Origin of the sequence: Gilliamella sp. B2887, assembly GCF_026537015.1 — a bacterium.
GTDB lineage: Bacteria > Pseudomonadota > Gammaproteobacteria > Enterobacterales > Orbaceae > Gilliamella.
Window position 1 is genome coordinate 1 of sequence record NZ_JAFNMX010000016.1, and the last position, 44,712, is coordinate 44,712.

General features: G+C 32.4%; 35 protein-coding genes and 1 tRNA gene. 15 read left to right on the forward strand and 21 right to left on the reverse strand.

Annotated elements, in window-relative coordinates:
* Positions 1-316 precede the first annotated feature (316 nt).
* Both J3U13_RS10720 and J3U13_RS10725 read left to right on the forward strand, forming a co-directional pair.
* Entirely contained in the window at positions 317-1,030 is a 714-nt protein-coding gene (locus J3U13_RS10720) for a helix-turn-helix domain-containing protein (protein WP_267342013.1), read from the forward strand.
* A 50-nt stretch (positions 1,031-1,080) separates the two neighbouring features.
* Positions 1,081-2,115 (forward strand): YdgH/BhsA/McbA-like domain containing protein, encoded by a 1,035-nt coding sequence (locus J3U13_RS10725; protein ID WP_267342015.1) that lies wholly within the window; start codon positions 1,081-1,083, stop codon positions 2,113-2,115.
* Between the two features lie 88 nt (positions 2,116-2,203).
* Here J3U13_RS10725 and hrpA read toward each other — a convergent pair whose 3' ends face one another.
* Positions 2,204-6,067, reverse strand: a complete 3,864-nt coding sequence (gene hrpA / locus J3U13_RS10730) for an ATP-dependent RNA helicase HrpA (protein ID WP_267342017.1) — start codon at positions 6,065-6,067, stop codon at positions 2,204-2,206.
* 75 nt (positions 6,068-6,142) lie between these two features.
* Here hrpA and J3U13_RS10735 point away from each other — a divergent pair, with 75 nt between their 5' ends.
* The 4 genes from J3U13_RS10735 to J3U13_RS10750 all read left to right on the forward strand — a co-directional run bounded on the left by J3U13_RS10735 (position 6,143) and on the right by J3U13_RS10750 (position 12,005).
* The gene (locus J3U13_RS10735; RefSeq protein WP_267342018.1) at positions 6,143-6,562 is read left to right on the forward strand and encodes an META domain-containing protein; all 420 of its coding nucleotides are present in this window, start codon (positions 6,143-6,145) and stop codon (positions 6,560-6,562) included.
* A 323-nt stretch (positions 6,563-6,885) separates the two neighbouring features.
* A complete protein-coding gene (gene pykF / locus J3U13_RS10740) occupies positions 6,886-8,298 on the forward strand; it encodes a pyruvate kinase PykF (protein ID WP_267342019.1) in 1,413 nt (470 codons plus the stop codon).
* Between the two features lie 110 nt (positions 8,299-8,408).
* Positions 8,409-10,466, forward strand: coding sequence for a polyphosphate kinase 1 (ppk1, locus tag J3U13_RS10745; RefSeq protein ID WP_267342020.1), 2,058 nt, complete (start codon positions 8,409-8,411; stop codon positions 10,464-10,466).
* Between the two features lie 12 nt (positions 10,467-10,478).
* Positions 10,479-12,005, forward strand: a complete 1,527-nt coding sequence (locus tag J3U13_RS10750; RefSeq protein WP_267342021.1) for an exopolyphosphatase — start codon at positions 10,479-10,481, stop codon at positions 12,003-12,005.
* A gap of 74 nt (positions 12,006-12,079) precedes the next feature.
* Here the strand turns inward: J3U13_RS10750 and J3U13_RS10755 are convergent, their stop codons facing one another.
* Both J3U13_RS10755 and J3U13_RS10760 read right to left on the reverse strand, forming a co-directional pair.
* Positions 12,080-13,540, reverse strand: a complete 1,461-nt coding sequence (locus J3U13_RS10755; RefSeq protein ID WP_267342022.1) for a DASS family sodium-coupled anion symporter — start codon at positions 13,538-13,540, stop codon at positions 12,080-12,082.
* 85 nt (positions 13,541-13,625) lie between these two features.
* A complete protein-coding gene (locus tag J3U13_RS10760) occupies positions 13,626-16,400 on the reverse strand; it encodes a flavocytochrome c (protein ID WP_267342023.1) in 2,775 nt (924 codons plus the stop codon).
* A 519-nt stretch (positions 16,401-16,919) separates the two neighbouring features.
* Here J3U13_RS10760 and J3U13_RS10765 point away from each other — a divergent pair.
* Positions 16,920-17,975: a hypothetical protein gene (locus J3U13_RS10765; RefSeq protein ID WP_267342024.1), complete on the forward strand. Its 1,056-nt coding sequence runs from the start codon at positions 16,920-16,922 to the stop codon at positions 17,973-17,975.
* Between the two features lie 93 nt (positions 17,976-18,068).
* Here the strand turns inward: J3U13_RS10765 and J3U13_RS10770 are convergent, their stop codons facing one another.
* The 3 genes from J3U13_RS10770 to dnaQ form a co-directional block, all read right to left on the reverse strand.
* Positions 18,069-18,431 (reverse strand): YbaN family protein, encoded by a 363-nt coding sequence (locus tag J3U13_RS10770; RefSeq protein ID WP_267342025.1) that lies wholly within the window; start codon positions 18,429-18,431, stop codon positions 18,069-18,071.
* A gap of 464 nt (positions 18,432-18,895) precedes the next feature.
* Positions 18,896-18,972: transfer RNA gene (locus tag J3U13_RS10775), tRNA-Asp, on the reverse strand.
* A gap of 113 nt (positions 18,973-19,085) precedes the next feature.
* Positions 19,086-19,820: a DNA polymerase III subunit epsilon gene (gene dnaQ / locus J3U13_RS10780; protein WP_267342026.1), complete on the reverse strand. Its 735-nt coding sequence runs from the start codon at positions 19,818-19,820 to the stop codon at positions 19,086-19,088.
* A gap of 193 nt (positions 19,821-20,013) precedes the next feature.
* On the opposite strand from dnaQ, the gene rnhA reads away from it, so the two are divergent.
* The 3 genes from rnhA (at position 20,014) to J3U13_RS10795 (ending at position 22,627) form a co-directional block, all read left to right on the forward strand.
* Positions 20,014-20,493 carry a ribonuclease HI gene (gene rnhA / locus J3U13_RS10785; protein ID WP_267342027.1) on the forward strand — a complete coding sequence of 160 codons (480 nt, stop codon included), beginning with the start codon at positions 20,014-20,016 and terminating at the stop codon, positions 20,491-20,493.
* A gap of 100 nt (positions 20,494-20,593) precedes the next feature.
* A complete protein-coding gene (gene gloB / locus J3U13_RS10790) occupies positions 20,594-21,322 on the forward strand; it encodes a hydroxyacylglutathione hydrolase (RefSeq protein ID WP_267342028.1) in 729 nt (242 codons plus the stop codon).
* Between the two features lie 42 nt (positions 21,323-21,364).
* Positions 21,365-22,627: a transglycosylase SLT domain-containing protein gene (locus J3U13_RS10795; protein WP_267342029.1), complete on the forward strand. Its 1,263-nt coding sequence runs from the start codon at positions 21,365-21,367 to the stop codon at positions 22,625-22,627.
* On the opposite strand, the gene J3U13_RS10800 is transcribed toward J3U13_RS10795, so the two are convergent.
* The 5 genes from J3U13_RS10800 to rlmC all read right to left on the reverse strand — a co-directional run bounded on the left by J3U13_RS10800 (position 22,599) and on the right by rlmC (position 29,771).
* Positions 22,599-23,387 carry an endonuclease/exonuclease/phosphatase family protein gene (locus tag J3U13_RS10800; protein WP_267342031.1) on the reverse strand — a complete coding sequence of 263 codons (789 nt, stop codon included), beginning with the start codon at positions 23,385-23,387 and terminating at the stop codon, positions 22,599-22,601. The genes J3U13_RS10795 and J3U13_RS10800 overlap by 29 nt on opposite strands.
* A 1-nt stretch (position 23,388) precedes the next feature.
* Positions 23,389-24,951 (reverse strand): glutamate--cysteine ligase, encoded by a 1,563-nt coding sequence (gene gshA / locus J3U13_RS10805; RefSeq protein ID WP_267342032.1) that lies wholly within the window; start codon positions 24,949-24,951, stop codon positions 23,389-23,391.
* A 262-nt stretch (positions 24,952-25,213) separates the two neighbouring features.
* Complete coding sequence (locus tag J3U13_RS10810; RefSeq protein ID WP_267342034.1) at positions 25,214-25,738, reverse strand: HugZ family protein; 525 nt, start codon at positions 25,736-25,738, stop codon at positions 25,214-25,216.
* Between the two features lie 391 nt (positions 25,739-26,129).
* Positions 26,130-28,325: a TonB-dependent hemoglobin/transferrin/lactoferrin family receptor gene (locus J3U13_RS10815; protein WP_267342035.1), complete on the reverse strand. Its 2,196-nt coding sequence runs from the start codon at positions 28,323-28,325 to the stop codon at positions 26,130-26,132.
* Between the two features lie 300 nt (positions 28,326-28,625).
* The gene (gene rlmC, locus J3U13_RS10820) at positions 28,626-29,771 is read right to left on the reverse strand and encodes a 23S rRNA (uracil(747)-C(5))-methyltransferase RlmC (RefSeq protein ID WP_267342037.1); all 1,146 of its coding nucleotides are present in this window, start codon (positions 29,769-29,771) and stop codon (positions 28,626-28,628) included.
* 216 nt (positions 29,772-29,987) lie between these two features.
* Here rlmC and map point away from each other — a divergent pair, with 216 nt between their 5' ends.
* Entirely contained in the window at positions 29,988-30,776 is a 789-nt protein-coding gene (gene map, locus J3U13_RS10825) for a type I methionyl aminopeptidase (RefSeq protein ID WP_267342038.1), read from the forward strand.
* A gap of 249 nt (positions 30,777-31,025) precedes the next feature.
* Here map and J3U13_RS10830 read toward each other — a convergent pair whose 3' ends face one another.
* Positions 31,026-31,895, reverse strand: coding sequence for a co-chaperone YbbN (locus J3U13_RS10830; RefSeq protein WP_267342039.1), 870 nt, complete (start codon positions 31,893-31,895; stop codon positions 31,026-31,028).
* Between the two features lie 27 nt (positions 31,896-31,922).
* The gene (locus J3U13_RS10835; protein WP_267342040.1) at positions 31,923-32,708 is read right to left on the reverse strand and encodes an SDR family oxidoreductase; all 786 of its coding nucleotides are present in this window, start codon (positions 32,706-32,708) and stop codon (positions 31,923-31,925) included.
* Positions 32,709-32,794: 86 nt separating this feature from the next.
* Here J3U13_RS10835 and J3U13_RS10840 point away from each other — a divergent pair, with 86 nt between their 5' ends.
* On the forward strand, positions 32,795-33,487 hold the full coding sequence (locus tag J3U13_RS10840) for a 5'-methylthioadenosine/adenosylhomocysteine nucleosidase (RefSeq protein ID WP_267342041.1): 693 nt from the start codon (positions 32,795-32,797) through the stop codon (positions 33,485-33,487).
* Positions 33,488-33,513: 26 nt separating this feature from the next.
* Here the strand turns inward: J3U13_RS10840 and rnd are convergent, their stop codons facing one another.
* Both rnd and J3U13_RS10850 read right to left on the reverse strand, forming a co-directional pair.
* Entirely contained in the window at positions 33,514-34,596 is a 1,083-nt protein-coding gene (gene rnd, locus J3U13_RS10845; protein ID WP_267342042.1) for a ribonuclease D, read from the reverse strand.
* An 11-nt stretch (positions 34,597-34,607) separates the two neighbouring features.
* Positions 34,608-35,777: a metallophosphoesterase gene (locus J3U13_RS10850; protein ID WP_267342044.1), complete on the reverse strand. Its 1,170-nt coding sequence runs from the start codon at positions 35,775-35,777 to the stop codon at positions 34,608-34,610.
* A 32-nt stretch (positions 35,778-35,809) separates the two neighbouring features.
* Between J3U13_RS10850 and cmoA the strand changes: the two genes are divergently transcribed.
* Both cmoA and cmoB read left to right on the forward strand, forming a co-directional pair.
* Positions 35,810-36,580: a carboxy-S-adenosyl-L-methionine synthase CmoA gene (cmoA, locus tag J3U13_RS10855; protein ID WP_267342045.1), complete on the forward strand. Its 771-nt coding sequence runs from the start codon at positions 35,810-35,812 to the stop codon at positions 36,578-36,580.
* A 30-nt stretch (positions 36,581-36,610) separates the two neighbouring features.
* Positions 36,611-37,579: a tRNA 5-methoxyuridine(34)/uridine 5-oxyacetic acid(34) synthase CmoB gene (gene cmoB, locus J3U13_RS10860; protein WP_267342046.1), complete on the forward strand. Its 969-nt coding sequence runs from the start codon at positions 36,611-36,613 to the stop codon at positions 37,577-37,579.
* 318 nt (positions 37,580-37,897) lie between these two features.
* Here the strand turns inward: cmoB and J3U13_RS10865 are convergent, their stop codons facing one another.
* From J3U13_RS10865 to J3U13_RS10890, 6 genes are all read right to left on the reverse strand, one after another.
* Positions 37,898-38,323 (reverse strand): hypothetical protein, encoded by a 426-nt coding sequence (locus J3U13_RS10865; protein WP_267342047.1) that lies wholly within the window; start codon positions 38,321-38,323, stop codon positions 37,898-37,900.
* 271 nt (positions 38,324-38,594) lie between these two features.
* A complete protein-coding gene (locus J3U13_RS10870) occupies positions 38,595-38,801 on the reverse strand; it encodes a hypothetical protein (RefSeq protein ID WP_267342049.1) in 207 nt (68 codons plus the stop codon).
* Between the two features lie 586 nt (positions 38,802-39,387).
* On the reverse strand, positions 39,388-39,909 hold the full coding sequence (locus tag J3U13_RS10875) for an SMI1/KNR4 family protein (RefSeq protein ID WP_267342050.1): 522 nt from the start codon (positions 39,907-39,909) through the stop codon (positions 39,388-39,390).
* A gap of 909 nt (positions 39,910-40,818) precedes the next feature.
* A complete protein-coding gene (locus tag J3U13_RS10880; RefSeq protein ID WP_267342051.1) occupies positions 40,819-41,838 on the reverse strand; it encodes an alpha/beta hydrolase in 1,020 nt (339 codons plus the stop codon).
* Between the two features lie 42 nt (positions 41,839-41,880).
* Positions 41,881-42,312 carry a cupin domain-containing protein gene (locus J3U13_RS10885; RefSeq protein ID WP_267342052.1) on the reverse strand — a complete coding sequence of 144 codons (432 nt, stop codon included), beginning with the start codon at positions 42,310-42,312 and terminating at the stop codon, positions 41,881-41,883.
* A 101-nt stretch (positions 42,313-42,413) separates the two neighbouring features.
* Positions 42,414-43,034, reverse strand: a complete 621-nt coding sequence (locus tag J3U13_RS10890) for a carboxymuconolactone decarboxylase family protein (RefSeq protein ID WP_267342053.1) — start codon at positions 43,032-43,034, stop codon at positions 42,414-42,416.
* 253 nt (positions 43,035-43,287) lie between these two features.
* On the opposite strand from J3U13_RS10890, the gene J3U13_RS10895 reads away from it, so the two are divergent.
* Positions 43,288-44,190, forward strand: coding sequence for an AraC family transcriptional regulator (locus J3U13_RS10895; RefSeq protein WP_267342054.1), 903 nt, complete (start codon positions 43,288-43,290; stop codon positions 44,188-44,190).
* The last annotated feature ends 522 nt before the right edge of the window (positions 44,191-44,712 follow it).

Consider the following 44,712-nt stretch of genomic DNA (forward strand, 5'->3'; position numbering starts at 1 on the left):
GTTTTTGAGGTCACTTTCGTGATTTCGCCAATTTGCTCTCCCAGGTATTTGGGCGAATCTATGGCTAATATATCGGGGTGTCTGCTTGTTATTTATGTCGAATTGATATAGTTATTTATGGTATTTACAAATCATTATTAGCATATTACCTTCGAAAGGGTTATGATAAAATTATATGAAATATAAAAGTTTTTTATATTTCTAAAAGATATTAGATTATTTTTGTAAATAAGAAAATAATGTCTAACCACTCTATGTTTTTTTATTATAGAATACATTGTTCTTATCAACTAATGGATTAACACTTTTAGAAAAAATGCAAAATAAATATAAGTCATTACGATCAAAAAGTTATTCTGTTCCATGTGAATTGTGCAGTACCGGGTCACTCTGTATCCCAATGTTACTCAATAATACTCTGCATACAGTTTTAGATCGTAAAAAGTCTTATATAAAAGATGAGATCTTGATTCACGAAAATACATCCTTCAAAAAATTTTTCATCATTCATTCAGGTGCATTAAAAACCTACATCACTACTTCAAATGGTAATGAACAAATTAATGGTTTCTATCTACCAGGAGATATTGTCGGATTAGATTCTATAGCAACAAGAGTTTATAACTATACGGTTAAAGCATTAAATAATGTTGCAATATGCGAACTGCATTATGATGAATTAATGTCTTTAGTTGATACAAATAAAACTGTAAGAGATATGATTTTTAAATTACTAAGCAATGATATTTACAATTATCAAAAATTAGTTTTATGTTATTCGCAAAAAAAGGCTGATGAACGTCTAGCTTATTTTATTTATTCTCTTTATAAACGTTATGAAAAACGTGGTCACACGTCATTGAATATAAAGTTATCTATGAGCAGAACCGATATTGCCAATTATTTGGGATTAACCATTGAAACAGTTAGCCGAATTTTAACAAAATTTCAGGAGCTTGATGTTTTATCTGTAAAAGGAAAATATATTTTTATCAAAAATTTAAATGCTTTAATTGTTTTGGGAAAGTAATTTATTTCGTGATAAAATATCAATAAAGTTAATTCTAAGGTTAATCAAATATGATAAGTTTCAAGAAAACTCTTATTGTTGCAGCTATCGTTGCATGTCCAATGAGTTCATTTGCAGCTCAACAATTAAATGAAGAACAAGCCAAGAACCTTCAATCTTTTAAACAAATTACTGTACGCGGTGCTTTTTATACCGACAATGATTATGTTATAGCTATGTCAAAAGCAGCTGATAAAGAAGGTGCTTCTGCATTTTATATAACTACCACTAATATCAGTCCTTCAAATGATACACTACGAATTGTTTACGCTAAATTATATAAATCAAATGCGCCTAAGGCTACTGAGACAACTGAAAGCTTTCGTAAATTTGAAGGTGTATATGAATATCCAAAATCGAAGGCTATTCGTTTAGAACCTTTTAATATCGTTCGTATACGTGGGTACTTTCCCAGCGAAATTGATGTAAATCAAGCTGTTGCAAAAGAAGCGTTAGTAAAAGGTGCCTATGCTTTTTATATTGATTCACGTTCTGAATTAGGAAGCAACATTCAAGTTGCTGCTTATTTGTTTAAAAAAGATGCCCCAGAACGTAAACTTCAACCAGAAAATGCCATTCCTTATGATTCTGAAGCTGGTCAAATTGCACTCGCTCAAGGCGGTGAAACTGCGATGCAAGTTGAAAAACCGGGTTATTACTCACCCTCTGCATTTAATGAAAAATTTTATGCAAACAAATTTAATAACAAAGTTAAAGTAATCGATCAATCCACTACAAAAATTACACAAACAAAAGTACCTGTTACTGTAAATCCTGAAGTTGAAGCTGAGCCACAACGTGTGAAACGTTACACCGTAACACTTCCTGATGGAAGAAAAATTCAAGAATTGAATGATGCTACTGCTGCAAAAATGGTTGCTTTTGATACCATTAAATTCCGCGGATATTATGTAACAGATCAGGAAATTTCTTATCAAGCAGGTAAAAGAGCGATTGAAAATGGAGCTAAATTTTATCATATTGCTCGAATAGCTCATGATGCAAAAGGACCTAATATCACTGTATTTATAGATCTTTATAAGTAGAGTTTTTAAGATGGGCGTATTTATATACGCCCTACTTTCTTTTTTTCTTCTCATTGAGTTTTCAAATCTTAAATAAATATTCTGAAACTCATAATTCAGATTTTATAATTTCGATCTGCTGTTTTACGCGTTTAGGAGATATTGGATACGGTGTGCCTAATTGTTGAGCGAATAAATTTACTCTTAACTCTTCAATCATCCAACGTATATTGATGACACTATCTTTAGATCTGGAAATTTGTGGCAAACTGTTAACCCATTTTTCATATTGATTTTCAACTTCCTCAATAATATTCATCGACTGTCTATCTTTCGTTACATTAACCATTAATTTTTCAATTCTTTTTTCAATTGCCAGTAAATAACGATAAATATCGGCGATTCGTTTATAACCTGAATCTGCGACAAATCCTTTATAAACTAATTTACTAAGTTGTTTTTTTATGTCGGATAATGCAAAAGCTAATGATAGATCAACACGACCTTTCAATTTTTTATTAACGTTATAGTATAAAGTCAAAATGCCTTCTACTTGTTTAGCAATATCTATAACCATTTCATTGATATTCGTCTTAGTATAATTAAGCAATTTTTGATACTGTTGTTGATTTTGAATATTTTGATTATATTTATCTATCAATTCATCAACCGCACAAGCAATACAATCGTCAATCAACATTAATACGCTACCAAATGAGTTGAAGTAAAGTCCTAATTTAGATTTATTGGGTAATTTTTCATGTAGATATTTGATTGGTGATGGAATATTTAACATTAGCAACCGTCTGAGTCCCAATTGATTTAATTTTTGCTGTTCTTCTTGATTATCAATCAATTCGATACTGACGGAATTTTGATGATCAATAATTGCCGGATAGGCTTTGACTGTATAATTTTTCTGTTTTTCTTCATAAATTGAAGGCAATGTACCAAAATTCCAATCAGTGATACCACTTTGCTCAATAGGTACTATTTTTTTGGTTGTTAAAGAAGTTAAAGCTTTTTGAACATCATTTTTTAGCTGTTCTTTCAATAAAACTAAATTTTTACCGGATGCAATTTCTTCATTATCATGAATAATGCTAAATGTCATTTTTAAATAATCCGGAACCTGATCCAAATGCCAATCTTCAGATGTGATTTTTACCCCAGTCATTTTACGAAATTCATTTTCTAAACGTTCAAGAAGCGGTTGGTCCATCGTCTTTATTCTTTCCAAAAACGCTTCAGCATAATTTGGTGCAGGAACAAGATTACGACGTAATGATTTAGGTAATGATTTAATTAAGGCAATAATTAGATCTTTTCTAAATCCAGGAACTTGCCAATCAAATCCTCTATTTTTTATTTGATTTAGTAGATCAAGAGGAATTTTAATTGTGACACCGTCACGATTATGACCAATATCAAATTGATAACTTAGTGCAAATTTAAAATTATCTTGATACCAGAAATCAGGGAAATCATTTAGATTAACCAATTGTGCTGTTTGCTTAATCAGCATATCCCTTTCTATATTAAGATAATTAGGTTGTGATTTTTGTTTTTGTTTCCACCAATTATCAAAATATTTTGCTGAAATCACCGAGTTATCAATACGTTTATCATAAAAATCGTAAAGCTCATCGTCATCAATTAAAATATCTTGTCGACGAGATTTATGTTCGAGATCTTCAACTTCCCTGATTAATTGCTGATTTTGTCTATAAAACTTGTGATTAGTTAACCAATCACCTTCAACTAGTGCATGCCTAATAAATAAAGCACGACTCAAAACTGGATCAATTTTGCTATAATTGACAATCCTACTAGCAACAATTGGTAAACCAAACAAAGTAACTTTTTCATTGGCTATTGTGGTACCCTGCTTTTTAGACCATCTTGGTTCACTGTAACTATATTTAACCAAATGTTTGGCTATTGGCTCAATCCATTCAGCTTCAATTTTGGCAGCGGTTCTCCCCCATAATCTACTTGTTTCAACCAATTCGCTCACAATACACCATTTCGGCTGACTTTTAAAAAGTGCAGAATTGGGAAAAATTGAAAACTTAATATTACGAGCACCGATATATTCACGTTTTTCACTTTCTTTCATTCCAATATGAGATAATAAACCGCTCAATAAGGAAGTATGTAATGAAATGTAATCAGCAGCTTTGCTGTTTATTGGAAAAGCTAATTGTTTAATAGTTTGTCTGATTTGCGTATAAACATCTTGCCATTCGCGAATACGAAGATAGTTTAAAAACTCTTTTTGACATAATCGTCTAAATTGATTGCCAGATAATAGATTTTGCTGTTCTTTAATGTAATCCCATAAATGAATAAAAGATAGAAAGTCTGATTCTTTATGTGCAAAACGTCTGTGTTTTTCATCAGAAGCTTGTTGCTTATCAAATGGCCTTTCTCTAGGATCTTGAATAGACAAGGCAGCTGTAATGATCATGATTTCTTTCGTACACCCTAACCTTCGTGCCTCTACAAGCATTTTGGCCAATCTTGGATCAATAGGTAATTGAGCTAAAATTCTACCACTTTCAGTTAAATGATAGTGATGATGCTTGGTGTAAATAGCACCGAGTTCTTCTAATAATCGAATACCATCACGAATATATCTGGAATCAGGCGCCTCTACAAAAGGAAAAGCGGCAATATTGCCTAAGCCTAATGAAGTCATTTGTAAAATTACCGAAGCTAAATTGGTACGTAATATTTCGGGATCGGTAAATTCTGGTCGTGATAAAAAATCATTTTCATCATATAGACGGATACAAATACCATCCGATGTACGACCACAACGACCTTTTCGTTGGTTTGCTGAAGCTTGAGATATTCGTTCAATTGGCAATCGTTGGACTTTAGTTCGATAGCTGTAGCGACTAATTCTAGCTAAACCAGGATCGATTACATACTTAATTCCCGGTACGGTTAATGATGTTTCTGCAACATTGGTTGCAAGAACAATTCGTCGTTTTGAGTGTAACTGAAAGATGCGATTTTGTTCTGTTGCAGATAATCTTGCATATAAAGGTAGAATGTCGGTATGACGCAAATCTAATTTATTCAGTATATCAGCAACATCTCGAATCTCCCGTTCACCCGTCAGAAAAATCAGAATATCGCCAAAGCTTTCTGCTGAGAGTTCTTCAATAGCGTCAATAATAGGTTGGAAATCATTATTTGTATCATCTTCTTCATTTAATATTGGCGGACGATATCTTACTTCAACAGGATAAGTTCGCCCAGAAACTTCAATTATTGGGGCTTGATTAAAGTGATTAGAAAATCGTTCTACATCAATAGTTGCTGATGTGATTATTACTTTTAAATCGGGGCGTTTAGGTAGTAATTGTTTTAGATAACCTAAGATAAAATCAATATTTAAACTACGTTCATGAGCTTCATCAATAATAATAGTGTCATATTGTAATAGTAGCTTATCTTTTTGGATTTCAGCAAGTAATATACCATCAGTCATTAATTTTATTAATGTTGTTTCGCTTACCTGGTCTGAAAATCTAACTTTATACCCAACTAACTGACCTATTTCTGTTTTCAATTCTTCTGCAATACGATTGGCAACAGAGCGAGCAGCTAATCGTCTAGGTTGAGTATGGCCAATGTATCCTTTTATTCCTAAACCTAGCTCTAAACAAATTTTGGGAATTTGCGTTGTTTTACCTGAACCTGTTTCACCAGCAATAATAACAATTTGATGATTTTTTATAGCATCATAAATTGCCTGTTTTTTTTCAGCTACAGGTAAATTATCCGGATAATTGATTTTATTCGGTAAGGACGACCTTCTAGCTTGGTAATGTAGATTTGCCGCTTGTATTGCCGAATTAATATCAGTCTCATTGTGATCTTTCTTTGATAGTTTTAAAAGCTTGTATTTATCTAAGAAAGTCATTGATTCTAAATATTTTTCTTGCTGTTGAGATAACATAGAGAGTAAAATGTTTTATTGATAATCAAAATTGGGGTCAATTATAGCAAATTAAACCTTTCAATAGGAGTTCAAATGAAAAAAACGATTTTTATTTTACCGTTAATTGCTACAGCATTTGCTATTTCTGGTTGTAATAAATCAAGTAATGTCAAAGATACCGATCTTATGCATCACCACTTTGTCCTAGTAAAAGCTAATGGTCAAGAACTTACGTCAGATGAGTATGCTGAATTAGAATTTGGTGAAAATATGACAATAACAGGAAAAATGTGCAATCTATTTTCTGGGAAAGTAGCATTAGATAATAATGTTATCAGAGGGGCTGGTTTATCCATGACTAAAATGGTTTGTCCTGATAGCGAACTGAGTAAATTAGACGCAGTCATCGAAGAATTAATTGTTAACGGTGCAAAGATTGAATTAACAAAGGATCAATTAATATTAAAGAATGAAGATAATGAACTTACTTATAAGGTTAAAGAGTTGATGTGATTAAAACGTAGGCGTTTCATCAAACATTTTGACAAATATTTATATAATCAGTATGTTTTTCGCTGATTTATAAAGACAATTTCATTATAAAAAGCTTTATTTTAAATGTAGTTAAGAATATAATGACTCCAGTTTTGTAGATGTCCAAGCTTTAATGAAAATGACTAATTCTTCAAATATTTTATTTAAGTTAAGTAACTATTCTTTTAGTTGCCCATCTCCCTTTATACACCAATCTAATCAATTCTCAAACATTGATTTTTTTTGCGAAAAAAGTTTATTTAAATTTTAAACATTAACCTTAACAACTAGTAGAAAATATTATGAAAAAGACAAAAATAGTTTGTACCATAGGCCCTAAATCTGAATCAAAAGAGATGCTAGCCAAATTATTAAACGCAGGAATGAATGTTATGCGTTTGAATTTTTCTCATGGTGATTATGAAGAGCATGGTAATCGAATAAAGAATTTACGAGAAGTCATGCAAGAAACTGGCTTAAAAGCTGCAATCATGCTAGATACTAAAGGACCTGAAATCCGTACTATTAAATTAGAAGGTGGGAATGATGTTTCGTTAGTTGCTGGCCAAACGTTCACCTTTACCACTGATAAAAATGTTATTGGTAATTCTGAACGTGTTGCGGTAACCTATGACGGCTTTGCGCATGATCTAAAACCAGGTAATCGCGTGCTAGTTGATGATGGCTTAATTGCTATGGATGTTAAAGAAGTTAAAGGTAATGAGGTTATCTGTACAGTTCTAAATAATGGTGATTTGGGCGAAAATAAAGGCATTAACTTACCTGGCGTTTCTATTAAATTACCCGCTTTAGCTGAAAAAGATAAAAATGATCTAATCTTTGGTTGTGAGCAAGGCGTTGACTTTATTGCAGCTTCATTTATTCGTAAACGTTCAGATGTTGAAGATATTCGTGCTCACTTAAAAACTCATGGCGGTGAGGATATCAAAATAATTTCTAAAATTGAGAACCAAGAAGGTCTTGATAATTTTGACGAAATTCTAGAAGCATCTGATGGTATTATGGTTGCTCGTGGTGATTTAGGTGTCGAGATTGCAGTTGAGGAAGTTATCTTTGCTCAAAAAATGATGATTAAAAAATGTAATCGAGCTTCAAAACCCGTTATTACCGCAACACAAATGCTTGACTCAATGATAAAAAACCCTCGCCCTACTCGTGCTGAAGCAGGTGATGTTGCTAACGCAATCATTGATGGCACTGATGCAGTAATGTTATCAGGCGAAAGTGCTAAAGGTAAATATCCACTTGAAACAGTAAATGTAATGGCGACTATTTGTAAACGTACTGATGGTACTATTCCAGCTTCTTTAGAACTTAGCGATAAAGAAGAAAAATTACGAATTACCGCTGCTGTGTGTTGTGGTGCTGTTGAAATTGCGGAACGACTTAATGTTCCTTTGATTGTTGTTGCAACTCGTAGTGGTAAATCAGCACGTGAAGTACGTCATTATTTCCCTAAAGCACGTATTTTAGCATTATCATCCAGTCAAAAAACAGTTAATCAATTAGCTTTATCTAAAGGTGTAGAGCCTATTTTAATTGATGCAATTAACTCGACTGATGATTTTTACCGTTTAGGTAAGGAAATGGCAGTTAAATATTGTGGTTTAAATCAAGGCGATACAATTGTGATGGTGTCAGGTGCGTTAGTTCCTAGTGGGACAACCAACACTACTTCAGTTCATAGAATTTAAGCAATTTTCATATCGTTAATTAAATATAAAAAGCTAGCTATATGCTAGCTTTTTTTTTTACTTAAGTTATCCTGTAAATATACAGTATTAATAAATTGTAAGAGATAAAAATGCTATCAGAAAAAGTATATTTTCCCAAAGAACTGAGTTGGTTGTCTTTCAATCAACGTGTTCTACAAGAAGCCGCCGATAAAAGTAATCCGCTTATTGAGCGTATTCGATTTTTAGGAATATACTCAAGCAATCTTGATGAATTTTATAAAGTGCAATTTGCTAATCTAAAAAAGTATGTATTGATTGAACAAGAACAATCTCAAGGTTCATCAAATTCAAAACAACTTTTACGCCAAGTTAATCAAAAAGTCATTCAATTGGAACTTCAGTTTGATCAGCTTTATAACGAATTATTACTTGAAATGGCCAGAAATCAGATTTTTCTGATTAATGAAAGACAATTATCCTCTTATCAAGAAAATTGGATAAAAAATTATTACAAAAAAAACCTAAGACAATATATAACACCTATCCTTCTTGATAGTCATACTGAACTGATACAATTCTTAAAAGACGATCATGCATATTTAGCAGTTGAAATAATTTGTGAAAATAATATAAGTTATGCTTTACTTGAACTACCTACGGATAATGTTTCGCGTTTTGTTTTATTGCCATCTGAAGTGTCTACTAAAAATAAATCAATTATATTTTTGGATAATATTTTACGCTATTGCCTACCAGACATATTTAAAGTTTTTTTTGATGCATTAGAACTAAATGCTTATTCTATTAATATCAATCGGGATGCTGAATATGAATTGAATACAGAATTAGATAGTTTACTGGAACTGATGTCTCAAGGATTAAAACAACGATTAACAGCACAACCTGTCCGATTTACCTATCAAAAAGACATGCCAAAAGCATTATTTGAATTGCTCATTAACAAATTAAGATTGACGGAGCAAGATGCAATGCCAGGAGGAAGATATCCGAATTTTAAAGATTTGGTGAAATTTCCTGATTTAGGCATTAAAAATTTGTTGAATAAACAAGTCCCAAATCTTGTTTATAATAGATTCAAACAATTTAGAAATGCATTTGCAGCAATCAAAGATCGTGATGTATTACTATATTATCCTTATTATTCATTTGGACATGTATTAGAAATCATGCGACAAGCATCTTTCGATCCAGCCGTGACACACATAAGAATGAATATTTACCGAGTTGCAAAAGATTCTCGTTTTATTCATGCTGCAATAAATGCCGCTAACAATGGAAAAAAAGTCACTGTGGTTGTTGAATTACAAGCCCGTTTTGATGAAGAAGCAAATATAAAATGGGCTAAAAGATTGATCAGCAGTGGTATTAAAGTTATTTACTCACAACCAAAATTAAAAATTCACGCCAAGTTATTTTTAATTGATCGTAAGGAAAATGATAAAATTGTTCGCTATGCTCATATTGGTTCGGGTAATTTTAATGAAAGAACCGCTAAAATTTATACCGATTTTTCATTATTAACAGCAGATCCTGTTATAACAGACGAAGTAAAAAAAGTTTTCAATTTTATTGAAAATCCATTTAAACCTGTATCTTTTAATTACTTACTGGTTTCTCCACAAAATACACGTTTACGTTTCCATGAATTCATTGAGCGAGAAATAACCAATGCTAAAGCAGGAAAATCTGCAGGTATTTATCTAAAACTTAATGCAATAACGGATAAAGAAATGATTGATGCACTTTATCGTGCATCGTGTGCAGGAGTCAAAATTAGAATGATTGTTCGAGGAACATGCGTACTAGTCCCGCAAATACCGGATTTAAGTGAAAATATCTTTATAACAAGCATTGTCGATCAATATTTAGAGCATGCTCGTGTTTATATTTTTGAAAATGAAGGAAAAAAAGATACCTATATCTCTTCAGCAGATTGGATGCCCAGAAATCTTGATAATCGTATTGAAGTTGGCGTTAAAATTTTTGATCCCATTTTAAAATCTACAATTCATGATATTTTTAGTATCCAATGTAATGATAATGTAAAAGCCAGAATTATTGATAAAGATAATACTAATAATTATGTATTAAGAGGTAATAAGAAAAAAATTAGGGCGCAACATGCTATTTATGATTATTTAAAGCAATTAGAAACGCTTGTGTAAGGAATTAGGAAAGTGACTAAATTAAATGAATATGCGGTTATTGATTTGGGGTCAAACAGTTTTCATATGGTCATCGCTCGTAGTGTAAATGGCATTTCACAAATCATTTATAAATGTAAAAAAAATATTCATTTAGCTACTGGATTAAATGATAACAATGAATTAAGCGAGTCAAGTATTAAACGTGGTGTAGAATGCCTTGCTTTGTTTGCTGAGCGATTAAAGGGTTTTCCTATTGAAAATGTTCGGATTGTCGCAACACACACATTGCGCATTGCTAAAAATAAACAGGCATTTTTAACGGCTTCGGCTAAAATAATACCCTATCCTGTCGAAATTATTTCAGGTCAAGAGGAAGCTCGCTTAATTTATCTTGGCATGATGACTACAGAATCGACAAGCAAAACCAGTACCAACTTTGTTATAGATATAGGTGGTGGATCGACCGAGATAGCAATTGGTAAAGGTAATAATCTTAAACCTTACATCGTTGCAAGTCGTCCAATGGGATGTGTCACTTATACGAAGCAATTTTTTTCTCAAAAAAAGATCGATAAAATATCTTTTCAACGAGCCAAACTTGCAGCAACACAACAAATAGAAAGTATTATTAATACCATAAAAAAACAGAATATTAGGGTTGCTTTTGGTACATCTGGTACGATCAAATCCATTTACAAAATACTATTGGATTTGGGTGTCAGTGACGGAATTATAACTCAAAAACGATTAAATGATTTAATTAGTTATATTTTAGAATTTGAATCTTTCCTTGATATTCAATATCCTTCTCTTTCTGATGAAAGAAAAAATGTTTTTGTCAGCGGCCTGGCTATTTTCAGTGGTGTTTTTGATGCATTAGAGTTACGAGCTTTACAATATTGTCCAGGTGCCTTACGTGAAGGGGTATTGTATGAACTCATTGATGGTATCAATTTTCGAGATATAAGAGAATCAACAGCTGAGTCTCTCTCTCAACATTATAATATAGATGAGCGACATGCAAAACAGGTTGTAAGAACCACTAACTATTTATTTTCACAATGGAAAAGGCAGTCTTCTGTTACTGTTCCAATTCATTTAGAATCAATATTATACTGGGCAGCGCAATTACACGAAGTAGGATTAAAAATTAATTTTTCTTCTATACATAAACATTCAAGTTATATTCTACAAAACAGTAATCTTCCAGGATTTAATGAGGAACAACAACTTCTTTTATCTTCTCTTGTTCGTTATCATAGGAAATCAATAAATATTGATAATTTGCCGTATTTTAGTCTTTTTGACTATAAACATATTATCCCATTATTGCAGATATTGAGATTATCAATATTAATCAATAATCAGCGTAATAATGACCTGAATTTAAATGCGTTTCGTTTGAAATTAGATGAAGATAAAATAACAAATATTACTTTAGAAATTGATGAGACATTTATTGGAAATAATAAACTTATTTTGCTTGATTTAGAACAAGAACAAAAATATTGGAATGCAGTTAATGACTGGAAGTTATCAATAGAACTATTTAACTAAATTCGATTAATATGTTTTTACCGCTAGTTAAACTAGCCGTAAAAACATTTCTTTATATTAAAAATCTTTCTTGATTAGCCTAATCCAATCATCTTCCACCATAATAAACCAATGGTGAAAACAATAATTAAATTCACAATACTGCATATAAAACCAACTTTCCACCATATTTTTACTGGAACAAAACCTTCAGCGAATAATAATGGATTTCTAGCATTAGCAAATTGTGTAATTGAACCAAAATAATTTGTACAAATAACTAACGCAAAGATGGCTATCATTTGCGGTACACCAAGTGCAATTGCAACAGATAAAAAAACAGGAAATAAAGCAGCAATATGTGCATTACCACTGGCAAAAAAGTAGTGTAAATAAACATACGCGGTACATAATAGAATAATAACCAGTACCCAACTACTTTCACCTAAATGCCCTTTTATTGCATTACCTATTGTATCACCTAACCACTTTGTTACACCAAGTTTGTTAACTTGTCCTGCCATCATAAGTAAAGCGGCAAACCAAATTAAGGTATCCCAAGCTGCCTTTTCACTTTTAATATCTTCCCAATTCAATACACCTGTTAAAATTAAGAGGGTTAAACCAATAAAAGCTGTCGTGGTTGAGTCTATATTTAACTTATCACCAAAAATCCAAAAGCCTAAAAGCAGTATTACAGTACTTCCCATTATGATTTCTTTACCTGTTATTGCACCCATTTTTTTGAGTTCTTCAGAAGCTAATTTTGGTGCTTCAGGTGTTTTCTTAAGCTCTGGATTAGTTAAAAAATAGATAACTAAAGGAATAACAATAAAAGAGGCTAAACAGGGAACAAGAGCAGCAATAAACCATTGACCCCAACCTAATGTTATGCCAAGCGAAGATGTCACTAATTTAGCTGCGAGCAAATTTCCAGTAAATGCCGTTAAAAACATAGCCGAAGTAATATCATTAATATGGCTAATAGTTAGCATTAAAAAAGTGCCAATACGGTTTCTTGAGTTATCTTTTGGATTCGAATTAAAGTTAATGGATAAGGCTTCCGCAATTGGATAAATAACCCCTCCGGCTCGAGCAGTGGTACTTGGAATAGCCGGAGCTAAAGCAATATCGGTAACAGATAAACCATAGGCTAAGCCTAAAGTATTTCGGCCAAGAATTTTAACAAGGTAATAAGCAATCCTTTTGCTTAATCCAGTTTTAATAAAACCACGAGCAATCATAAAAGCGATAACAATAAGCCATATTAATGTACTATTTAATTCACTTAAGGCGATTTTAATTGATTCTGTAGCAGAAGTTGCGCCAGATGGTCTTAATACTGCAAATACGGTAATTGCCAGTAAACCAATTGCGCCAATAGGCATAATTTCAGCAACAATACAGGCAATAGTTGCTACAAATATAATACTTGTTCGCCATCCTTCTGTACTAATCCCATCAGGAGGCAATACAAATAACCATAAAATGATCGAAATAGCAGCAATAATAATAAATGGTAGCCATTTAACAGGTGGCTTTTTTATTGTGTGCATTGAATTTTCCTTCTTATTTAAAAATAGTTAAGCTTCAATAGAACCATCTCTTCTATCAAAATAGGGATATATTCAAATTACTAATTTAATAATGATGAATATAATCTGTAGCTTTTGTGCCAGCCTGTAAACCGAAGATAATAATATCTGCAACAGCATTTCCACCAATACGATTAGCGCCATGAACGCCTCCAACTACTTCTCCAGCAGCAAAGATGCCTTCAATAACATGATTTTGAGTATCCAAAACCTGTGTTTCCGCATTAATTGTTACTCCTCCCATTGTATGATGTATGCCGGGTGCAATTTTTATCGCATAATATGGAGCTTTATTGATAGGGTGACGCATACCTGTTGTTCGTTCAAAATCTTCATCATGTTTATTTATAACAAAATTATCATAACGTTTTATTGTTTCGGTTAATGTATTAGAATCAATGCTTAATTGTTTTGCTAAATCATCAAGAGTATTGGCTTGAATTACTAAATTACGTGAAATATACTCCTCCACTGATTTATTCTCATCGCGAACCTGTTGATCGAATAAGATATAAGCGTAATGTTCAGTTAGATTATTGATATGATTGGATACTTTATCACGCGTATCGAGTTCATTAACAAAACGTTTTCCATTTTGTGATATTAATATTGCTCCTCCACCACGAATCGATTCGGAAATAAGATAAGAGGTTGTTTGTTCAACAGTTGGATGAATTTGAATTTCTTTCATATCCACTGTACCAGCACCAAGCTTTTCAAGGATTGTAATTCCCGATCCTGTTGCACCTTTATGGTTAGTTGTTACAAAACCTTTAAGATCTGGTCGATATTTTTCAATCATCTCTAGATTTGCTCCAAATCCTCCCGTAGCAATAACAACAGCTTTTGTTTTAATTGTATAAATTGAACCATCTTCTTGGATAACTTTTACCCCGGTTACTTTATGATTTTCTGTTACAATTTCGGTAACATTTGTATCAAGCATGACTTCAATACCACGGTTGTTAATATTTTTAACTAATCCACTAATTAAAAAACCACCTACCGCTGCTCCACTTTCTGGTCGATGAGTTCGATCAATACTCATTCCTCCAGTTGTAGTAATACCACTTAAAGTGATACCATTTGTATCTAACCAATCGATAGCATCTGGTGCATTTTCGACAAAATACCTTAATAAGTCAGGGTTATTTTTGTTTTTTCCTCCAGTCATTGTTTCTTTATAGAAAAGATCTTTACTATCTTTAATTCCTTTTAGTTTCTGGAATTTTGTTTCAGCTGCATTCATACCGGCCGAAGCTTTATTAGTATTTCCACCAATTACTGACATTTTTTCAATAATTACGACATTTGCACCTAAGTCATGCGCACGAATTGCTGCAGCTAAACCTGCTCCTCCACTTCCAACAACAACAATATCATAGGATTTATCATTCGGATCACCACCTTCGGCTAGAATGGCATCTTTATTGGATTGAACCATAGCTTTAGTTACCGCTTTTTTGAAAGCTTCACATTGAGTTGTAGCACCAGAAATGGTATCGACATGAGGACTATTTGAAGTAATGATTCTTTCTTTTATTTCATTAAAATTGCTCAACACATCATTATCAAAATTATTGGCATTAACCAATTGCATATCTTTAATATAGTCTTTTGCTAGTTCAACATTGATCGTAAATTCAAAGGACTCATCATTGACTTTTTCTTGATAATTACCTGGTTTGAATTTTTTGTTATTCAAGTTTACATCTCGAATTAAACTTTCAACTAATGAAAAACTCCATAAAGGAACAGGAATGTTGAGTTCTTCTCGCTTATCACTATTAATAAATAACTCAAGTTTTTCACCGTTTTTAATTCTACTAGTCCAGTCAGGATAGGCAATGCAGGCTCGGCCAACTGCCACTAAATCGTAACCATTTTCTAAGGCAGTTTCTAAGTCGGTTTGGTTTATTACATTTCCCACACCTACAACGGGGATCTTAGCTAATGTCTTAGAACGCATTGCAACATATTTTTTTATTAATGGTGTTGGATCCTCAATATCGACAATGGATGATCTTAAAATAGCCCCCATTGAAAAATGAACATAATCTAGTCCTTTTTCGGCTAATTTCTCAAGCAAATACATTGTATCATCAAATCGAATGCCTGGTATTTCTAACTCTTCTGGTGAAAAGCGATAACCGATAATGAACTCAGAGTTCGCAAACTGCTTAACAATATTGTGAGTAATGTCTAAAACGGCCAAAGGGAATCTTGAACGATTATCGCGACTTCCCCCCCATTTGTCATTGCGTTGATTGGAATTAGGTGAATAAAATTGTTGAATTAAATAGGTATTCGCTCCGTGAATTTCTACACCATCAAAACCTGCTTGGATAGCTCGTCTAACAGCTTGTCCAAATTTCTCGATCATTTCATCTACTTCGTTCTCGGTTAATTCTATTGGTGTAGCAGCTTCAGGTCTTGGTGCGGCAATTGAACTAGGCCCTATAGGAGAAAGCCCACCGATAAGCTTAGGCTCCACCATTCTACCACCATGATAAACCTGAATGATTGCTTTAGAACCTTTTTCTTTGATTGCTTGAGCTATTTTTGCTAATCCCTCAATTTTATCATCGCTATCTAATCCAATAGCGCCAGGAAAAGCTAAACCTTTTTTATCGACAAAGCCACATTCAACAATAATGGTACCAATTTCTCCAGATCTTGCTTGGTAATATTCAATTAAATCAGAAGTTACAGAACCTTCATAAAATCCAGAACAAGTAGTCATTGGTGCCATAATTATGCGATTTTTTAATTCAATGCCATTAGGTAAGGTTAATGGTTCAAAAGCATTTTTTTTTGTCATTTTATGTACCTGATAATTACTAAAATTTATTTATAACGGCAATAATAACATTATTAATCATCATCCTCTACAGACAATAGCTTCATTTGTAAGTTTTGTATCATTTTTTCGACAGAAATTATTTCAAATTTATTAAAAAATTATAAAATTATTTACTTTTTAAAAAATTAAATGTTGTTCATTTTATACCAGTTTTCCATTTCTTATTAATAAATATGAATTATTAGTCTAAAAAATAACACTGTAAGTATTTCATTTACTTGTAATTTTATTATTACTTAATTCTTGAACTTTAATTCTAATCGGTTAAAATGCCTGACAATTTACGTAGAAAGGGACGGTAGATGATTGTGGTACAGACACACAAAATGAAAGCAATTTTAAAACATCACTCTTTTTCTATTGTAATTAATTATCCTCCATTTCGGAGGATTTTTTATTTTAACCCTCTCTTTTTTTCCTTTTCATCTCAGATTATCAAACAAATTCAATTTATGTATAAAAACAACAGGAGCAAGCATGAAATCTTTGATCCCTTTTTATAATCCAAGTATTAGTTATGAAGATAATTATGCTCAAGGACCTTTTGGACTTTTCAATCAATTAGATAAGGCAGAACAAGTACCAACTCAGCGGACTAAATTTCTAAATATTGATGTAAACTTACCTTTTGGAATGCCTGCTGGTCCATTATTAAATGCAAATTATATCAAAGCAGCTTTCGTATATGGATTTGATTTATGTGTGTACAAAACAGTAAGAACAAAGATGCATAAATGCCATCCTTTACCCAATGTTTTGTCCGTACACCCTAAAGGTAAATTATCTTGTAATCTTGACACAGTCTTAGCTGATACCAATTATAGTCAACCATTGTCAATTACTAACTCTTTTGGCGTTCCATCTTTTGCGCCAGACGTTTGGCAACCAGATATGGCTGAAGCAGTTAAAGCTGCGGGAACTGGTCAATGTGTTATCGGAAGCTTTCAAGGTACTCAAGGCAATGGTGCTATTGAAAAAGACTATGCCTTAGCAGCAAAATTAGTCAGAGAAACGGGTTCACCCATTCTTGAGGCGAATCTCAGTTGCCCTAACGAAGGTGCAAGTAAGCTACTTTGCTTCGATGTGGATAGTGTTGAACGCATTGTTAATGAAATAAAAATAGCGGTACCTGATCGCCCTCTTATTCTAAAATTAGCCTATTTTCCTGATGATGAAAAAATAGTGTCATTATTAAAACGAGTTGGCTCAATTATTGATGGTTTAAGTACTATTAATACCCTTTCTGCCAAACCAGTTGATACAAATGGTTATCCTGCATTAGGTGAGAATAGAAAAGAAGGTGGAATCTGTGGCGATGCTATTCGTTGGGCTGGTTTAGATATGGTGACTCGTTTAGCTAAATATCGTCAACAAATGGAATTAAAATTTGCAATTGTTGGTGTTGGTGGTGTAAGTTCAAGCGAACATTATAATGAATTTATAAAAGCTGGCGCTACTGCGGTAATGAGTGCCACAGGCGCAATGTGGAATCCTTTACTTGCGATAGAAATTAAAAAAAGTCTAAAACAATAATAAAGGCATTCATTAAAAAAGTTACAGGGTAACTTATATGCCCTTTAACTTTTTAACCTAATTTAATCTTATTCCTAACCCGATTACCTTTATTTATTTTTTGTTAAAAATAACATAACCAAATATTAGGTGTGCTAAAAAAACAATAACAAGAATGATTCTAACATGTAAAGAGTTAAAGATAACAAAAGGTATGAATAATGCAACAAACACCATTAACAGCATTTTAAATAAACTTGATTGTGTTGCTTTTTTCTCAATAAACATTTTTTGTATATAAATTTGATAATATTTACTTTTAGTAAAATAAGCATAAAGGCGATCCGAACTATTAAGCCAAAGATAAGCCGTTAATAAATAGAAGGGTACTGTAGGTAAAATTGGCACAAAAATGCCAACTGTTCCTAAAACAAAAGAAAGACTTCCTAAAAATATAAATAAACTTTTTTTTAACATTATAAATTTTAGCTCTGAGTAAATTGAATATTCGATTGGCGTTGAATCTAAAGTAACATTTTCATACTCTACTTTCTAATGCATCTATTAGCCTCATCATCCCTCTTCTGAACTGACTATAGCCATTAGAAGTTTCATCTTTTTTGTTTTTTTATTGTAGATAAAAAACGTATTTAAATTGTTTTGTGTTTTGTTAGAATCAAAACGATTTAAACATAGGTAAAATATACTTAATTAGAGTTAGAATAATATCATAATATTTCAATATTATGCTTGTTATTGATCTTAACACAAAATTCACTGTTTTGATCTTATCAAACATAAGCTATAGCATATAAAACATTAAAGTTTATGAAGGTATATTTGTACGACCAAAAATGATTAATAAAAATGCATATACAGAAGCTATAAAGAAATTTACTGCTGAATTGTTTTAGAATAAAAGAATAGATGAGATTAAGAATTGGCGGAACGGACGGGGCTCGAACCCGCGACCCCCTGCGTGACAGGCAGGTATTCTAACCAACTGAACTACCGCTCCGCTTTTTGATTCCTTTAATGAACAACATTAAAGTAGGCGTGATATTAAAGATTATTTTCTTATTCGTCAATCATATTTTTTAAATCATGGTTTAATTGCATATAAAAACATCATTAATGTATTTTCCACATGGCCTTACCACTTTTCTTTTCGATTTTCTTTATAATTAACTCATGTTCAGAAAGCTCATCTTGGGTGGCTCTGATGATCTTTAATGGATTATTTGTACGTTCTATTCTTTTAATAGCACTGCCTTCTGTTAAACTTGAAAGATGTTCATCCGAACTAAAAGATAAAGTTGTTTGCCCACCAGTCATGGCTAAATAGACTTCAGCTAAGATCTCGGCATCAAGTAAAGCGCCATGAAGGGTTCGATGAGAATTATCGATTTGATAGCGTTCACAAAGCACATCTAAATTATTCCGTTTACCCGGAAACATGCGTCTTGCCATAGCCAAAGTATCAGTTATGATACAATGCTCGGCAGTTTTAAAATCTAGTCCACAAAGACGAAATTCGTAATCCATAAATCCCACATCAAATGAAGCGTTATGAATCACGAGCTCAGCACCATCAATGAATTTAATAAAATCATGAGCTATATTTTTGAAAATCGGTTTATCTTTCACAAATTGGTCACTGATACCATGAACTCGAAACGCCTCTTCATCAATTAAGCGCTCAGGATTAATATAAACATGAAAATGATTGCCAGTTAATCGACGGTTAACCACTTCAACAGCGCCGATTTCAATAATTTTATGTCCTTCATAATGATTATTGCCATCTTGATTCATACCTGTGGTTTCTGTATCTAATACAATTTGGCGGTTACAATTAGTTATCACATTATTCTCTTTTTATGTATTAATCAATGTTGGGAAAAACAAAATAGTGATATAGTCTAGCACTAAAATTCTTTGATGTTGATATCTTCAAAAATTGAAGTGAATAATTTAATCAAATTAGTACAAATACTTTACTATTTTATATCAAATCCATATTCAAACTTTTAGTTGATTATTTTAAAAGATTATTAAAATGTTAAAACAAATTGAAATATACACAGATGGCTCTTGCCTTGGTAATCCTGGTCCAGGTGGATATGCCGCAATATTAAAATATAAGCAAAACGAAAAAATCTTATCTCAAGGTTTTTTTAAAACAACAAACAATCGCATGGAGTTATTAGCCACTATTGTTGCCTTAGAGCAATTAAAACAAACTTGCCAAGTAAAACTCTATTCCGATAGTCAATATGTTCGCAACGGGATTACCAATTGGATCCATGGATGGAAAAAAAACGGCTGGAAAACATCCAATAATAAACCGGTTAAAAATGTAGATTTGTGGATTCGATTAGACGAACTGGTCCAAACTCAAAAAATTGAATGGATTTGGGTAAAAGGCCATGCTGGACATATCGAGAATGAACGTTGTGATATTATTGCAAAATCCATGGCAGAAACACCGAACTTATCCGATGTTGTATTTGAGCAATCGTTATCTGATAAAAAGTAAATAATGAGAGTATTAAATTTGTATGTTTTATTAGAGTACTGATAATAAGTGTAAATTTTTAATCAATTGCAATCAGTAATGTTTACGGAGTCAATCATCAATGTTTCACTTACATACCATTCGGGCATTAAAAGATAACTATATATGGTTATTAGAAAATTCATGTAAACAGGTCATCATCGTTGACCCAGGTACTGCCGAACCTGTGATTAATTATCTTAATCAAAATGAATTATTGCCACTTGCAATTTTACTTACTCATCACCATATAGACCACGTTGGAGGTGTGAGCGAGCTAAAAAACAAATATCCCAATGCAACTATCTATGGTCCCAGTGAAATTAAGTTACCAATCACCAATCTAACTAATCAACATGAAGTTAGTATTGGTGATTTCTATTTTAAAGTGATTCCTTTACCTGGACATACTTTAGGGCATTTAGCATATTATTGTCATCCTTATCTGTTTTGTGGTGATACATTATTTTCTGCTGGATGTGGAAGAATTTTTGAAGGAACTTATCAACAAATGTTGTGTTCGCTTAAAAAATTAAAACAGTTCCCTGATGATACTTTTATTTGTGCAGGACATGAACTTACTTTAGCGAATTTAAATTTTGCTAAGAGTATGGTTCCTGATGACAAGGAAATAAATCATTATTTTAATAGTATGAGTAATCGATCAGTGACGTTACCTTCTACATTAAATAACGAAAAACGAATTAATTTATTTTTACGATGCGAAGAAAAATCTTTACAAGATAAATTTAATTTCAACAATGAATTAGAGTTGTTTGTTTTTTTTAGGAGCCTAAAAGATAATTTTTAGGTATAATAGTAATCTTAAACAATATAGAATTTAGTCTGTCTAATGAAAAAATTATTAATATTTACAATGTTATGCTCTTTTTTAGGTGCATGTCAGCAGTATAGTGGACCACGCCATAATGCAGTTGTTAGAATAAAGTACTCAAAAAATACCGTAGCTAATAATAGACAAACTGTCAGTAATAGTAATTATGTATCTATCACTCAGAATCCATGGCAGTATATGAACAATCAGATTAATGTTAATGTTCCAGAGAATAGTCGCATTAAAGCTGAAAGAGAGCGATTATTACGTGATCCTCAAGGATTTGAAACTATCGCATTGCGATCAGAGCCATATGTTTATTATATAATTAATCAATTACGTAAAAATAATTTACCTGTTGAGTTAGCTTTAGTGCCATTAATTGAAAGTGCTTATGATCCATTAGCGACTTCATCCGCTCAAGCTGCTGGTTTATGGCAATTTGTACCTATAACAGCAAAAGAGTACGGCTTAAAACAAAGTCATTATTTTGATGCTCGCCGTGATTTAATTGCTTCAACAAGTTCAGCCATTTCATTATTGCAAAACCTAAATGAACGCTTTAATGGCGATTGGCTATTAACTCTTGCTGCTTATAACGCTGGTGAAGGACGTGTAAGAAAAGCTATTGAAAAAAACCAAGCGAGAGGATTATCAACTGACTATTGGTCTTTAGAATTACCAAACGAAACAATGCACTATGTCCCTAAAATTTTAGCAATAGTTGATATTGTTAAAAATAATGCTCGATATGGAGTTAAATTACCTGATTGTAATTATGAGAATTCACTTGTCAGAATTGATATAACTAAAAACATTTCCTTAGCTAAAATTGCTAAATATACAGGGCTGTCACTCAATGAGTTAACGACCTATAATGCGGGCTATGTACAACAAACCCTAAATGGTCCTTTCCATTTGCTTGTTCCACATACTCATGCGAAAAGTTTATATCAAAAATTACAAGCCGAGAATCTTGTAGCAAACGAAATAACTGAACTTTTGCAAGATATACCACATGCTCCGATGCCGTTTGAAGTTAAATCATCAGCAATTCAGCATAGTGATTTAAGTAATAAAACCGTGAGTTCAATTGTAGAGAATAACAGCAACAATACACAAATAACCTATCAGGTGAAAGCGGGTGATAACCTCTATAGTATTGCGCAAAATTATCGAGTTAAAATTACCGATCTGCTGTTATGGAACAAACTAAAAAATCAAAGAGTCAAAGAAGGAGATGTTTTAACAATTAACCTTGTGAATGCAAATCCAATTTAAAATTTACATATAGAGGATTATGATCTGATGCATTTGTACTAATTATCTGCGCTGCATCAAGCTGTAATCCTCGATAAAAGACAAAATCTAAAGGTCTTCCCATAAATGTTTTTCGAATATCAATGCTAAAATTTACTGATTTAAGACCAATTGAACTCACTAAATAAAATAATAAATCTAGTCGCTGTTTACTCCACGCATTAAAATCCCCTGCCAATATCACCGGTCCATGATGCTCACTGATACGATTTAATAAAATATGCATTTGTTGGCGATAAACTTTAACTCCAATACTAAAATTGACAGCATGAATGTTTGCAACCAATAATTGTTGGGTAGAATGTTGAATAGGGTAGATTGTTATTAACGCCGATTTAGGAACCCGAATCAGTGGTTCTTTCTCCTTAAATGACAAAATCGATGTAGGTAAACTGTCGGTTATAGTCATAACACCTGCATAAATATCGTTTAAACAATAAGCTGGAACATGATCGGCTATTTTGTTATGTCGTGAAATAAAATTCAATAATTGAGTAGTAGTTTGGGCTTCTTGTAGTAAAATTATTTTAGCTTTATCGGCATAAAGTTCCAAAATATTAATACATTCCGCCCTTTTTTGTTTAAAAATATTCCAAACCAAAATTGAGAAATACTCTCTATCAATCAGTGGCTTAGTAACCACTATGTGATTTTTAGGTAATATCAATTCAACATCGCTATTTCCCTGATATCTTAATGTATAATTGCGTTTTTTGAACATATTAAATATTTGTTTTTTGTTTCACATATTCATCAAAAGATAAGGTGTCATTCTTCTCTTTATCTTGTTGTTTTTTAATAGACAAAATGCGCTGTTGAACAAAGTCGCTATCAGTCAATATTGCTAAAGGTTCTGCTGAAAGTTGTTTTTTATATTGAGATGCGAGCACTAACCCAAATTTTGAAGTGCCTAAATCACTGATAGCTTCAAGGGTTCTAGCAGATAAAGTTAATTCAGGTTGGTCAAACATGACATCTAACTTTTCACAAACCTTTCGATATTGTTGGTGTTTATCATTATGATCCAAAACATCCGCAACTCTAAGCAGATCTTTAAATAAATTATGCCCTACTTTTGATAATGGTTCTCGATAACTGCCACAGCCCATACCTATTTCCAATCCTGGTTTACGCCCTTCCATGATGACTCGATTCCAATTTATTTTTGAACACTCAAGTTCCTCACTACTCATTTCTGGAGCTGGCGCTAGTGCACACCAAATTAAAAATAGATCGATGAAACGAATTTGTTCTTCGGTAATACCAATAGGTGAAAAAGGATTAATATCCAAAGCTCGCACTTCAATATACTCAATACCCCCACGCATAAGAGCATCAGAAGGTGATTCTCCAGATCTTGGAACTCTTTTAGGGCGAATTGGTGCATAAAACTCATTCTCAATCTGCAAGACATTATCATTCAATTGACGATAATGACCATCTACCTTAATACCTAATTTACTAAAGTGAGGTGATTTGGTATGTGTAGCTCGTTTAAGACCCTCAACATAAGTATCTAAATGATTGAATGTAATACCTAACTGCTTTTGAGCATTATTTGTATAGCCAATATCACTTAATCTTAACGATGTCGCATAAGGCAGATAACAATTTCCATTTGTTTGTTCAATAAAAGATTTTGCTTTTTCTGGATCTTGAATAAATGATGAACATAAAGATGGAGAGGCACCAAATAAATAAGGAATAACCCACCCAAAGCGATAATAGTTTCGAATCAAAGTAAAATAGCCTTCAGAAATTACAGCTTTACCTTCTTCAGTATTTTTTACTCCATCTCTAGCTTGCCAAAATGCCATGGGTAATGAAAAATTATAATGAACACCTGAAATGGTTTGCATCATTGCGCCATAACGATTTTTTAAACCTTCACGATAAACCGTTTTGAAACGCCCTTCATTCGATGATCCATATTGTGCCAAAATAATGTCATCTTCAGTTGCTACAAAACATGGCATACTTAAGGGCCACATCAACTCTTCTCCAATATTAATACTAGCGTAGCGATGCAAGTCACGCAAAAACGTTAACATGTAATCAATATTGGTATTCACTGGTGTAATGAATTCAAGCAGTGATTCGGCAAAATCAGTTGTGATCCAAGGGTGAGTAAGTGCCGAGCCAATATTGGTTGGGAAAGGTGTTTTTGATATGGAACCATCAGGTAAAATACGTAAAGTTTCTCGCTCAACACCGCGTTGAATGCCTTGTAAAATAGTATAGTGTTTTTCTAACCAGCTAAGTGCTTTAGAAACATCAGGTATCATAATGTTGCGTTTCCTTAGATAAGATTGATTTTTGCCATATTAACATAAATTACAGCCTTCCATAGGCTATTTTGACAGTACATAACCAATAAATTAATGTTTATTTTCATCAAAAAAGATCAATTCATCTATTTTTCCATAATATTAGATTTGTTAATGATAAACACGACAAATGAACATTCATCTGCTTTTAAAAAATATAATGAGCGTCAATAGAGTCGATAATTTACCGACTCTATTGTTTAAAATAATTTGTGATGTGCTAATTATCGCTTTGCTTTTTTTGGTTAGCAACATAAGTTTCATCGACAGGCGTTATCGTTTTGTTTTGATGATCGATAAGATAGGTTTTACCGAAACCAATAACAACGCGACCTTTTATTGGTTTAATTTTAAATAAGTTAAAATCATTCATTTCACAAAGCATATAAACCATTTTACTGACTCGTTTCGCCATTTGATCGATGACCTTCTCAAAAACATTAGAATCTTTATCAACAATTTCAGCTATTGCTTGAGAAGTTAAACGCTTACGAGCATAAATATTTTTTGTTTTAGCTTCATCATCAATAATAATAAAAGAAATATGAGGATTTGTTTTCATATTTTGAGCATGTGGTGCTAAATTAGAAATAAGTACATAATAATCATTTCCATCAAAAAAATAAGGTGAATAGCTGGTTTCCACTTCTCCATCTTTATTTATAGTCGACAGGATAACTGTTAATACTGTTTCATGTAAGCTATCTATTGTATCTTGAACGTTATTAGTTTTGGATTCTGCCATAAAAGCTCCTTATCTGATTTAATTGTATATTTTATTTAGCTTATTACACCATATTTTATAATATTAATTGTTTACATAATTTGAAATAAAATGTTATCTGAATGAGAAATTATAATAAAATTGCTCGTTAATGAGTTAGTTTGTAACAATTTAAGTGATCGATGTTTTGAATATTTATCTAATGCATTTGCCGTTCCATTCATTAATATACAATCAGGTTTAGGTAATACAATCCATGCAAAAATTAAGCGCTGTTTTTTGCCTTTAGAGAATCTATTGAAATCTTAATCAAGTAACTTTTGTGCAATCTCTGGAAATAAGAAAATAATTTGAGCGACCTATTTTACTTTTCAATCTGAACTGGTGGCTCCCTTGTTGTTCCAAAGTTCGGTTAAAAATTCATTACCACATCAACAGTAAAGTTTCTACCAGGTGCAGTTTGTAGCTCAATCGGATTGGTTACTTTTATATTATCTTGTGGATTTTTATAATAAGTACTAAACATTGGCCACTTAAAATAACGTCGATCGAAAATATTTAATACAGACACCCTAAAAGTGATAGTTTTACTGGAATGCCAATTCAGGTAAGCATCATAAACAGCATAACCTTTAGGTTTAAATACTTCATCGCTTGCAAAATTATCTTTTGATACGCGTGTCACAGCTTTCGCAAACGTTCCAAGTATTTCAGTCTCAATATTGTATTCAGGAATATGCCATTTAATCTCTACTGTACCTTGTAAAGGCATTGCCTCATTAAAATAGGATTTCTTTTTTCCGAAATTTTCAAGCTTATTACCATATTGATAAGATGCAGAAGTATTTAATGTCCAGTTACTTGAAAGCCGCCATTCGGTAGATGATTCCAATCCCCAAAGATTTACTTTTGATAAATTTTTATACATATAATCTTTAGGTCCTACACGAATAAAGTTTTTAATAAAGTTACTATAGTCAGCCTTAAAAGCACCAAAGCTAAACCAACCATTGGAATAATCACCCCTTACCCCTACTTCGTAGGATTTAACTTTTTCGGGTTTTAAATTTGGATTAGGGATCAAATTCATCGATACTGAAGGTAAAGAAGTATATAACTGTTGAGCAGTTGGCATTTTAAAGCCTTCTGCATAGCGGGCATAAACAGAGTATTGATTTGTGATGTTAAATATTGTTCCTAATTGAGGAATCAAGCGATAAGAAGTTAATATATGTGGCTCTTTTCCTGGAATAATAGAATAATAGTTATCAATTTCAGGCTTAATTTTATAGGTTGCATAACGTAAGCCAGGTTTAACTTGAAAACGCTCAGTAATTATATAAAACTCATCTTGCAAATAAACGTCTGCTCGTCGAGTTTTAGAATTAGCAAAATTAAATCCACCTCCGATGGTTGTTATACCATTTTTTGAATTTTCATTACGATAATCACTGTGGGTAATATCTCCCTGGAATCCATAAACTAAATCATGTTCTGTACCGAAGAGATCAAAATTAGAACTGAATTGTAAATCAATTTGCCAAAATTTCTCTTTATAATCATTAGTGATATAAGTATAAATGGAATTACCCTTTCTATCGATTTGTTGATGGCGAGATTTTAGGTAACGCTCTTGAGGAGAAAAAGAGATCATCGTTTTAATTTGATCTACAAAAGGAAAAACTGGAGACCAGGAGTCTTCTATCGCATAACGCTTTCTTAACTGTATTTGTGTTCTCTTAAAATCGCCATTAAAGGTACCGGATAATTGTAGACCATAATCGTATAATTGTTTAACTAAAGAGTTAGAACGGAAATTTTCAAAAGTCAATTTCGTTTCATGATTATCATTATGAAAGACCAATTTTGATAACAAATTTTCAGTTTTAGCATCTAATGGATTCAGTTTATTACATCTGATTGCCTCTTCACCTCGAGGACATCCCCAAATACCGCCATTCGCTTTAGCTTTTTTTAGCGTTATTTCTTGGTAGTCACGCCGACTGAAATGGATAAGTGCTTCTAAATTTTGCATCAATTCTAATGCGAGCATGCTTGTTTTCGTATTTTGATTATTTAAGCTATCATAAGCACCTTTAATTTGTACTGCATAAGGTTTATTTTTCAATACATCCATCGGATCAATAGTTTTGAATGCAACTACTCCACCCAATGCATCAGCTCCCCATAAAACAGAACCAGGTCCACGCACAATTTCAACATTTTTAATTGTTGATAAATCGATAAAATTCCGATTACCGTCTTGTAATCCTTCGATAACCCTTGCACCATCAACTTGCAACTGTACCCGATTTCCGGCCATTCCTCGAATTCGGATCCCGCCCAAATTGCCAAAAGGATCTGTTCCAGATGTCTGTCTATTTACTGAAATACCAGGAAGATAACGGACTAAATCTTCCATTGTTGTCATTTGATGATCATCAATAGTCTTTTTACTGATGATATCAACGGTTTCAGGAATGGTTAATTTTGCTTTTTTTTGTCGACTAGCTGTCACAGTAATCGTTTCCAATTCATCTGTATCCGCAAATACTGGCAAGGATATTGAAGCTATAAAGAACGTTAAAAAAATATTATTTACTTTCATCCTGACACCATAAAACATATTAATTAATGGTCCAAATTTTGATATTTATCATATTTTTCTATTAATCTAACAAATTTTTTAATGGCAATCAATGATAATAATAATTATTATCATTTTTGTTTGTATTAAATACTTGTAATGTGAAATGGATTAACAAAGAAAAGTTTAATTATAAAGATGCGCAAAAGTATGATTAAATTATTAAAATAAAAGTGTCATTACTGTTAAATTCTTTAAAATCAATAAGGAAAATAAATTTGAAGAACATTGATTAGCCATTACCGACTAATCAAAATCGAATTAAATTTTTTTCGCTAGTAAAACTAAAATTTCCATATGTGATGTATGAGGAAACATATCAAATAACTGAACTTTTAATATTTGATAATGGGTTAAATGTCTTAAATCCTCAGTTAAGGAGGTCAAATTACAGCTAGAGTATAAAACATAGTTTGGTTTAACACGTTCTAAGTATTGCATCAAATCTTTACCTGCTCCACGACGAGGAGGGTTAAGTAGTACTAAATCGGGTATATCTTGTGTCGCAATGGCGTAGTGCGTTGCATCAAGTGATTTGAATGTCAAATGTTTAAAATCTAAAATTTCTGCTGTTTTTGTTGCACACTCTATTGCATCAGAATTAATTTCAATACCTGTTAATTTGATATCATTTGATGTAGCATTATTGACACAACTTAAACCAAAGCCCCCTACACCACAAAAAAGATCCCAAATTGAATTAATCTGCAAACTTGCAACCCATGCACTCGCTGTTTTATAGAGACTTTCTGCAATATACGTATTTGTTTGAAAAAAGCTTTTTGGCTTAATATAAAGAGGAATATGATTTAACATCATAGGTAAAAAGGCGTTATCAGTCAGAATAATTTCTTCACTGCCTTCTAAAATTGCCGCATGTTCAGGTTGAATATTGATTGAGACAACAAGAAGATTTCTAATTTTATCTTGTAATTGTTCATAAGTATTTTTTATTTTTTGAACGAATTTATCTGATTTTACAACGAACCTTAGCATATATTTATGCTCGCCATCACTGACACTCTCATTGATAATAATAAATTTTAATTCGCCTTTCCGCTTATTAATATTATAAGGTACTAAGCCTTGTTTGCGAATATAACTGCGTACAATTTTAAGAATGCTTTGCATACTGTGAGTGTAAAGAGGACAATCACACAAATCAACGTTTTCATCGCCATTTTGAATACCTAAAATCGGTTTTTCTACCGTGCCAAGCACAGCCATTTTAGCTTTATTACGGAAAGCTGTTTCGCTACCAGCAAAAGGAGATTGAACTTCCAAAGGTTTGAATGAAATTAACTGATTTAAAATTTCATTTTGTTTCATATTAAGTTGAGTGAGATATGGATATTTGATCCACTGACAAGATGAACATTTACTTTGTTGATAATAACTACATTGCATCACTATATAACCTTTTTTTATAATCAATAATTATATACTTAAACTTTGCTAATAAATATTAGTTTTCAATTTTATACTAAAACACAGCATTAACCTGAAACTTCTTTACAGAAAAATTATGTATTTAATTCATTAAACTAATTTATTAATCGCGATGATTTGACGAAACAACGGTATATGATAGGATATTGCCATGAAAATTACAGGAACACTTTAATGTCTATTAAGTTAAAAACCCCCGCAGAAATTGAAAAAATGCGTGTAGCAGGTAAGCTTGCTGCTGAAGTTTTAGAAATGATTGAACCTTATGTTAAACCAGGTATTAGTACTGGTGAGCTTGATAAAATCTGTTACGAATATATTGTCAATGTTCAAAAAGCTATTCCCGCCAATATTGGTTATAGTGGTTACCAACATACTACTTGCATTTCAATCAATGATGTCGTTTGTCATGGTATTCCAAGCTTTGATAAAAAATTAAAAGATGGGGATATTTTGAATATTGACGTAACTGTCATTAAAGATGGTTATCATGGTGATACTTCTAGAATGTATATAGCAGGTAAACCCACGGTCGCAGGTGAAAAACTTTGCCAAGTAACTCAACAAAGTTTATATGAAGCGATAAAAATTATCAAACCTGGTATTCGTCTAAAAGAAATTGGTAAGACAATTCAAAAATATGTTGATAAATTCGGTTTTTCATCAGTCCGCGAATATTGTGGGCATGGCATTGGCGAAGTATATCACGACGAACCACAAGTTCTGCATTATGATGCTGATGATGGTGGAGTGATTTTGAAGTCAGGAATGACCTTTACAATTGAACCAATGGTGAATACCGGAGGTTGGCGAACTCGCACAATGAAAGATGGTTGGACAGTAAAAACGAAAGACCGTGGACTTTCTGCCCAATATGAACATACTCTTTTAGTGACGGATAACGGTGTTGAAATTTTAACATTGCGTAGCAATGAGGATTTTCCACGAATTATTGAACATTAAAATAAAAAAGATTCAACAATATTATCATTGTTGAATCTCTTCACTTCAATAAATTTATTCTGAATATCTTAGATTTAATCTATTTCATTCCTGTTTTATTTAATCCATTAACTTTACTTTTAGATATTTTACTTTTATACAATCTTTATAAAGGTCGACACTGTCAATTTATTGTACAACCAAGGTTAAAATAGTTAAAGTAATCACATAAAAAAACAAAAAGTCATTTGGGCTTCGATTTAATGAAAATTAATATAACAGGGTATAAAGTTTACGACGATAAACACTTGCTAAAGGATTGCTCGTTCCCAAAGCCGCAAGCAAATCAAGTAAGGTTTTTTTTACTTGCCCTTCTCCCGCATTGAGATCTTGAGTTAATGGTTTAAATAATAACTCAAGTGCTTCTTCATGCCGCCCAACCTGCATTAATTGAGATGATAATTGAATCATCAGTTCAACATTATCAGGCTGATTGGTTAATTCAGTTTGAAGTTGTTGTAATTCTGGTGAGTTGGCTGCTTGTTCAAGCAATTCAATTTCAGCTTGCAATCCATGAAAATCCGAGTCTTGATCTTGTAGTGGAATTGTAGCTAAAACTTCTTTAGCTTCACTTAGCTGTTTTTGTTCTATTTGGGCTTTCACTAACATTAAGGCGATATCCGTTCTTGGTTTACCTAAATGATCAGTCAAGGTTTTCCATGCTTGTCTTAATAATGGTAAAGCCTGTTCATATTTGGCTTCATTAAACAAGGTTTGTGCTTCAATTAATTTAAGTTCATCTTCATTTGGTAAGACTTTCTCTAAAAATGCGCTAATCGTTTCCTCTGATTGAGGACCTTGAAAACCATCAACAGGTTGTCCATTTTGAAATAAATAGACAGTAGGGATAGCGCGTAAGCCAAATTGTGCAGCTAACATCTGCTGATCGTCACAGTTTACACTGGCTAAAACGAACTGCCCATGATGTTTATTTGCTAATTTCGTTAATGTTTCTGTCATCGCTTCATAACTTGGGCTCCTAGGAGACCAAAAATAAAACAATACAGGATTTTTAGAAGAGCTTTCAATGATCTTTTGAATATTTTGCTCATTAACATCAAAAATGAATTGGTTTTGCATATTATGTCCTGGGAATATGATGAGTTATTATTTGTTCTTTAAAATTTTATCCATTAATCTGTCAGGAAGCAAACGTTTAGCAATGGCAGCAATTTTGGTTACTTTTGTTACCCTGTAACGAATTTTCGGTTTTGGATGTTCTAACGCATGAAACAGATAAGGTAAAATCGCTTCAGGAGGCAAAGTAAAACGTTTTGCTATCGGAGGATTTTTCACAATATTTTCTTTTTCTGTTTGGTTAACATTATTAGAAAAATGAGTGTTTAATGGACCTGGCTCAATTAAACAAACTTTAATATTTGTATTACTCAGTTCTAATCGTAGCACATCAGACCAAGCTTCTAATGCATATTTACTTGCACTGTAAGCACCTCGGCCTGGTGTTGCTATAATGCCAACAATTGAACTTGTTTGAATAATTCGACCTGTATTTTGTGATAACATGGCTGGCAATAGCAACTGAGTTAACTGATGCACTGCAAAAAAATTAGTCGAAAATTGTGATTCTAACTGCTCTCGATTCATCGTGTTTAATCGTCCATAAAGCCCAAAACCAGCGTTATTGAATAAGGCAAATAACTTACCCTCAGTTAATGCCAATACTTCTTGTGCAGCTCGATTAACTGATTGAGGATTGTCTAGATCAAGCAAAATACATTCAAAACCTTGCTCAATAAGTTTTCTCTGATCGGATTCTTTACGGCATGAGGTAATGACACGATATCCACGTTTTTTTAAGGCAGTAGCGGAAATTAAGCCAATTCCACTAGAACAACCAGTAATAAAAATCGTTCGCAATTTTGTTTGCTCCATTATATTCACATATTGTCAAGTTTGTTTATTGCAATTATGATAGCACATCTAAATTCAAGTTACTCAATGTAAGCCAAGAGGATCAGATGAAAATTGCCATTATTGCAGCAATGGAAGAAGAAGTTACTATACTCAAAAGCAAAATAACCCATTACCATGTCGAACGCCATTTAGGATGTGACTTTCATCTTGGAAAAATCGCAAATTGTGAAATTGTTTTACTGCAATCGGGTATTGGTAAAGTAGCTGCAGCTTCTGGCACTACATTATTATTAAATAATTATCAAGTTGATGCTGTAATCAATACTGGATCAGCAGGAGGACTCTCTTCTGAACTAAACATTGGAGATATTATTGTTTCGAGAGATGTATTTTACCATGATGTTGATTTAACCGCTTTTAGTTATAAACCAGGTCAAATGTCCGGTTGCCCTGTCACTTTTAAAGCTGATCCAAAGTATCAATTATTAGCCAAAACCTGCATCCAAAAACAGGGTGTTAATGCTGTTGAAGGATCAATTGGAAGTGGTGATGCTTTTATTAATGGTAAATCCAATTTAGAAAGAATAAAGCAAACCTTCCCTGACGCAATTGCGGTTGAAATGGAAGCAGCAGCAATTGGACACGTTTGTTGGTTATTTAAAATTCCCTTTGTTGTAGTTCGTGCGATTTCAGATAATGGAGATAGTGAATCTGCAGTTGATTTCCAATCTTTTTTAAAATTAGCCGCAACTCAATCATCATTGATTGTTGAATCAATGTTAAGTGAGCTTGCTTAAATGCTCATAACCGGTATTTAATAAGGTTATAAACCGTATTGTTTAAATAAGTTCCCTCTCCAACCAGATAACAATTCTGGTTGATTGCCCTTTTTGTCCGCTTGCCATTTTACATATTGATTAATCAACCGCCGTGATAGTAATAAATCTTGATTAAGCCCCGTATGAGTACAAATATCTTGTGCGACTTGTTTTAATTCATCACTGATTTTTTTATAATCAGGATAACTGCTTACCCTACAAATTGGCGATAATTGTGGAACCGGTTCTGACAAAATATTTAATATTTTTTGACCATATAAACGAATTTCTTTACCTTTTAAACCCAAAGTACCAAGTTGAACTAATGATGTTGGTGAATATCGAGCGATGTTCCATAATGTCTTTTCATGCACAACAAAATTCAGTGCGATATCTTGTTCTTTCGCCAATTCATAACGCCAACGAGCCAATTTATATAATTGCCCGAGACTTTGCCCTTTTAATTGCCAGCTGTTCTTGATATTTAAATAAGCATCATTTGGATCTGTTGTTTGACATTTACGGGCAATGACCATTTGGCACTCTTGATAAGCTGATTCTAAATACCCTTTTGAACTTAATTGTGCTTTCAAAATAGGGATTAAGGGGTACAAATACAACACATCATTAATTGCATAGTCACACTGTTTATCCGTCAATGGTCTTTTTAACCAATCAGTTCTCGTTTCACTTTTATCGAGATCTACCTGTAAATATTTATTAACTAGGTTTGCATAACCACTACTTAATGGATTATCCAAAAAAGAAGCCAATATTTGGCTATCGATAATAGGTGTTGGAATGGAACCAAATTGATGAAAAAAAACTTCAAGATCTTCGCTGCACGAATGAAAATATTTTTCAATATTAGAATTAGTTAAAATGTTCAAAAAAGCTTGCCAATCAGTAATATTAATCGGATCAATGAGTGCTGCGTATTGACCATTAAAAACTTGTAAAAGTCCTAAATGAGGATAGAACGTTCGGGTACGAACAAACTCAGTATCCAAAGCTAAAGCGGTACTGTTTTCGATTTTTAAACAATAATCAATTAACTGATCATTATTAACAATATATTGATAAGACAAACTTTAAATTCCTATTGAGAAAAATTGATTAATTGAGTGGATTTTTTATTAAAAATTACCTCAATCTCCACTATTTCGGAACGTGTCATTAGTCGAATGGGAGGTCCCCAAAAGCCAAATCCACTACTTACAATGCTAGTAAAATTCTGTTTTATATTTTTATATATCCCATAACTGTTTTGATAGATTAATTTTTCAATAAGGTTAATAGGAAATATTTGCCCAGCATGAGTATGTCCGGAAATCATTAAATCGACACCTAAATTTGCGGGTTCATTTAGATCATGTGGTTGATGATCCAACAATATTATTGGTTTATTCGTATCAGCAAACATTATAAGGTCTGATAATGATGCTCGTTTAATATCATAACGCGAAGAAGAAAAATCATCCCGACCGATGAATGTAATACCTACTTCCTCAAGATAAACTACATCATCTTTTAAAACTTTCATATTGGCTTGTTCATAAGCATTGATAATATCTTGTTCATGATTGCTTTCGTGTTTAATATTCAAATATTCATGATTACCAAAAATAATATACGTACCATATTTTGACTCAAACCTTTGAAATTGCTTATTAAAACCTTTATCTACAAAGGGTTTTAGCTGTCTATCCAATGTATCGCCTGTAATGACAATAAAATCCGCATTGAGCTGATTTACCTTATCAACCATTTGTTGAATCCTATCAGGAAAAGTCATGTCATTAATGTGTATATCACTCAGTTGCACAATACGCAGTTTATTAACCTTTGCCTTTTTATCAATTTTAACTTGGTAGTTAACTATACTAGGCTCTATCGCCATTTCATGACCATAATAACATAATGAAAACACAGCGATAAAATAGACAAATTTAGTTGTTAATTGAGGTTTTAATTTTTTTTTACTGATCCAGCGCCCAATATCAAATAGTATTGTAACTAAAAGACAGCAAATCATTATCGCACTAACGGCATTTAAAATTAGGGGTAACCAATAAGTAGAAATGCTTTCAGATAATCTTGATAAAACTAAAGATAATCCCACCATAACAACAACTGTCCAATAAGCCATTTGATAATAACTTGTTAAAGAAAAGTTAAACCAAAATTGCCATCGTTTTCCTAAATAGACAGCCATTGAGCCACACATGATGATAGCGATAGAAATGGCTATGAGATCTGCAATAGTCATAATTATCCAAACAATAGAACTCAAAAAATGTTATGATAACAGAATTTATTTCATTAGCGCTAATAAGTTTTATGGATATTAAAAAAGACCAATTATTTTCCACACCAATTGATAAGTTAGGCGATTGGACATTCGATGAAAAAGTGGCTGAAGTATTTCCTGATATGGTTCAACGTTCAGTACCGGGTTATTCAAATATTATTTCCATGATTGGTATGCTCGCAGAAAGATTTGTTCAGCCTAATTCAAAAGTTTACGATTTAGGTTGTTCATTAGGAGCAGCAACCCTATCCATTCGTCGTAATGTCAATAATAAAAACTGTCGTATTATTGCTGTTGATAATTCACAGCCAATGGTTGAACGTTGTAAAAGACATATCGAATCTTATAAAGCTGATACTCCTGTCGATGTGATTTGTGACGATATTTGCAATATTGAAATTCGAAATGCCTCAATGGTCGTACTCAATTTTACTTTACAATTTTTAACACCAGAAAACCGCCAACAAGTTTTAAATAAAATCTATCAAGCATTGAAACCTAACGGTGTTTTAGTGCTGTCCGAAAAATTTAGCTTTAATGATTCAACCGTTGATGAATTGCTGTTTAATATGCACCATGATTTTAAACGTGCAAATGGTTATAGTGAACTGGAAATTAGTCAAAAGCGTAATATGCTAGAAAACGTTATGCTAACTGATACCATCGAAATCCATAAAAAGCGTCTATCCGATGCGGGTTTTAAACACATTGACACTTGGTTTCAATGTTTCAATTTTGGCTCAATAATTGCCATTAAGTAACGCATTAATTTATAAAAAAAGGGAAAAAGAATGATTGATTTTGGTGATTTTTACCAGATTATCGCAAAAAATAAACTTAACAAATGGCTTGAAGTCTTACCTGCACAACTTGCCAATTGGCAAAAAAATAATATTGATAACCGTTTTAATCAATGGGTCAATAGCGTCAAACATTTACCTGTGATCGAACCTCATCAAATTGATCTATTAAACAGTGTCACGGTCGAAAGTAACCACCCCATTTCAGACGGTCACCAACAACGTATAACTCAATTGCTTAAGAATATGATGCCTTGGCGTAAAGGTCCTTTTCATCTTTACGGTATTAATGTCGATACTGAATGGCGTTCAGATTGGAAATGGGAACGGTTAATTACTCATATTAATAATCTTGAAGGACAAACTGTATTGGATGTGGGATGCAATAGTGGCTATCATTTATGGCGAATGGTTGGCGCAGGCGCAAAACTAGCGGTTGGTATTGATCCTGTGGCACTTTACCTTTGTCAATTTGAAGCTATTCGGAAATTGTTGGGTAATGATCAACGTGCACATTTATTACCGCTTGGCATTGAAGAGTTGCCTAAACTCAATGCTTTTGATACGGTTTTTTCAATGGGGGTTTTATATCACAGACGTTCTCCTTTGGATCATCTATTTCAATTGAAAGATCAATTGGTTGATGGTGGGCAGCTAATACTTGAAACTTTAGTTATCGATGGTGAGCTACATGAAGCATTAATGCCAGGTGAACGTTATGCTCAAATGCGCAATGTCTACTTTATTCCATCGGTACCAACTATGATGAATTGGTTACACAAATGTGGATTTTCTGAGATTAAGATGGTTGATAAATCAGTAACAAGTTTGGATGAACAACGTAAAACTGACTGGATGACTTCAGATTCATTAGCGGATTTCTTAGATCCAAACGATTCAAGTAAAACCATTGAAGGCTACCCAGCACCAATGCGGGCAGTTTTTGTAGCTAAGAAGTAACGTTTGTCACTCAAACTCCCTCTTTTAGTCCCCCTTATCTAATAATAATGATGAGGGGGTAAATGATTAATTTGAATAACACTGATTTTTAGGTTCGACAAGATGAAAATGAGGTTTACTAACCAATGATGTTCCCTATTGCTATTTGGATTATTTCAAAAATCATGAAAAATTTGTAAAAAAGTTTGAGGTGAACTATACGTTTAAGTATAAAATCACTTTATTTATTAAATTTTAATCCATACCTTTCATTATCAACTTACCAAACCAGTTTTATAACCATCGAATTAATAGAGATTATTTTGAAGTTAGTTCATTTCATTGACAAATTTCTTTAATCGAAAGTATTGCTGGTACATTTCGATGATCAGTATATTTAAAGCGGAATAAAAAATGGATATCGTAATAATTCAGTACATTAATCAAATCTTCATTATGACAAAATTCTTGATTAAATCTCATTCTAAGATCTTCAGCGATATGCTGAGCAAGTATGGTTTGACTGTCAGATGGGATGTTAAATTCAAATAAAATATTATTACTATTGTAGCTAATATTAGTAATTTCAGTTCCATCTTCGGTTTTAAAGGGAAATTTTCCTTTTTCACCTAATAGGGATCTTTTGGCGCTTTCAACAATTGCTAAACTTACTTTATTAACCAAAGGCAAATCATTATTGCTATAAACGGATGAAAAAAACATCACACCAGCACCTAAAACGATTAATTTAAACAAATTTCTCATTATTTTATCCTTTAATCCTACTTTATCACTCCTCTTATTACGGTGAAGTTTATGCTTCTCTCAGCCTGTGCATGCCTATATTCTTCGGTAAATAAGAGTAATGCTTTATTTTTATTAGCAAATTTTAATGTTTTTACTTAAATAAATACAAAATGATAATTATATTACACAAAATTTAAGAATAAAAAGGGTATTTAAGAATTATAGCAATGGCGTGCATTCAAAATAAAAAAGGTAACACATTGGTTACCTTAAATTATAACAAAAAAAGTTATTTCTTATTTGGGTGAGGATCTTTAACTGAATCACCTTGACCAGACATAACATACCACCCATTTTTACTATGAGGTTTTTTGTTATGATCTGGGCAAGGAGGCAACGATTTTTTACTCTGATTTGAATATACATAGCCACAATCAGCACATTTGAAAGTGCCCGCTGACACATCACTACCGTATGCAGCAAATTTTTGTACCATTATAAGCTCCTCCAGTAAAATTATATGAAAGATAAGTACAACACTTATCACCTCCTATATATAAACGCTGATGCAGCAATAAATCAAGCTAAGAGTTGGTTTTATTTTGTCCATTTTCATTATCTAAGCATTATGAAAATAGTTTATTTACAAATAAATTAAAGAGTAATTTTCTATAAGTTAACCTAAATCAATTGATGCTGGTTATGGAAGCCGTTCACAATTTATCCATTATAATAATTAATAACTTTTACCGCCATAAAACCAGTAACGATGAATTATGTACCAACGGTTAATAATACTCTCCAATTATCTATTCTTGTCTAGCTGAACAAACAGAACCATTTTTTAAATTATCATCTAATTGCCAACAAAATTTGTGCAATAATAATACAATAAAACGTTAATCCTTGGTTACAGGTAGCAATGCTGTCGCTTCAACCCCTCAAAGTCGCAGTAATGACCGATAAAGATCAAACTCCTTACCCGTATACAAAATACCGTACAATGGGAAATAACAATGATTTGTAATCCCGATATTGCGGTATTGCAAGAAATCTGCTGTAAGGTAAACAAATATAATTGTTTATTTTTTCAAAAAAATAAACCAAGCAATTAAAATGGTTCCGACTATGATAAAGGTTTGCATTAACCGATTTTTTATATTATTACTGACTTGTTTTATCTTAACTCCATCGATAAATTGATCAAATAATTGAATAAAATCATCAAAGGAATCTGAAACATGAGCTATGCCCTGCGCTTCATTTGACCATAAATAAATAGTTCCATAATCTTCCTCTTTTAATGAGATGAGATAACTATTAAGATTATGATCATAAGCAAAAGGTAACATGAATTGCAATTCTGGATTATTTAACAAAAATTCATTATAAATTCTAGTGATAGTCGAATTGCCATATTTTATGCTATAAAAACCACTCAAATATTCACAATTATGATCATTTACGTTAGGAAAATCACCGCCATTAAATTCATGGAAAAAATCGAGAAAAGAAGAGGGAATTTTTTCATCAAATAATCGGTTAAATTCAATAATATCATCGTAGGTTAATTTTTGTTGACTATTCTCAAGTATCAATGCCATTTTACATTTCCTTTATTATGTTAACTAGTTAACTAGTTAACTTTCCTATGGTAATCACCCTATGACTTGTTCAATTTTAATATTACTATATTCAAATATGCAGTATTTTGCATTTCTATAAAAACATTATAAATCATATAAATAACGAAATCTATTCTGAGAGTAAAAGATAATGACAAAAAAATGATATTGGGAGCTACTATCGATAATTTTGTAAATTTACAATCAAATTGATGATAAATTTGTCACAGTTCAAAGTATTTAGCTAAACTGATTTTAACAAAAAACTGGGATGTATTTTTTCCGTTTCTGATTATTTGGAAAATTAAAGAAAATGTATTTTTATAAATTCTAGAATTTACTTAAAAATTAGGATTATGTGCACTTATAATTGTGTATATTATGTATATTAAGTAAAAAGTATAAATTTTGTTCTATTTAATCAGGATTAATATGTTGAAAGAAATGAATAAACATTCATTGTTATTACATATAGTTATATTAACATCACTATACTTTTTTTCTACGATTTATCAAATTGAGGCTAGCAAATTTTTAAAACAAATTCGATTTTAAATATAATTGAAAACACTTTCAAAATATGACTTAAAATTTTTACTTTGTGTTTATTACATTTTTCCTGTACTGCATTTTTTACTGGTACCTTGAAAGACATTTGAAAATAGCGCTAAAATGAAAAAGAACATATCATCATGAGCAAGTATTTTAAAGCCATAGCAAACCGCAATAAATATGTATTTATTTTATCAGCAGAATTTGAGCATAATTTACTTAAAACTATCTATGAATTTCTCTCATTTTTTACCGTTAAAATAATAAATTAATTATACTGTTAACTTACTGTATTTCAATGTAAATAGTATTTAATACAGACATTTATAACAAATCTCATATCAAACTATCTTTAAAAAAATGTTCTAATTTATCAAAGGGAATTTTATTGGTGGTATTATCATATAAATCAGTATGCACCGCATTAGGAATAATCATTAATTCTTTATTTTTACTGCCAACCATTTTAAACGCATCTTCTGAAAAGTAACGAGAATGCGCTTTTTCACCGGCGATAATTAATGTTGGGCACTCAATTTCATGGGCATGATTCAATAACGACTGATTAATAAATGAAAGTGGCATACTTAACACCCATGAACCATTCGGATTTGAATTGACAGAACGAATATGAAAACCACGTTTAGTGGTATAAAAAAGAGAATAATCTGCAATAAATTGTGGTGTTTCATCCGTGATTTGATCAACGGTAATGTTGTTTCTTGGATTCAACGTGGCATAACTATTTTGTGAATCGTCCCAACGGCTATTATTCAATGACTGTTTCATTGCTAATCGTTGCCCTTCTGTCATGCTATCATTATAACCTTTAGAAATAACTCGACTCATATCGTACATGACAACGGTTGCTACTGCTTTAATTCGTGTATCAATCGATGGGGCATTTAAAGCCATACCACCCCAACCACAAATCCCCAAAATGCCAATGTGCTCCCGCTCAACGCAATCTATAGATCCAAGATAATCAATAGCGGCACTAAAATCTTCGGTATTGATTTCAACTGATGCTTGATTACGCGGTAACCCACTGCTTTCACCAGTAAAAGAGGGATCAAATGCCAAAGCAATAAATCCTCGCTCTGCTAGAGTTTGCGCATAAAAACCTGATACCTGCTCTTTTACGGCGCCAAATGGTCCTGCGACAACAATAGCAGATAATTTATCTGGGCTGTTTTTTGGGCGATATAGATCTGCGGCAAGCGTAATGCCATAACGATTTTTAAACGTGACTTTAAAATGCTCAACTTTATCACTTTGCAGAAAAATCTTATCCCAACATTGTTCTAACTGAATTGTCTGAGGTGGAACTGTAATTTGAGAATGTATATCATTCATGTCAATATCTCACATTGAAATTAATGTTTTAAATCTAATTAATTAGCATAATTTTTGGAAATCTTCTTCAGATACCGCTTCACACCATTCATTATAGGTATCCTCACCCGGCACTTCGATAGCGATATGGCTAAACCATGAGTCAACTTTAGCGCCATGCCAATGTTTTACATTCGCAGGAATGGTGATAACCATACCGGGCTCTAAACTTATGGGCTTATCCCCATATTTTTGATACCAACCGCTACCAGCTATACATAATAAAATTTGCCCCCCACCTTGTGATGCATGATGAATATGCCAATTATTTCGACAGCCAGGTTCAAATGTGACATTTGAAACTAATAAAGGAGACTTTGCTGTTAATAAATTTAGATAAGATTGACCAATAAAATATTTAGCATAATTTACATTCGGCTCACCCTGTCCAAATAAATTATGTTTTTCAAATTCAGATTGACTGATTATTTTCATAATAACTATCCTCGTCAGGAAATGATTTAAAGCTATCTGTGTAATAAAACTTATTTTGTGAAACATGGATATATTTACTATATCCATTTGGTTGTAATTTTTTATTGGCCTTTTACTGTACGGTTGAATCGTTCAAATTCGATTTCACCAATTTTTGATTTTAAAATATTCGCAATGCCATCTAATTGAGTGGGAGATACCCCGACATTTTGCGCAATTTGAACATGAGATTTAATCTGACTATCGGCACCTTGCAAGGTTGATAGCGCCGCTAATGTCGCTATCTCTCTATCTTCATAACTCAAAATATCTCGACCAAAAATATCGCCAAAAAGATGGGCTTTTAAAAATTGATCAATAGTAGGTGAAAAATCCATAATGCCACCCGTAACCGGTTTGCCTACAACTTTTGTTTGAATTTTTGTACCAAATTCTAAAGCGCTTAAATTAGTCGGTAATGGTGCCGAAGTAGAACCAACTGTGTCAGTAATGCCTTCTTTTTGACGTTCTTCTAGTAGCGCTTTAAAGGCACTCAAACCATTTAAACTTCTTGGAAAACCTACATAGGCATAAAGTTGAACTAAAATTTCTTTAATTTCATTGATGGTTAATCCTTGATTCAATCCATCAATGAAAGCTTGCTTTAAGCCAATCATATCGCCTTTAGACATAAAAGCGGAAATAGTAACAATCGATCCTTGTTTTGGTGTTAAAATATTCATAGCCTTTGCCCTTAAACAATTAGTTAATACTGCAAACTTTTGCTAACCACCCTAGATTTTGACTATTAAGTGCGACTAAAAATGATAGATAATTTATTAATGTTAGATACTGATACGAATGTATTTCACTTCGTTTTTGATTATTATAAGATCTGATAATAATATCCAATAGAGCCGATCCTGCCAAAAAGTTGCCTAATCCTATCAGAAATCATATGCTAATAGAGAAATCTAAATAAATAGAGAAATCTCTATGTTAAAAAAAGAAATTAAAAAAATAATGCTAAAAAGAATGCCAACTGTGGGTGACTATCCAACACAAATTAAAAACTTTGGCATTTATAGGCGTGAAGTTGGCAAAAATAAAGATATTTGTTTAGAAAATTGTTTTTATCAACCTATGATCACAATGATAATACAAGGTGAAAAAAGCTCTCTGCTTGGCACCAAACTTTATCATTATAAAGAAGGTGATTATCTTATAACCTCGATTGATATTCCAACGATAAACACAATTAAAAATGCGACGACAAACGCCCCATTCCTTTCATTGTCACTTTTGATTGATAATAATTTAATTAAAGAGTTATTAATACAATACCCGGAATTAAATAAACCTTCGCTACAAAGTTTTAATGGTATTATTATCTCAAAGGCGGAAGATGATCTAATCAATGCTTTTTATCGATTGCTTAAGTTGCTGGATAAACCTGAACAAATTTCGGTTTTAGCACCACTAATCATAAAAGAAATTCATTATCTACTCTTAATCGGTCCATTTGGTGAAGCGCTAATATCAATTTGTATGCCAGAAACAAGAAGTTATCGTATTGCGAATACGATAGATTGGCTAAAAGAACATTTTAGAGAGCCGATAAAAATGGAACAATTAGCCAATCAAGCGAATATGTCACTCTCTAGCTTTTATCGTCATTTTAAAAAATTAACAAGTTTAAGCCCATTGCAGTTTCAAAAACAACTTAGATTACATGAAGGTCGGCGTTTAATGGTCAGCGAGAATATGACAGCGATTCAAGCGAGTTTAAAAGTCGGTTACGAAAGTGCAACACAATTTAATCGAGAATATAAAAACTTATTCAACCAAACACCCTTGCAAGATGTGCTAAAAATACGCAAAGGTTCTCGAAAGGTCTAAATTAGAGCTAAGTTAGAATGTGTTAATTAGAAAAGCTAATATTACCGGCATATGCTAAATATCATAATTTACGCTCTATTGCATTAACTCGAATCTCTCTGGCATTAGCCTAAAATGGAACAACTGATACAGCTAACCTTACAATTTTAGATTCTGATGCATTACTACATAACTTCTCAAGTATGGATGGTATGATGTTATACGCAGGATCTGGATCAAATAACCATTCTAGATGTGAGTTATTTGAATAAGCTGTAATTGGAGAAATTAAGCTCAAACAATAGCCATCATCATTCTCTGATTGCCCTTTCCATTCGAATTTTCTTTTTTATTATAAGAAGATTTCTATTAATGATGAAACTAAACCATTACGAGTGGTTTAGGTGACAAAACTTTTAGAAATTCGCCACCTCCCCCCGTAAAAATAAAATCCGGTAAAAACGGTTCATACAATTGACTGCATTTGAAGTCTCTGTCCAGTAAAAGTTTGTTGAATGATAGACAACTATTTTCAATTCATCA

What these genes read in the sequence shown, in the direction of transcription:
- J3U13_RS10830 (WP_267342039.1), bottom strand. Translation starts at nt 31,895, where the DNA reads ATGCAAAACCAATTCATTTTTGATGTTAATGAGCAAAATATTCAAAAG.
- J3U13_RS10725 (WP_267342015.1), top strand. Translation starts at nt 1,081, where the DNA reads ATGATAAGTTTCAAGAAAACTCTTATTGTTGCAGCTATCGTTGCATGT.
- J3U13_RS10865 (WP_267342047.1), bottom strand. Translation starts at nt 38,323, where the DNA reads ATGAGAAATTTGTTTAAATTAATCGTTTTAGGTGCTGGTGTGATGTTT.
- J3U13_RS10890 (WP_267342053.1), bottom strand. Translation starts at nt 43,034, where the DNA reads ATGAATATTTTAACACCAAAACAAGGATCGATTGTTACTATTTCCGCT.
- map (WP_267342038.1), top strand. Translation starts at nt 29,988, where the DNA reads ATGTCTATTAAGTTAAAAACCCCCGCAGAAATTGAAAAAATGCGTGTA.
- J3U13_RS10815 (WP_267342035.1), bottom strand. Translation starts at nt 28,325, where the DNA reads ATGAAAGTAAATAATATTTTTTTAACGTTCTTTATAGCTTCAATATCC.
- gloB (WP_267342028.1), top strand. Translation starts at nt 20,594, where the DNA reads ATGTTTCACTTACATACCATTCGGGCATTAAAAGATAACTATATATGG.
- hrpA (WP_267342017.1), bottom strand. Translation starts at nt 6,067, where the DNA reads ATGTTATCTCAACAGCAAGAAAAATATTTAGAATCAATGACTTTCTTA.
- J3U13_RS10720 (WP_267342013.1), top strand. Translation starts at nt 317, where the DNA reads ATGCAAAATAAATATAAGTCATTACGATCAAAAAGTTATTCTGTTCCA.
- J3U13_RS10810 (WP_267342034.1), bottom strand. Translation starts at nt 25,738, where the DNA reads ATGGCAGAATCCAAAACTAATAACGTTCAAGATACAATAGATAGCTTA.
- J3U13_RS10895 (WP_267342054.1), top strand. Translation starts at nt 43,288, where the DNA reads ATGTTAAAAAAAGAAATTAAAAAAATAATGCTAAAAAGAATGCCAACT.
- J3U13_RS10870 (WP_267342049.1), bottom strand. Translation starts at nt 38,801, where the DNA reads ATGGTACAAAAATTTGCTGCATACGGTAGTGATGTGTCAGCGGGCACT.
- J3U13_RS10800 (WP_267342031.1), bottom strand. Translation starts at nt 23,387, where the DNA reads ATGTTCAAAAAACGCAATTATACATTAAGATATCAGGGAAATAGCGAT.
- J3U13_RS10770 (WP_267342025.1), bottom strand. Translation starts at nt 18,431, where the DNA reads ATGTTAAAAAAAAGTTTATTTATATTTTTAGGAAGTCTTTCTTTTGTT.
- J3U13_RS10735 (WP_267342018.1), top strand. Translation starts at nt 6,143, where the DNA reads ATGAAAAAAACGATTTTTATTTTACCGTTAATTGCTACAGCATTTGCT.
- rnhA (WP_267342027.1), top strand. Translation starts at nt 20,014, where the DNA reads ATGTTAAAACAAATTGAAATATACACAGATGGCTCTTGCCTTGGTAAT.
- J3U13_RS10840 (WP_267342041.1), top strand. Translation starts at nt 32,795, where the DNA reads ATGAAAATTGCCATTATTGCAGCAATGGAAGAAGAAGTTACTATACTC.
- J3U13_RS10765 (WP_267342024.1), top strand. Translation starts at nt 16,920, where the DNA reads ATGAAATCTTTGATCCCTTTTTATAATCCAAGTATTAGTTATGAAGAT.
- J3U13_RS10850 (WP_267342044.1), bottom strand. Translation starts at nt 35,777, where the DNA reads ATGACTATTGCAGATCTCATAGCCATTTCTATCGCTATCATCATGTGT.
- pykF (WP_267342019.1), top strand. Translation starts at nt 6,886, where the DNA reads ATGAAAAAGACAAAAATAGTTTGTACCATAGGCCCTAAATCTGAATCA.
- J3U13_RS10755 (WP_267342022.1), bottom strand. Translation starts at nt 13,540, where the DNA reads ATGCACACAATAAAAAAGCCACCTGTTAAATGGCTACCATTTATTATT.
- cmoB (WP_267342046.1), top strand. Translation starts at nt 36,611, where the DNA reads ATGATTGATTTTGGTGATTTTTACCAGATTATCGCAAAAAATAAACTT.
- J3U13_RS10760 (WP_267342023.1), bottom strand. Translation starts at nt 16,400, where the DNA reads ATGACAAAAAAAAATGCTTTTGAACCATTAACCTTACCTAATGGCATT.
- J3U13_RS10885 (WP_267342052.1), bottom strand. Translation starts at nt 42,312, where the DNA reads ATGAAAATAATCAGTCAATCTGAATTTGAAAAACATAATTTATTTGGA.
- ppk1 (WP_267342020.1), top strand. Translation starts at nt 8,409, where the DNA reads ATGCTATCAGAAAAAGTATATTTTCCCAAAGAACTGAGTTGGTTGTCT.
- J3U13_RS10835 (WP_267342040.1), bottom strand. Translation starts at nt 32,708, where the DNA reads ATGGAGCAAACAAAATTGCGAACGATTTTTATTACTGGTTGTTCTAGT.
- cmoA (WP_267342045.1), top strand. Translation starts at nt 35,810, where the DNA reads ATGATAACAGAATTTATTTCATTAGCGCTAATAAGTTTTATGGATATT.
- J3U13_RS10795 (WP_267342029.1), top strand. Translation starts at nt 21,365, where the DNA reads ATGAAAAAATTATTAATATTTACAATGTTATGCTCTTTTTTAGGTGCA.
- gshA (WP_267342032.1), bottom strand. Translation starts at nt 24,951, where the DNA reads ATGATACCTGATGTTTCTAAAGCACTTAGCTGGTTAGAAAAACACTAT.
- J3U13_RS10875 (WP_267342050.1), bottom strand. Translation starts at nt 39,909, where the DNA reads ATGGCATTGATACTTGAGAATAGTCAACAAAAATTAACCTACGATGAT.
- rlmC (WP_267342037.1), bottom strand. Translation starts at nt 29,771, where the DNA reads ATGCAATGTAGTTATTATCAACAAAGTAAATGTTCATCTTGTCAGTGG.
- J3U13_RS10880 (WP_267342051.1), bottom strand. Translation starts at nt 41,838, where the DNA reads ATGAATGATATACATTCTCAAATTACAGTTCCACCTCAGACAATTCAG.